This is a genomic window from Streptomyces sp. NPDC029152 (assembly GCF_055564355.1).
In genome coordinates, this window is record NZ_JBVHWR010000003.1 from 383,386 (window position 1) to 431,501 (window position 48,116).

Below are 48,116 nucleotides of genomic sequence, written 5' to 3' on the forward strand. Positions count from 1 at the left end.
GCCGCCGTTCCACTGCATCGCGACCTCGAGGGACAGGTTCTTGTCCTTGTCCTCGGCCTCGAGGTCGATCACGGTGGGGTGCACCAGGTCTCCCTTGCGGGAGTTGAGGTACTTCACGAAGTCGACGATGCCGCCCTCGTAGTGGTACGAGACGCTCTTGACCTCGTGCTTCTCGTCCTCGCCCGCCTCGTCCGCACCGGCCGTGGCCTTCGCCGACTCGCGCTCGTCGGTGAGGTTGATCTTCAGGCCCTTGTTGAGGAAGGCCATCTCCTGGAAGCGCCGGGAGAGCGTCTCGAAGGAGTAGTCGGTGGTCTCGAAGATGTCGCCGTCGGCCCAGAAGGTGACCGACGTGCCGGTCTCCTCGGTGGCCTCGTGCCGGGCGAGCGGTGCCGTGGGGACGCCCAGCTTGTACTCCTGCGTCCAGCGGTGACCGTCGGTCTTGACCTCGACGGCGACCCTCGTGGAGAGGGCGTTGACGACGGAGACGCCCACGCCGTGCAGACCGCCGGAGACCGCGTAACCGCCGCCGCCGAACTTGCCGCCCGCGTGCAGCACGGTCAGCACGACCTCGACGGCCGGCTTGCCCTCGGAGGGGACGATGCCCACCGGGATGCCGCGGCCGTTGTCGACGACGCGGACACCGCCGTCGGCGAGGATCGTCACGTCGATCGTGTCCGCGTACCCGGCCAGCGCCTCGTCGACGGAGTTGTCCACGACCTCCTGCACCAGGTGGTGCAGACCGCGCTCACCGGTCGAGCCGATGTACATACCGGGTCGCTTGCGGACCGCGTCCAGACCCTCGAGGACGGTGATGGCACTGGCGTCGTACGAGGCGGGAGCTTCGCCGTCGGCGGTGCTCACCGGGTCGTTCACGCCGGTGTCGGTGGACGGGTTGTTCTCGTTGGGGTTGCCGGAATCGGCCACGAAGCGCCCTTTCTGGCACAGCACGAGCCGGGCTCGTCGGCGGGTTGCCGGAGCGGCTGCGGCATGTTGCGTTGGTAAGCCTTGATCAGCGTTGCTCAGCTTGTCCCGGACGGTCCCCACGTTCGGGGCGGGATTGTCTTCCATTCTACCGGTAGCACTGACACTGATGGGGGTTTGCCGGTGCCTGAGTTCGCATGTGCCGCCCTGAACGAGGCTCGTCCTACTCCCGATATACGGAAGGGGGCCTCAAGAGGCTCACGACGGCACTCAGCGCTTCGAGGCGTCAACCCTTGGCTACTTGGGAGTCAGGACGGGATTCGCAACCGTGTGCGGTGGTACGACGGAACGGACCCCGCCGGTCCGCACCGCCCGCCGAAGCCCGAAGATGTGATGTACCTCACCAACCCGCAGCGCGGACGGGCAGGTCACCCGTAGGTGTCCCCCGGCCCCTTGCTGCCCGGCGCGCGCAACGGTCCGTAGCGCCGTGCACCACCCCCCGGGCCCCCCGGACCGAGCACCTTGATCACCCGCACCGAACCGTGCCCGAGGTCCTCGTTGAGCCGGGCCACCAGCGTCGGGGCCAGCAGCCGCAGATTCGTCGCCCAGGCCGTCGAGTCGCACCGGACGACCAGCACCCGCTCGTCCTCGTCGTACCGCTCCGGCACGCAGTGCTTGGCCACGTCCTCGCCCACGATCTGCGGCCAGCGGCCCATCACACCGCCCACCGCCGCCGGCGTCTCCCACCCGCGCTCCGTGATCAGCCGGTTGATCGCCGAACCCAGCGCCATCGGATCACGGCCGTCGGCGCGCGCGCCGGAACGCAGCCCGCCCCGCCGCGCCTGCCGCTTCTGCTGCACCGCGTCCCCCCGCGCGCGTGCCGCCTCCCGCGCGGCCCTCAGCGCCACCCGCGCCAGGTCCACACCGGACGGCTCGGGTGCCCCGCCTCCCTTGCCTCGATCGCCCCCGGAGTTCCCGGGAACCGGCCCGTCCGCGCTCATACGCGCTCCACCGTCCCCTCCGCCACGGCGAACCGCGCCCCCGCCAGCACGTGCGGCACGTCGTCGTCCACCGCGGCGGTCACCAGCACCTGCTCGCCGGGCGCCACCAGCTCGGCCAGCCGTTCCCGGCGCCGCGCGTCCAGCTCGGCGAAGACGTCGTCGAGCACCAGCACCGGCTCGTTGCCCTCCGCCCGCAGCAGGTCGAACGACGCCAGACGCAACGCCAGCGCGTACGACCACGACTCGCCGTGGGAGGCGTATCCCTTGGCGGGCAGCTGCCCGAGCTTCAGCAGCAGGTCGTCCCGGTGGGGACCGACCAGCGTGACCCCCCGCTCGATCTCCTGCTTCCGGGCCTCGCCCAGCGCGGCCGTCAGCTGCTCGTAGAGATCCTCGCGCGTGTGCGCCTCACCGGGCGCCGACGGCTTGTACTCCAGCAGGACCGGACCGCCCCCCGGAGCCAGCTGCTCGTACGCCTTGTCGGCCAGCGGCTGCACCGCGGCGATCAGGTCCAGGCGCTGCGCCAGCAGCTCGGCGCCCGCCCGCGCCAGGTGCTGGTCCCACACGTCGAGCGTGGACAGGTCCATCGTGCGGCCACCGTGCCGGCGGGCGAGCGCGGCCGACTTCAGCAGGGTGTTGCGCTGCTTGAGGACCCGGTCGTAGTCCGAGCGCACCCCGGCCATGCGCGGGGAGCGGGCGGTGATCAGCTCGTCGAGGAAACGACGCCGCTCGCCCGGGTCCCCCTTGACCAGGGCGAGATCCTCGGGCGCGAACAGCACGGTCCGCACGATGCCCAGCACATCACGCGGCCTGACCTGCGACGACCTGTTGATCCGCGCCCGGTTCGCCTTGCCCGGGTTCAGCTCCAGCTCGACCAGCTGCTGCCGTTCGCCCTGCCGCACCTGTGCCCGGATCACCGCCCGGTCCGCGCCCATGCGCACCAGGGGCGCGTCCGAGGAGACCCGGTGGCTGCCGAGGGTGGCCAGGTAGCCGACCGCCTCGACGAGGTTCGTCTTCCCCTGCCCGTTGGGGCCGACGAAGGCGGTGACGCCCGGGTCCAGCGGGACCTCGACCCGGGCGTACGAGCGGAAGTCGGCCAGCGACAGATGCGTGACGTGCATGGTCGTTCGCCGACCTCCCCAACCTTCGGGTATTGCCTACTTCTTCTCCACCGCGTGACCACCGAACTGGTTGCGCAGCGCGGCGATCATCTTCATCTGCGGCGAGTCGTCCTGCCGGGACGCGAACCGCGCGAACAGCGACGCGGTGATAGCCGGCAGCGGCACCGCGTTGTCGATCGCGGCCTCCACCGTCCAGCGTCCCTCACCGGAGTCCTGTGCGTAACCGCGCAGCCCGTCCAGGTGCTCGTCCTCGTCGAGGGCGTTGACGGCCAGGTCCAGCAGCCAGGAACGGATGACCGTGCCCTCCTGCCAGGAGCGGAAGACCTCGCGGACGTTCTCCACGGAGTCGACCTTCTCCAGCAGCTCCCAGCCCTCGGCGTAGGCCTGCATCATCGCGTACTCGATGCCGTTGTGGACCATCTTCGCGAAGTGGCCCGCGCCCACCTTGCCGGCGTGCACGGCGCCGAAGTCGCCCTCGGGCTTCAGGGCGTCGAAGACCGGCTGCACCTTGGCGACGTTCTCCGCGTCGCCGCCGTACATCAGCGCGTAGCCGTTCTCCAGGCCCCACACACCGCCGGAGACACCGCAGTCCACGAAGCCGATGCCCTTGGCCGCCAGCTCCTCGGCGTGCTTCTCGTCGTCCGTCCAGCGGGAGTTCCCGCCGTCCACGACGACGTCGCCGGGCTCCAGCAGCTCCCCCAGCCGGTCGACGGTGGCCTGGGTGGGCTCACCGGCCGGGACCATCACCCAGACCACACGGGGGGCGCTGAGCTTGCCCACAAGCTCTTCCAGGCTGTGGACGTCCGCGAGATCCGGATTGCGGTCGTATCCGACGACGGTGTGGCCCGCGCGGCGGATCCGCTCGCGCATGTTGCCGCCCATCTTGCCGAGGCCGACGAGACCGAGCTCCATCAGTTGCGTTCCTTAGGTCTGCGAGGTGGCGTGACGGCACGCCCGCACCTGGCGGATGCGTGCCGCGGCACTTTCGTACCCGCGTACGAGCCTAAACCCGCAACTCCGTGCACAGCTGTGGGCATACGCGCTCATGCGTACGCCCTCACCTGGGGCTTTGTCCTCACCCTGTGGACGGTCGGGCGGCCTCAGCCGCTCAGCCGCACCGGCATGATCAGGTACTTGTAGGCCTCGTCCGCCTCGGCGTCCACGGCGGGCCTGCCGCTGAGCAGCGCCGGCTTCGTGGACGTCGTGAAGGACAGCTGGGCCACCGGCGAGTCGATCGCGCTCAGACCGTCCAGCAGGAATGTCGGGTTGAAGGCGATCGAGATGTCGTCGCCCTCCAGCTGGGCGTCCACCCTCTCCACAGCCTGTGCGTCGTCGCTGGAGCCGGCCTCCAGGACAAGCACGCCCTGCTCGAAGCTGAGCCGCACCGGGGTGTTGCGCTCGGCGACCAGCGCCACACGCTTGACGGCCTCCACGAAGGGGGCGGTCTCGATCACGGCGACGCTGTTGAACTCCGTCGGGAAGAGCGTCTTGTACTTCGGGAGGTCACCCTCCAGCAGACGGGTCGTCGTCCGGCGGCCCGCGCCCTCGAAACCGATCAGGCCCTCGCCCGCGCCCGAACCGGACAGCGCCAGGATCACCTGGTCGCCGCTGGTCAGCGCCTTGGCGGTGTCCAGAAGCGTCTTGGCGGGCACCAGGGCGACCGCGGAGGTCTCCGGGTTCTCCGGCTTCCACAGGAACTCGCGGACCGCGAAGCGGTAGCGGTCGGTGGAGGCCAGCGTCACCGTGTCGCCCTCGATCTCGATGCGCACACCGGTGAGGACGGGCAGCGTGTCGTCACGGCCGGCGGCGATGGCGACCTGCTGCACGGCCGCGGAGAAGACCTCGCCGGGGACGGTGCCCGTGGCGTTCGGCATCTGCGGCAGGGCCGGGTACTCCTCCACAGGCAGGGTGTGGAGGGTGAAGCGCGAGGAACCGCAGACCACCGTCGCCCGTACACCGTCTGTGGAAATCTCCACCGGCCGGTTGGGCAGGGCGCGGGAGATGTCGGCGAGCAGCCGGCCGGAGACGAGGACCGTGCCCTCCTCCTCGACCTCCGCCTCCACCGACACCCGCGCGGAGACCTCGTAGTCGAAGCTGGACAGGCTCAGCTGTCCCTCCTCGGCCTTCAGCAGCAGGCCCGCGAGGACCGGCGCCGGCGGACGGGCCGGGAGGCTGCGTGCCGCCCAGGCCACTGCCTCCGCGAGTACGTCGCGTTCCACCCGGATCTTCACTGTTGCCGCCTCCTGCTGTTGCCGGCGCTTCTCGCCCTGCTTCGCCTTCGTCGTCTGACCCGGTGTCGCCGGCCCCGGTCAGGGCAGAACACCGGGGACCAGTCTGACGCACCGCACTGACAGTAGGTGCCCTCCGGGGTCAAGTCGCGACGAGGGGCGGTCGGGCTCGGGAGAGCGAGTTGTGCACAGGCCCCGCTTCGAAACGAATGCCGCTCTCTCTCTGGTCGGGAGTAGTAGTAGGGCCTGTGGATACCGTGGATAACCGCGTTTGCACAGGTCAGAGCAGGAATTTTGTCCACGGGTCCTGTGGGCGGAGCCGGTGGACAACCAGGGGTCTCTGTGGAGAACAGAAAGTTCTGCACACGCCGTGCACAGGGAAGGGCGACTTCTCCCCAACGCCGTCCCCAGGTTTACCCACCTTTCCCACAGCCCACTCCTGCACGTTGATGTGACGCCTTTCACTCGGTGGAGTGAGAAGCCGCGCCGAGTTGCCGAACAGTGGACAGAGGTGTGGAGAAGCTGGTGATCACTGGGGACAACTGGCATCAGCCTGTGGGTCGACGGTGGACAACTTGACGCGCGAGCTGGAGGCCTCTCCGCCGTCCACAGCTTGTGGATAACTTTTGTCCACGGATCCACAGGGGGCTGACCTGCCCTGATCATTCCTCACCACCCCAGCCTGTGGACAAGATCGGGACAACTTCCCGATCCCCAAGGTGTGGAGGGGAAAAAGTCGCCGAATCTGTGGAGAGAGGCCGTAACCCGGCAGGCATTCGAACAGCGGAGGGGCGAGGCCCGGTCGGCGCCGAGGGCTCCCCGGCAGGATTCGGGCTCTCCGAGCCGCGTCCGGGCCCCGCACCGTGCCCGTTGGTCCCCGCCCTGCGTCCGCCGGCCCCTGCGGCCATGACCGGAGCTCCCCGCAGCCGCGTCCGGGAAGCTCCCCGTCAGCGCGTCCGGACCGCCCAGCCGGCCCCGTCCAGCCGTCAGGCATGGAAAAGGCGCCCCCAGAGCTCTCCAGGGGCGCCTCCAGGCGCGTTCCGGCCCGTGCCGGCGGCCGTCAGCCGTTCTTGATGCGGTTGGTCAGCTCCGTCACCTGGTTGTAGATGGAGCGCCGCTCCGCCATCAGATTGCGGATCTTGCGGTCGGCGTGCATCACCGTGGTGTGGTCCCGGCCCCCGAACAGCGCACCGATCTTCGGCAGAGAGAGGTCCGTCAGCTCGCGGCAGAGGTACATGGCGATCTGACGGGCCGTGACCAGGGCACGCCCTCGGGAGGTGCCGCACAGGTCCTCGACGGTGAGGCCGAAGTAGTCGGCGGTGGCGCCCATGATGGCCGTGGACGTGATCTCGGGGGCCGAGTCCTCGCCGCCGGGGATCAGGTCCTTCAGGACGATCTCGGTCAGGCCCAGGTCGACCGGCTGCCGGTTAAGCGACGCGAACGCGGTCACCCGGATCAGCGCGCCCTCCAGCTCACGGATGTTGCGCGAGATGCGGGAGGCGATGAACTCCAGCACCTCCGGCGGGGCGTTGAGCTGTTCCTGTACCGCCTTCTTGCGCAGGATCGCGATGCGCGTCTCCAGCTCGGGCGGCTGGACGTCGGTGGTCAGGCCCCACTCGAAACGGTTCCGCAACCGGTCCTCGAGTGTGACCAGCTGCCTGGGCGGCCGGTCGGAGGACAGGACGATCTGCTTGTTGGCGTTGTGGAGCGTGTTGAAGGTGTGGAAGAACTCCTCCTGCGTCGACTCCTTGTCCGCCAGGAACTGGATGTCGTCCACGAGCAGGATGTCCATCTCGCGGTAGCGCTTGCGGAAGCTGTCGCCCTTGCCGTCGCGGATGGAGTTGATGAACTCGTTGGTGAACTCCTCGGAGCTCACGTACCGCACGCGCGTGCCGGGGTAGAGGCTGCGCGCGTAGTGCCCGATCGCGTGGAGCAGGTGGGTCTTGCCGAGGCCGGACTCCCCGTAGATGAAGAGGGGGTTGTAGGCCTTGGCGGGCGCTTCGGCGACGGCTACGGCCGCCGCGTGGGCGAAGCGGTTGGAGGCGCCGATGACGAAGGTGTCGAAGAGGTACTTCGGGTTCAGGCGTGCGGTGGGCTCGCCGGGGCCGGTCGCCGGTGCGGGCTGGGCGGCCAGCGGGCCGGGGGCGCCGGTGGCCGGCCCGGGGCCGACGGGTCCGCCGCGGTGGACGTGGCCGGAGCCGGGCGGCGGCTCGGGGAGCTCGCGCCGAGTGCCGCGCTGGTCGTAGTCGCCGCGGGGCTGGTCGTAGTCGGCGCGCTGGGCGTCGTACGGGGGGCGCTCCGGCGGCTGCGGGCGGCGGTCCTGAGGACGGCGGTCCTGGGGGTAGGAGTCCTGGGGGTACGGCTCCTGGCCGTAGGAGTCCTGGGAGTAGACGCCCTGCGGGTAGCCGTCCTGCGGGGACGCGGAGTAGTTGTCCTGGGCGGACGGGCCGTACGAGTCCTGCTGGGAGGAGGCGTACGGGTCACGCTCCGGGAAGCCGAGGCGCTGCTGCTGCCAGCCGTAGTCGTCCTGCTGGGACGGGCGGGGCCAGGAGCCGGGCTCGGGGCGCTGGTATTCCTGCGGGTAGGCGGGACGGGCGGTGGGGAGCTGGTCGGACCGGTGGCGGCCGTAGGCCTCGTAGTCGTCGCGGTTGTGGGCTCCCTGGCCGCTCTGGCCCGCTCCGCCTCCTCCCTGGCCGGAGGGCGGGAGTTCGGGCTCCTCGTAGCGCGGCTGGGGGCGGGCGGGCGGAGCCGGCGGGGCGGGGGACTCGCCCGCGGTGTCGTCGACGGTGATCGCGATGCGGATGGGGCGGCCGCACTCCCGGCTCAGCGTTTCGCTGACGACAGGGGCGAGCCGGCCCTCGAGGACGCCCTTCGCGAATTCGTTGGGCACGGCGAGGAGGGCGGTGTCGGCGACCAGTGCCAGGGGCTGGCAGCGGCGGATCCAGTGCTCGTCCTTCGATTCGACCCCTTGACCGCGGCCTTCTCCGAGGAGCTGCTCCAGTACGCGTGGCCACACTGCGGCAAGATCGGCAGGTACGTCAGCCACAGGGCACGCTCTCTCACGAGTCCCTCGAAGGTGTGCTTCGGGGACGGGTCGGGATGAAACTCGGGCGGGCAGGGATAAGGGAACGAATCGGAGTTCAGCCACGGTAGTCAGCGCGACCGGTAGGGTTCAAGTTGTTGTCCCCAGCCTGTGGACAAGTGTGCCTCGGTCACCTCTGGTTTGACCGAATGGCGCAGTCTCACGTACCGTAACCAGGTCGAGTTGTCGATGGCTGCTGCCGCCTGCCTCCGATGGGCACAGGTCACGTCCAAGGTGATCGAAAAAGCGGTGCACTCGGGCGTGACGAGAGCTACTCGTGGGCGCACGGTGACAGCCAGGACGGCACCCCGCCAACCCCGATTCTTTCTGGAGCCCCCGAGTGAGCAAGCGCACCTTCCAGCCGAACAACCGTCGTCGCGCGAAGACCCACGGCTTCCGGCTGCGTATGCGCACCCGTGCCGGCCGCGCGATCCTCGCGTCCCGCCGCAGCAAGGGTCGCGCCCGTCTGTCCGCCTGATCCCGGTCAGGTCATGACATCGTGCTGCCCACCGAGAACCGGCTGAGGCGGCGCGAGGACTTCGCGACCGCGGTACGACGAGGGCGCCGGGCCGGCCGCCCGGCTCTCGTCGTCCACCTTCGAAGCGGTGCCACGGACCCGCACGCGCCTGGGGAGAGCGCTCCCCCGACACGTGCGGGTTTCGTCGTGAGCAAGGCCGTGGGCGGTGCGGTGGTCCGCAACAAGGTGAAGCGCAGGCTTCGTCATCTGATGCGGGACCGGATCGACCTGTTTCCCCCCGGTAGCCTGGTAGTCGTACGAGCGCTGCCCGGTGCGGGTGACGCCGACCATGCACAGCTGGCCCGAGACCTGGATGCCGCCCTGAAGCGGCTGCTGGGAGGGGGCGCGCGATGAAGTACCCGCTGCTGGCTCTGATCAAGCTGTACCAGTGGACGATCAGTCCGTTGCTGGGGCCGGTCTGCAAGTACTACCCGTCGTGCTCCCACTACGGCTACACGGCCATCGACCGGCACGGTGCCATCAAGGGAACGGCACTCACCGCCTGGCGCATCCTGCGGTGCAATCCGTGGTCGCTGGGCGGGGTGGACCATGTTCCGCCGCGCAAGCGCCCGCGGTGGCACGAAATGCTGCGTGACGCCTGGCGTGCACGCAGGGGCGGGCCCTCCGCCGCCGAACCGGCCACCGAGGGACAGGCTTCTCCGACGAGACCGTCCAGTCCTTCGAGCCCGGCCGCAGAGACCCAGTCCCATGCCCAAGGAGCATGATTAGTGGACACGATTGCCAGCCTCTTCAGCTTCATCACGACACCTGTCTCCTGGGTCATCGTCCAGTTCCACAGCGTGTACGGCGCCATTTTCGGCCCTGACACGGGATGGGCCTGGGGCCTGTCCATCGTGTCCCTGGTGATTCTGATCCGCATCTGCCTGATCCCGCTCTTCGTGAAGCAGATCAAGTCGACGCGCGCGATGCAGACGCTCCAGCCGGAGATGAAGAAGATCCAGGAGCGCTACAAGAACGACAAGCAGCGTCAGTCCGAAGAGATGATGAAGCTGTACAAGGAGACGGGCACCAACCCGCTCTCCTCGTGCCTTCCCATCCTGGCGCAGTCCCCGTTCTTCTTCGCCCTGTACCACGTGCTCAACGGCATCGCGACGGGCGACACCATCGGTGTGATCAACGATCGCCTGCTGGAGAGCGCGCAGAAGGCCCACATCTTCGGTGCGCCGCTCGCGGCGAAGTTCACCGACAGCGCGTCGAAGGTGGAGGCTCTCGGGTCCTCGATCACCGACGTCCGCGTCGTCACCGCCGTCATGATCATCCTGATGTCGGCGTCGCAGTTCTTCACCCAGCGCCAGCTGATGACCAAGAACGTCGACACGACGGTGAAGACGCCGTTCATGCAGCAGCAGAAGATGCTGATGTACGTCTTCCCGGTCATGTTCGCCGTCTTCGGTATCAACTTCCCGGTCGGTGTCCTCGTTTACTGGCTGACCACCAACGTGTGGACCATGGGCCAGCAGATGTACGTCATCCGCAACAACCCGACTCCGGGTTCCAAGGCCCAGGCCGCCTATCTGGAGCGTCTGCACAAGCACGTCACCGAGCACGGCAAGACGCGTGGTCGCGGTGAGAGGGCCATCGTGAAGGCGATCGTCGCCAAGGGCCGGGACCGCAACGAGTTCGAGCGCAAGTTCATCAACGGTCTGAACAAGGCGGGCCTGGCGGCCCAGCCCGACGGCACCGTGGTGAAGAGCGAGGCCGCTGTCGCCGCACAGTCCGAGGACGGCGCGCCCGTGGCGACGGGAACGCCGAAGCGCCAGCAGCCCAAGCGGCAGAGCAAGTCCCAGCGGCAGACCACGAAGGCGGCCGGCGAGGCCGAGCCGAAGACCTCGCTCAGCAAGTCCGGCGAGCCGGAGGAAGCCGAGCCGGGCACCTCGCCCGCCGCCGCCAAGAAGTCCGCTCAGAAGCCCGGCGGCGGTGGCCGCAGCAAGGCCCAGTCCGGACAGCGCAAGGGCCCGCAGCGGCCCAAGTCCCCGTCGAAGAAGTAAGAAGGAGTCCATCCCGTGACGGAAGGCACCACCTCCGCCGCTGCCGAGGGTGCAGACACCCTGACTCGCCTCGAGCAGGAGGGCGAGATCGCCGCGGACTACCTGGAGGGTCTGCTCGACATCGCCGACCTGGACGGCGACATCGACATGGACGTCGAGGCCGACCGTGCCTCTGTCTCGATCATCAGCGACACGAACAGCCGTGATCTGCAGAAGCTGGTCGGCCGGGACGGTGAGGTGCTGGAGGCTCTGCAGGAGCTCACGCGTCTGGCCGTGCACCGGGAAACCGGGGACCGCAGCCGGCTGATGCTCGACATCGCCGATTACCGGGCCAGGAAGCGCACCGAGCTCTCCGAGCTGGGAGCGAAGGCCGCGGCAGAGGCCAAGAGCAGTGGCGAGGCCGTGCGGCTGAAGCCGATGACGCCGTTCGAGCGCAAGGTCGTGCACGACGCGGTCAAGGCCGCAGGACTGCGCAGCGAGTCCGAGGGCGAGGAGCCGCAGCGCTTCGTCGTCGTGCTTCCCGCCTGATCGGTCCCCACGTTCTCCGGCCCCGTCTGTTGCGCAGACGGGGCCGAATTTTGTCAGCCTGATAGTTCTGGTGGTTCTGGCATCGGCGCTCGGCGCGCCGGTGCGGTACGGAAGGACGGTCCCCCGTGACGGAGGCAGCGGAGCTTCCCCCTGCGCCCGAGCAGGCACGCGAGGTGTTCGGTGATCGCTATGCGGATGCGGTCCGCTATGCCGAGCTGCTCGCCGAGGCGGGAGTGCAGCGTGGCCTGATCGGTCCCCGTGAGGTCCCGCGCCTGTGGGAGCGGCACCTGTTGAACTGTGCGGTGCTCTCGGAAGTCGTGCCCGAGGGGGTGACGGTGTGCGACGTCGGCTCGGGTGCCGGCCTGCCCGGGATTCCGCTGGCGCTGGTCCGGGAGGACCTGAAGATCACTCTTCTGGAGCCGTTGCTGCGGCGCACCAACTTCCTGACCGAGGTGGTGGAGCTGCTGGGCCTGGACCATGTGACCGTCGTGCGTGGCCGGGCCGAGGAGGTCATGGGCAAGGTCCCGCCGGTGCACGTGGTGACGGCCCGTGCCGTCGCGCCGCTGGACCGCCTGGCCACCTGGGGCATCCCGCTGCTGCGCCCGTACGGTGAGATGCTCGCTCTCAAGGGTGATGCGGCCGAGGAGGAGCTCAAGGCCGCGGCGGCGGCGCTGAGCAAGCTGGGCGCGGTGGAGACGTCGATCCTGCATGTGGGTGAAGGCGTCGTGGACCCCCGGTCCACTGTGGTCCGCGTCGAGGTCGGGGAGAGCCCCGGTGGTGTGCGGTTTGCCGCCAAACGGGCCAAGGCGGCCCGGACGGGCCGGGCACGCCGACGGCGCGGATGAGCGTGCGACGGCGCCGCTCTGTCCTGACGGCGCCGTCGTGACGACCCGGCGTACTCCACACAAGCCTCCCGCTCTGCGCATGCCGGAGTGTCGCGGCAGTTCGCCCTCGGGTGCTGTGCATCGTGTTTCACGTGAAACGTCGCTCACTGCTGCACGGCATCATCAGTCGCGGTCGCGCCGCGGCCGAACCCCGCGACCGGAGGCCCCTCGGTTCTCTTGCCGAGGAACCGGGCTCCCCCGGTGATTCGGATCTCCTGAGGGATGCGGAGTTGTCCACAGAGGTGGATTTCTCCACAGAACGCCAGACCTCACTGGTTCACGACCCCGAAGGCATGGGAGGCTCTGTTCATTGCGAGCCTGAAGTCGAGGAGAGTGAATCCTTGCGGTCCGACGCCAACATCGCGGGACCGATGACCGATCCGGTCCCCGGTCCCCGTACCGAGTCGACGGGGGCGGATGTTTCACGTGAAACACCGCCTCCGATGGACGACACTCCGATCGGTCGAGCTGCCCAGCTGGCAGTGGAGGCTCTGGGCCGAGCCGGTGAAGGCCTGCCGCGACCCGAGCAGACCCGCGTGATCGTGGTCGCCAATCAGAAGGGCGGCGTCGGCAAGACGACGACCACCGTCAATCTCGCCGCGTCGCTGGCGCTGCACGGGGCTCGTGTGCTGGTCGTCGACCTGGACCCGCAGGGCAACGCGTCCACGGCGCTGGGAATCGACCACCACGCCGAGGTTCCGTCCATCTACGACGTGCTGGTCGAGAGCCGGCCGCTCTCCGAGGTCGTCCAGCCGGTTCCCGACGTCGAGGGCCTCTTCTGCGCGCCCGCCACCATCGACCTCGCCGGAGCGGAGATCGAGCTGGTCTCCCTGGTGGCACGGGAGAGCCGCCTGGAACGGGCCATCCAGGCGTACGAGCAGCCGCTGGACTACATCCTCATCGACTGCCCTCCCTCCCTCGGTCTGCTGACGGTCAACGCGCTCGTCGCGGGCCAGGAGGTGCTGATCCCGATCCAGTGCGAGTACTACGCGCTGGAGGGTCTGGGCCAGCTGCTGCGGAACGTCGACCTGGTGCGGGGGCATCTCAACCCCACCCTGCATGTGTCGACCATCCTGCTCACCATGTACGACGGGCGGACGCGCCTGGCGTCACAGGTCGCGGACGAGGTACGAAGCCACTTCGGCGAAGAGGTCCTGCGGACGAGCATTCCGCGCTCGGTCCGTATCTCGGAGGCCCCCAGTTACGGGCAGACAGTGCTGACCTACGATCCAGGTTCGAGCGGAGCCCTTTCCTACCTGGAGGCGGCACGCGAGATCGCGCTGAGGGGCGTGGGGGTCAATTACGACCCGGCCCAGGCACACGTCGGCGCACAGAACGACTCGAGCATGGTGGAGGGGATCCAGTGAGTGAGCGACGAAGAGGGTTGGGCCGCGGTCTCGGCGCACTGATTCCCGCAGCGCCGACCGAGAAGTCGGTGGCCTCGGCCGCCCTGGGGGGTGCGGCGTCCGTGCCTTCCTCGGCGGTTCCCGTGCTGCCCGGTGACCGGGGGGTGGCGGCGGCGAAGGTGGCGACGCTGTCCTCTGTTTCACGTGAAACAGAGGAGTCGGCGCAGTCGGCCGCGGCGGGTATGCCCGCGCCTCCTCTGGGAGCTCACTTCGCGGAAGTGCCCCTGGACTCGATCACTCCGAACCCGCGGCAGCCTCGCAAGGTGTTCGACGAGGATGCCCTCGCCGAGCTGGTGACCTCCATCAAGGAGGTCGGTCTTCTCCAGCCGGTCGTCGTCCGGCAGACGGGCCCCGGGCGTTACGAGCTCATCATGGGTGAACGCCGTCTGCGGGCCAGTCGAGAAGCGGGGCTGGAGGCCATCCCGGCGATCGTGCGGGCCACGGAGGACGAGCAGCTCCTCCTGGACGCGCTGCTGGAGAACCTGCACCGCGCCCAGCTGAATCCGCTGGAGGAGGCCTTCGCCTACGACCAGCTGCTGAAGGACTTCAACTGCACGCACGACCAGCTGGCGGACCGCATCGGCCGGTCCCGTCCGCAGGTGTCCAACACGTTGCGTCTGCTGAAGCTCTCTCCGAAGGTGCAGAACCGCGTGGCCGCCGGAGTGCTCTCCGCCGGGCATGCCCGGGCGTTGCTCTCCGTCGAGGACTCGGAGGAGCAGGAGCGGCTGGCTCACCGGATCGTGGCCGAAGGACTCTCGGTACGGGCGGTCGAGGAGATCGTGACCTTGATGGGCTCCAGGCCGCAGAAGCCGCATCGGGCCAAGGGGCCGCGGGCCGGCGCTCTCGTCTCTCCGGCGCTGTCCGAGCTGGCGACCCGGCTCTCGGACCGCTTCGAGACGCGGGTGAAGGTCGATCTGGGGCAGAAGAAGGGGAAGATCACCGTGGAGTTCGCCTCCATGGAAGATCTCGAACGGATTCTTGGGAGCCTGGCTCCCGGGGAGGGCCCCGTGCTCCAGAAGGGCCTCGCGGCCGGGGACGCCGAGGAGACCGGCTCCTGATCTTCGGGCGAGCCGATCACTCGGCGGTGCTCTGGTCGTCGATGGGCGGGCTGTGGCCGGTGCTTACCGGAACACGGTCCGCCCTTTGCCTTTCGCCGGTGCCCCTGCCTCGCATCGTGGATACGATGCGTTGGAGATGGCGCATTCACCGGCAGCACCTCTGAGAGGCAGGCAGGGGACATGCGAACGATGAGCCGCACCGGTCTGGTGAGCGCCGGACTGGGGCTGGGCGCGGTCGGTGGATTCATCGGCAGCCTGCTCAGGGAACGGAGTGCTCTCACAGCCGCCCGTGATGCGGCGGGCGAAGGAAGCGAGGAACAGCCTTCATGGGGCGTCGGCTCGTACCGCTCACGCTGGACAATCTTCAGGACCTTCCCCAGCGCTGTCGCTCGTGCGTCTTCTGGGAGCTCGACCCCGTCAGCGGCGAAGCCGCGGTGACAGCGGGGACGTCCGCCACGGAGAAGGAAGCCTGGATCTCCTCCGTCCTGCTGGACTGGGGCTCCTGCGGTCGGGTGGTCTACGTCGACGACGTACCGGTGGGCTTCGTGATGTACGCCCCTCCCGCCTACGTACCGCGGTCGACGGCGTTTCCCACCAGCCCCGTCTCCCCCGATGCGGTGCAGTTGATGACGGCCTTCGTGATGCCTGGCTACCAGGGACAGGGGCTGGGGCGGGTGATGGTGCAGACGGTCGCCAAGGACCTGCTGCGGCGGGGCTTCAAGGCGATCGAAGCCTTCGGGGATGCCCGCTGGAAGGAGCCCGCCTGCGTGCTGCCGGCGGATCACCTGCTGGCCGTGGGCTTCAAGACGGTCCGGCCGCATCCCTGCCATCCGCGGCTGAGGCTGGAGCTGCGCTCCACCCTGTCGTGGAAGGAAGACGTGGAGATGGCCCTGGACCGGCTGCTCGGCGCCGTCCAGAAGGAGCCGGCGCTGCGTCCGCTGTGAGATCTCGTTCCCGCAGGGGGCGCAACACGAAGGGGCCGACCCTACCGGGTCGGCCCCTTCGTGTTTCACGTGAAACGTCAGTCGGCGATGAAGGTCTCGAGGTCGCGGACGATCGCGGCCTTGGGCTTGGCACCGACGATGGTCTTGACGACCTCGCCGCCCTGGTAGACGTTCAGCGTCGGGATGGACATGACGCCGTACTTGGCGGCCGTACCCGGGTTCTCGTCGATGTTCAGCTTGACGATCTCGATCTTGTCGCCGTACTCGGCGGCGATCGCTTCGAGGGACGGTGCGATCTGGCGGCACGGTCCGCACCAGGCGGCCCAGAAATCCACCAGGACGGGCTTGTCGCTCTTGATGACGTCCTGCTCGAAGGAGGCATCGGTCACTTGCTTCAGGGTGCCGGCCACAGCGGGCTCCTTAAGGGTTGGTGCGGGGCGGATGGGGGTCAGGCAGCGGTCTTCTCGGGCTCGGCCTTGTCCTCGTCGGTGAGCGCGGCGAGGAAGCGCTCGGCGTCGAGGGCGGCAGAGCAACCGGTGCCGGCGGCGGTGATCGCCTGCCGGTAGGTGTGGTCGACCACGTCACCGGCGCCGAAGACACCGGTCAGGTTGGTGCGGGTCGAGGGGGCCTCGACCTTCAGGTAGCCCTCCGGGTCCAGGTCGAGCTGGCCCTTGAAGAGCTCGGTGCGCGGGTCGTGACCGATGGCGATGAACAGGCCGGTCACCGCCAGGTCCGAGAGCTCGCCGGTCTTGATGTTGCGCAGCTTCAGTCCCGACAGCTTCTGGTCGCCCTGGATCTCGGCGACCTCACTGTCCCAGACGAACGAGATCTTCGGGTCGGCGAAGGCACGCTCCTGCATCGCCTTGGAGGCGCGCAGGGTGTCGCGGCGGTGGACGATCGTCACGGACTTGGCGAACCGGGAGAGGAACGTGGCTTCCTCCATCGCGGTGTCACCGCCGCCGATCACGGCGATGTCCTGGTCCTTGAAGAAGAAGCCGTCGCAGGTCGCGCACCAGGAGACGCCACGACCGGACAGGGCGTCCTCGTTCGGCAGGCCGAGCTTGCGGTGCTGGGAACCGGTGGTGACGATGACGGCCTTCGCCCGGTGGACCGTACCCGCGGTGTCGGTGACGGTCTTGATCTCGCCGGTGAGGTCGACGGCGACGACATCGTCCGGGATGAGCTCGGCACCGAAGCGCTCGGCCTGGGCGCGCATGTTGTCCATGAGCTCGGGACCCATGATGCCGTCCTGGAAGCCCGGGAAGTTCTCCACCTCGGTGGTGTTCATCAGCGCACCGCCCGCGGTGACGGCGCCCTCGAACACCAGCGGCTTCAGCGACGCGCGCGCGGTGTAGAGCGCCGCCGTGTAGCCGGCGGGCCCGGAGCCGATGATGATCACGTTTCGGACGTCGCTCACGGCTTCATTCCTCGTCTCTGGACTGCGTCTTCAGGTCCGGGTGGAGCTTCTGTCGGAGCTCTCACCCCACCCAACGGATCCTAAGGGGCGCGCATTCCCGCTGTGCCCGGGCACACGGCGGGCGAGGAGAACGCGCGGGCTCAGGGCCGCGCGTAGGAGTGCTTCAGGAGGACTGTGGCCTTGCCGACGGCGGGCTGCTCCACACAGGCCGAGCCGACGATGTAGGCGGTGACCCGGCTGTCGTTGAGAGTGTCGGGCAGCACCACGAGCAGTGCCTCCTCGCCCTTGTAGACACCCTCTTCCGTGGCGAGCGCCGTGTCGTCGCGGCCGATGGCCTTCTGGACGCACTCGGGAACGACCGTGGGCCGGGTGAGGACGTGGTTCTCGGTCCCGGACTCCGTGCCGAAGCTGCGTGGCGTCCGGGAGCCGCTTCGTGTGCTCTGTCCGTCACCGATGAGTTCGGTGACCTGCTTCTGCAGCGCTCCCTCGGAGAAGGTGTCCACGGGCGCGGTCGGCTGCCCGTGGGCCGTGTCGTCGGAGGGACTGCCCCCCGTGACGGACGACACGATCACGGAGCCGATTCCCAGAGCGGCCGCCGCGGCCACGGCACCCAGGACGACGGCCCTGCGCCGTCCGTCTCGCCTGCGGTCCTTGCGGCCCGGTCCCGTGGTGGAGGTGCGGGCGTGTCCGGAGGGGCGGTCTGCCGATGTTTCACGTGAAACATGCGCACCGTCGCGGCTCTCGTCCTCGTCCTTGTCGGCCGGCGGCACTTCCGGTGCTGTCGCACTCAGCAGTGCTTCGGCGGCAAGGGCCGCATCGATGCGACCGGCCACGTCGTCGGGCATCCGCTGCGGTCCGGGCAGTGTGCCGAGCAGCCCCTGGATCTCCTCCAGCGATGCGTGGACGTCCGCGCAGGGCTCACAGGATTCCAGGTGCCGTCGTACGTCCGTGGTCCGTGAAGGCGGGAGCAGACCCTCGGCGAGGTCGGAGATCTCCGTGACGTCCGGGTGCCCGGCCATGTCTGTCGTCGACGACGTCACGCTCGTCCACCTCCGCCCTTCACTGCGGCTGAATCGCTCTGGTCCACGTCCGGCGGGCCCGTCCTGTGCGGTCCCGCTGCGGGTGGGACGGACGCGCTCCGCGTCCGGTTCCGCTCGGGGCCGGCCTTTCCGTCGTCACCGTCGCCGTCCGGACGCAGGTGGGTGAGCAGCGGCAGCAGCCTGGCCCTGCCACGGGCGCAGCGGCTCTTGACCGTGCCGACCGGCACGTCGAGGATCCGTGCCGCCTCGGCGACGGGGTAGCCCTGCATGTCGACGAGGACGAGAGCCGCCCGCTGGTCGGCCGGCAGAGTCCCCAGCGCTTCGACGAGCTGGCGGTGCAGGTCGTTGCGCTCGGCGGGGGCCGAGGCCGACTCGTGCGGCTCCAGCAGTTGCTCCAGGCGTTCGGCGTCGTCGACGGGAGCGGTCTTGCGGGAGGCGGCCTTGCGGGCACGGTCCAGGCAGGCGTTCACGGTGATCCTGTGGAGCCACGTCGTGACGGCCGCCTGCCCCCGGAAGGTGTGTGCGGCCCGGTAGGCGGATACGAGCGCGTCCTGGACGGCGTCAGCGGCCTCCTCGCGGTCTCCCAGGGTGCGCAGGGCGACTGCCCAGAGCCGGTCGCGGTGACGGCGGACGAGTTCACCGAAGGCGCCGGGGTCACCCTCGACGTGGCGGGCGAGGAGGTCCTGATCGCCGATGTCGCCGTAGGCGGTGCCATCTGCCATCGGACCCCTCCCTCCGTCGGCGGGCTCAGCCCTTGAACGTCACGTCGGTGATGGCCTGCTTGTAACCGGCGTCGCTGAACTCGTCACCGGGGGCGTAGGGCAGTGCCGTGAGCCACACGAGTACGTACTGCGTCTTGACCGGCTCGGCGACCTTGATCGTCGCGGTGGTCCCGGTGGTGGTGACGGTGCCGATCTTCTGCATCGTTTCGAGCGACGACGGCTGCAGGGAGTCCGCGGCGTACAGTTCCGCCGTCGTGTGGTCACCACCGTAGGACAGCCCCACGTCCGCGGTGGAGACCTCCTGGGCGGAACCGAGGTCGTAGACGATGCCGACGCCCGGTTTGAACGGCCCGATGACGGGTCCGTCGTAGAAGCTGGCAGTCCGCCAGATCGTGCTCTTGTCGCCGTCGTACGTCTTGCCGACATCGGCGGGGTGCTGTGCGGAGCCCTTGGTGACGAACTCCTGGGCGCCCTGCACCGCTATCGGCCTGGCGGGTTTCGGCACGACGTCGTTCTTGTCGTTCCCGTTCGTCGTCTGGGTCCGGTTCTGGTCGTCGGCCTTGCCGCCCCGCTCCATGAGGGCGTCCGCCAGCTGCCAGCTGCCGAGGCCGAGTGCGGCGATCAGCAGGGCGGAGACGGTCCACTTCAGCGCCTTGCCGGTGCGGCTCTGCAGCGGGGGCGGCGGGGCGGCCACCGGCTGGGTGATCCCGGGGTGCGGCGCCGGGTGGCCGTGCGTGCCCTTCTGGTACGAGGTGCGCTGATAAGGCGGTGGGGCGGTGAACGTCGGCTCCGGCGGCCGGATGCGGGGCATCTCACCGATCGCCTTGACCAGTTCCTCCGGCGTGGTGCACGGGGACTCGTGGCGCGAAGCGGTGGCGCCGTCGTTGACGAGCGCCCGCATGGCGAGCTCGGACAGGCCGCGGTGGATACCGGCGCGTACCTGGTCCGGCGGGATCAGACCGATGTCCTTGGGCAGGCCCGCCATGCCGTAGGCGTCGCTCTCGTACGGCCAGCGCTGGGTGAGCGTGGCGTACAGCAGGGCGCCGATGGCCTCGGTGTCGGTGCGTTGCGGGGTGTCGGAACTGATGCCGCGCAGGGCGGCGCTGACGGCCAGTCCGCGGATCCTCCACTGACCCGTCGAGGTGCGCAGCACGGCGTTGGGGTTCAGACGCAGGTGGGCGAGGCCCTCGCGGTGGGCGGCGGCCATCGCGGAGGCCACCTGGCTGACCATCTGGTAGGCGTCGTAGGCGTCGAGCGGGCCGGCGGCGAGGAGCGCGGTCAGTTCGGTCGCGTCGGGGAGCCATTCGTGGACGACGTAGACGAGGTCGTTGTCCTCGACGGCGTCCAGTACCTGGACGAAACGCGGATCGCCGAGGAGCGCGGCGGAGCGTGCGGCGGCCAGCACGGAGCGGGCCCGCGTGTGGTTCGCGGGCAGGACGTGGACCCCGACGGCGCGGCGGAGCTTCTCGTCGACGGCCCGCCAACTGCTGAAGCCGTCCAGACGGGTGACGCATTCCTCGAGGCGGTAGCGCCTGGCGAGCTTGTGCCCGCTGTGCAGTTCGGGAGTCGAGGTCTTGCCGGCGTCCTCGCTCGTGGGGCTCCCCTGTGCCTCGTCGCTGTCCGTGTCCCGCTCCCGGTTGTTGGCCACCCCGTCGGCCGTGGACTGGTCCGCCTGTGCGGTCAGCGACTTCTCGCCGCTGTCGTCTGCCACGTCGACGGCAGCTGTGCTCCGTTCCGCCACCGTCGTTCCTGCCTCCCCATTCGATGCACGCCGGCCGACTCCGATGCGCGCAGCCCGACGCCGAACCCAATTGTGCCCACAGTCCGCCACTGTGCACGACACATGACGGCGGACGATGGTTGTGCGCCTACCCCCGGTCTCAGCGTCCCAGGCGTCCGCGCACCATACCGACCAGTGAGTTGACCTCCTCGATGCGCATCCGGCGGGCGGCGACGAAGAAGACGCCGAACAGGACCGCCGCGCCGGCCAGCAGGGCGGCGAGGGACCCCACGACGCCCTGGCCGAGGGCGTGGGCGATCCCGTAGCAGGCGGCGCCGCTGAGCAGGGCGGCCGGGACGGACGCGATGCACAGCCGGGCGTACGTCCGCAGCACCCGGGCCCCGTCCAGGTCCCCGCCGAGCCGCTTGCGCAGCCTGCGCCAGGCGACGCCCACGCCGATGGCGTAGGCCAGGCCGTAGGCGGCGGCCATGCCGACCACGGCCCAGCGGGCGGGCATCAGGAAGTAACACAGGGCGGACGCGGCGGCGTTGACCGCCGCCACGATGACCGTGTTGTAGAAGGGCGTCCGGGTGTCCTCGTAGGCGTAGAAGGCGCGCAGGACGACGTACTGCACGGAGTAGGGGATGAGGCCGAGACCGAAGGCCATCAGCATGTAGCCCATGTTGGTGGCTTCGCTGGTGCCCGAGGAGCCGAACATGAGCGTGCACATCGGGATGCCGAGCGAGACGAATCCGAAGGAGACGGGCACGATGGCGACGGCCGTCGTGCGCAGGCCCTGGGAGATGTCGTCGCGGACCGCACCACCGTCGTCCTCGGACGCCGAGCGCGAGATGCGCGGCAGCAGGGCGGCCATCAGGGAGACCGTGATGATGGCCTGGGGCAGGCCCCAGATCAGCTGGGCGTTGGCGTAGGCGGCGAAACCGGTGCCGTCGACGGGGGACGCGGTGCCGGCGGCCGTGGAGAGCTGGATGACGATCATGGCGCCCGCCTGGTTGGCGAGGACGAACAGGACCGTCCACTTGGCGAGGGTGACGGCCTTGCCGAGGCCGTGGCCCCGCCAGTCGAAGCGCAGGCGCAGCCGGAAGCCCGTCTCGCGCAGGTACGGGATCATCGCCAGGGACTGCACGACGAGGCCCAGCAGCACGCCGATGCCGAGCAGGCGCTGGCCCTCCGGCGGGATGCTGGTGACCTTCATGCCGGAGGTCTCCGCGGTCCCGTAGACCCAGATGAACATCCCCAGGGTGACGATGATGACGATGTTGTTCAGGACCGGCGTCCACATCATCGCGCCGAACCTGCCGCGGGCGTTGAGGATCTGTCCCATCACCACGTGCAGGCCCATGAAGAAGATCGAGGGCAGGAAGTAGCGGACGAAGGTGACGCCGACCTCGTTCGCGGCCGGGTTGCTGGCGACGGGGTTGGACAGGACGCGGATGAGGAGGGGGGCGGCGAAGACGGTGATCGCGGTGAGTGCGCCGAGCGCCACCATGACCAGCGTCAGCAGGCGGTTGGCGAAGGCCTCGCCGCCGTCGTCGTCGTCCTTCATGGCCCGCACCAGCTGCGGCACGAAGACCGAGTTGAGGCCGCCGCCGACGGTCAGGATGTAGATCATGGTCGGCAGCTGGTAGGCGACCTGGAACGTGTCGCCGAGCAGGCCCACGCCGAGCGCCGAGACGATCAGCGCCGAGCGGATGAACCCGGTCAGGCGGGACACCATCGTGCCGGCCGCCATCACGGCGCTGGACTTCAGCAGTCCTCCGGCGCGGCCGCCCTTCTTGGGGACGGTGGCGGTCGGCGCGGCGGCGGGTTCGGCCTCCTGGACGGGCGCCTCGGCCGCTTCCGGGGTGGGGGCCACCGCGTACTGGCCCGGCGGGGGAGCCGCGTACGGACCCGGTGCCGGAGCGGTGCCCCCGTACTGGCCGGGGGACGGGGCGTTCGCGTGCGGGCCGGGTCCCTGGGCGCCGTACGGGCCCGGAGCCGCGCCGTACTGGCCGGGAGCGGGTGCGGGGGAGGGAACCGGTGCCTGGTCGTCGTAGGAGGGGTGGCCGCCACCCTGCTGCTGGTCCCGGAACAGGTGGGCGAAGGCGTCGGGCTCGTGGCGCTGCTCGCCGGCCTGGGTGACCAGGTCGTCCACACCGACGAACTGGGTGGTACGCGGGTCGTCGCCGTACGGCAGGTACTGGGTGGGGCCCTCCGGCTCGGGGGCCGGGGTCTGGGCCCAGACGCGCGGGTCGGGCGCGTACGGGGACTGGGACGGCCGACCGTACAGCGGCTGCTGCGGGTAGGTGCCCGGGGGCGGCGGGGGGTGCGCGGCGCGGTCGTAGAGCGCCTCGGAGACCGGGTCCTGGGCGGAGAGGTCCTGGGCCCGGTAGGGATCCTGGTCGTAGGCGTCCTGGAGGTACATGTCCGCGGGCGGCTGCGGCGTCCGGCCGTGGTCGGGCACCGGACCCTCGGGGTGGCCCGAGCCGTCCACGGCCTGACCGCGGTCACCGTCGTACGGCGCGTTCATGGTTACCCCACCTCATCGTCCCGGGCCGACCGGCCACGACATCCTCAACGGTCCACTCTCTCACCCGTGCCGGACGGGCCACCGTTTTCCGTCGCGGTGTCCGGTGCCGGGTCACTCGGCTGCTGCGGGTCATCTGCCCGGGATCGTGCCCCGGCCTCCTCGGGACGCGCCTCGGGGTCATCGGGGTTCTGGGGGCTTTCCTCGTCGCTCCCGGCTTCCCGCTCCTCGCCGGAACCGTTCTTGTCGGCCGCACGGGCGGCGGCCCGCTTGCGCTGGGTGTACATCCGGAAGCCGGCGAGGACGAGGAGCAGGACACCGCCGCCGATGACCAGCATCACCGTGGCCGTGATCTCGGTGACCTTCACGTCGAACGTGACGGCCTTCCCGTACGGCCGCCCGTCCATCGTGTACAGCTGGGCGATCACCGTGGCCCGGCCGTTGGCGTTGGCGGACGTGGTGAACTTCACCGACTGGCTGTGGCCCCCGGAGACGGACACCGGCTGCTCCTGGTAGGCGGCGCCGTCGATCTCGAGACGTGTCGGGTTCGTCGAGGTGAGCCGCAGCACCAGGGGGCCGACGTCCTGCACCAGGTTGTTTTGCACCGTCACGGGAATCGTGGCGCTGCGGCCGGACAGCTTCGTCTCCGACTTGTCGATCAGCCTGACCCGGTCGGTCAGCCCGTCGAGGTACGACCTCACGCCGACGCGGAACGACTCCGCCTCGGCGGCCCGGCCCCGCCAGGACGCGGACATCTCCCGGTTCAGGGCTCGACCGAAGGGCGTCGCCACCCGGGACGGGTCCGACAGGACGACCTTGAAGTCGTCGAGCCTGCCCTGCGTCTGCGCGATCTGCGTGAACGCCGACCGGGGCAGCTCCTTCTTGCGCAGCTTCGAGGGATACGAGGAGGATCCTGGCACCTTGGTGGTGGCGTCGGGGTCGGGCTTGGCCGCGGCGGCCTCCGTCAGCTTCTGGGAGGCGGACCAGGTGCCGTCCTGGAGCGCTCTCAGTGCCTCGGCCATCGCACGGGCCTGGCTGCCGGAGGGCGTGCGCTGCGGGGCGACGACGATGCTGCGCTGCTTGCCGGTCTGGAGATGCAGAGCCAGGCTCTGGGCGAGGAACCGCTGCACCGCGAGCGTGGACGCGGACGCCTTCGTGAGGTCGCCCTCGAACGCCGTGGACAACCGGGCGTCCGCGACGACGGCGGTGGTCCCGCCGCCGATGGGCCGGGCGGCCGAGGGGGTGTACGGCAGGCCGCTGGTCTCCTGGAGGCTGTCGCTGCGGGCGATCACCTTGTCGGCGCCCGCCGAGGTGGCGACCTTGACGATCGACCGGTCGACCGCGCCCTCCACGGGCCAGGCGAAGTCCGTGTTCGGTTTCACGTGGAGGATCGGCGGGACCGTGTTGCCGACGACGTCCGTGGCTTCCTTCAGCTGGCTCAGCGAACCGGCGATGTCCGTGCCGTTGTGGGCGAGGGAGGCCAGGTCGGGGTCGGCGAAGGGCAGTGCGACGACTTCCTTGTCGGCCACCGCGTCCTGCAGATCGGCGAGCCACTGCTTGGCGACGTCCTGGTGGGTGCCGCGAACGGTGTCGTCCCCGCTGCGGACCCGGTAGCTGCCCGTCATCGCGTCGACGGAGGCGAGCAGGTCGGGGTCGACCACCCAGGTGACGTCGAGGTCCTTGCCCAGCGTGACCATCTGGTTCAGGCGGCCTCCGGGAGAGATCTCCTCGGCCAGGTCGTCGTTGAGGAAGACCGGGGTCTGTTCTTCGTTCGGGCCCGTCTCGGCGGCCATGTGCGTGGTGGAGACGAGGGGCCAGAGATACGTCGTCTTCGTCTTCGGGTCGGCCGCGTCGGACTTCCAGGGCAGGAAAGTGCGCTGGATGCCGAGGAGCCGCTCCCACGGCTGCGCGGAGGTCTGCCCGGAGAGCGAGACGGCGAACTCGTAGACGCCGTCCTCGCCGAGGTCCAGCTCGTCGACCGGGACGGAGATGTTGAAGTGCTCGGCGACGCCGGGGGCGAGCGCGGAGAACTTCGCCGTGTACTTGTCGTCGATCTCCGGAGGAACGGACCCCGACAGGTCGGTACCGTCCTCGGCGATCGCGTCGACGGACGAGCGGGTGTTGACCTCGGGGCCCACACGCAGTCCGACATGGGCCTTGGTGACCGTCTGCTTGCCGTTGTTGGTCACGGTGCCGGACACGGTCACCGTGTCCCCCTCGGTCGGGGCGGACGGGGTGAGCGAGTCGACGGCGACGGCCACCGCGCCGGAGTCCGAGTCGGCCTTGGCGATCGCCTGCCCGTCGGCGTACGCGGGACTGGCGGGAAGCTGGACCAGGCCGGCCAGCAAGGGCGCGCCGGCGAGCAGTGCCGCGGTGCGCCGGAGCCACCGGCGGGCAGGTGAGGGACTGGTCCCCTGGAAGTCTGCCGCCTCGGCCACGCGCTCGCCCGTCCCTCGTCGTGTCAGTGGTCGTCGGTATGTGCGTCCACGCATGGTAACGAGGTGCGCCGAGGGGAAGTGCCGCGGAGTGCGCCCCGAGATCCGCCGCGCAGCGGGCTGTCCCGTATATGCCTCTATATAGAGGAGCGCTCCGGTGAGGGGAGCGGCCCGGTACGCGGACAAAGGGAGGCGACCGGCTCCGCCCGGGCCACGTACCCTGTTCTGTTGTGCCGAACGCCAACGAAGACAACCCCAGTGCCATGAGTCAGGCGCAGCCTCGCGCGGTGAGCGAACTGTTGCGGGTAGCGCCTGTCGCCGACGACCTCGCCCGCCGTTTCCAGGAGGCCGGGTTCTCTCTCGCCCTGGTCGGCGGCTCGGTCCGGGACGCGTTGCTCGGCAGGCTCGGCAACGACCTGGACTTCACGACCGATGCCCGCCCGCAGGACGTGCTGAAGATCGTGCGGCCGTGGGCGGACGCCGTCTGGGAGGTCGGGATCGCGTTCGGCACGGTCGGGGCGCAGAAGGACGGCTACCAGATCGAGGTGACCACCTACCGGTCGGAGGCGTACGACCGCACCTCGCGCAAGCCGGAGGTGTCGTACGGCGACTCCATCGAGGAGGATCTCGTCCGGCGGGACTTCACCGTGAACGCCATGGCCGTCGCGCTCCCGGAGAAGGAGTTCATCGACCCGCACGGCGGACTCGACGACCTCGCGGCCCGGGTGCTGCGTACTCCCGGCACTCCGGAGGAGTCGTTCTCCGACGACCCGCTCCGGATGATGCGGGCCGCGCGCTTTGCCGCCCAGCTCGATTTCACGGTGGCCCCCGAGGTCGTCACGGCCATGAAGGACATGGCCGGGCGGATCGAGATCGTCTCCGCCGAGCGGGTCCGGGACGAGCTGAACAAGCTCGTCCTCTCCGCTCACCCGCGCAAGGGGCTGACGCTGCTCGTGGACACCGGCCTCGCCGAGCGCGTCCTGCCCGAGCTGCCCGCCCTGCGTCTGGAGCGGGACGAGCACCACCGGCACAAGGACGTCTACGACCACACGCTCATCGTGCTGGAGCAGGCGATGGCTCTGGAGACCGAGGGCCCCGACCTGGTTCTCCGGCTGGCCGCCCTGCTGCACGACATCGGCAAGCCGCGCACGCGCCGGTTCGAGAAGGACGGCCGGGTCTCGTTCCACCACCACGAGGTGGTCGGAGCCAAGATGACGAAGAAGCGCATGACCGCGCTCAAGTACTCCAACGACCTGGTGAAGGACGTCTCGCGCCTGGTCGAGCTGCACCTGCGCTTCCACGGATACGGCACGGGCGAGTGGACGGACTCGGCGGTCCGCCGCTATGTCCGGGACGCCGGCCCGCTGCTCGACCGTCTCCACAAGCTGACGCGCTCGGACTGCACGACCCGCAACAAGCGCAAGGCTGCCGCGCTCTCGCGGGCGTACGACGGGCTGGAGGAGCGGATCGCGAAGCTCCAGGAGCAGGAGGAGCTGGACGCCATCCGCCCGGACCTGGACGGCAACCAGGTCATGGAGATCCTGGGTGTGAAGCCGGGACCGGTCGTCGGTCAGGCGTACAAGTACCTGCTGGAGCTTCGCCTGGAGAACGGGCCGATGGGTCATGACGCCGCGGTGGCGGCCCTCAAGGAGTGGTGGGCCGGGCGGGAGGCGTGAGCTGTGGAACCGGGTCGCGTTTCACGTGAAACACGATCCGAGCAGGCGAAGGGGCGGTGTTTCACGTGAAACACCGCCCCTCGCGGCATATGAGACGCCTGCCCTACTTCTTGTAGTCCTTCAGGCAGAGCAGGAAGTCCTTGCCGTCGCCGCTCTCGGTGTAGACGTACTGGAAGTCCTTGGCCTCGGCCGCGCACTTGCTCTGGGCCATCGTGTCGGTGAGGAACGCGCCCTCGACCTTCGCCAGCACCTCGTACTGGGCCTTCGCGTCCGAGCAGTCGACGACCTCGAGGTCCGGGTCGCTGTCGTCGGTGCTGCCGCGGTGCATGCAGTCGCCGACCGAAGCCGTGTCGGCGTCGTCGCGGCTGGCGATGTAGCCGCCGACGACCGCGCTGATGACGGCCACGACGATGACGATGTTCTTGATCAGCTTGAAGCTGACCTTGCGCCGCGGCTGCTGCGGGGGGACCGGAGCGTACGGGACGCCCTGCTGGGGGAAGCCGGGCTGACCGGGCTGCTGAGGGAAGCCCGCCTGACCCTGCGCGTAGGGGTTCTGCCCCTGGAGCTGCTGCGGGGCCTGCGGCTGGCCCTGTGCGAACGGGTTGCCTTGGGGCGGCGGAGTGGTCACTGGGGGTCCCCCTAAACATGGGTGCATGACGCGTGCATGGCGCGAATAAGACGCACGTAAGGTACCGGCCCCCACCGACATCTCTGTAGCCCGATGAGGCTCTGTGGCACTGATGTGACACTTACTGGCTGCCAAAACGGGCCATAGTGACTGCAACTGCTCCGTAGGCGGTGGCGACGGTGAGGACCAGTGGCACCGACCGGCCGTCCGGCGGCAGCATCAGCGCGGCCACCGCTGCGGCGGCGACGAAGGCCACGTTGAAGAGCACGTCGTAAACGGAGAAGATCCGGCCACGGAAGGCGTCGTCGACCGACGACTGCACGATCGTGTCGGTCGCGATCTTCGAACTCTGCGTCGTCACCCCCAGGACGAACGCCGCGGCGAGCAGGGGCACGGCGGCGAACGGCAGTCCGAGGGCAGGGACCAGCACCGCGGCGGCGCCCGCGCACAGAGCCATCCAGCGGCCGGGACCGAAGCGCCCGGCCGCCCAGGGTGTGATCACCGCCGCGGCGAAGAAGCCGGCGCCGGAGACACCCAGGGCCAGCCCCAGCAGCGCGAGCCCCTTGTCCGCGTCCGACGTCAGGGCGTACCGGCACAGCATCAGCAGGAGGACGAGCAGGGCGCCGTAGCAGAAGCGCATCAGCGTCATGGCGGCGAGCGACCAGGCGGCGCTCCGGCGGTCCGGCGCGAGGAGATGGCGTACTCCGGCCACCAGTTCCCGGGCCGTGTCCGCGAGCGACGACGCCAGACGCGGCCGGGCCGGTGCGCGGTCGGGCCCCAGCGACTCCACCGCCATGCGCAGCGACACCAGTGCGCCGCACAGGTACAGGACCGCCCCGAGCAGCACCACGGCGGCGTCGGAGTCCGCGACCACGAGGCGCACGGCGAAGGCCAGACCGCCACCGGCCGTCGCCGCCAGGGTGCCCGCCGTCGGCGAGACGGAGTTCGCGATCACCAGGCGCTCCGCGTCGACCACGCGCGGCAGCGCGGCGGACAGTCCCGCGAGGACGAAGCGGTTGACGGCGGTGACGCACAGGGCGGAGACGTAGAAGAGCCAGTCCGGGACGGAGGCGACCATCAGCACCGCGGTCACCGAGGCGAGCAGGGCGCGCAGCAGATTGCCGTACAGGAAGACCTGGCGGCGGCGCCAGCGGTCCAGCAGGACGCCGGCGAAGGGGCCCACCAGCGAGTACGGGAGCAACAGGACCGCCATCGCGGAGGCGATCGCGGCGGCCGAGGCCTGCTTCTCCGGCGAGAAGACCACGTAGGTGGCGAGTGCGATCTGGTAGACGCCGTCGGCTCCCTGGGAGAGCAGACGTACGGCGAGCAGGCGCCGGAACCCCTTCAGACGCAGCAGGACGCGCAGGTCACGGACGACGGCCATGGGGCACAGCCTCACATACGCGAAGGTCCCCGGATCATGCGACCCAGGGACCTTCAGCGGACTTCAGTCGGGCGTGCTCAGCGCTCGACCTCGCCCTTGATGAACTTCTCGACGTTCTCGCGGGCCTCGTCGTCGAAGTACTGGACCGGCGGGGACTTCATGAAGTAGCTCGACGCCGACAGGATCGGGCCGCCGATGCCGCGGTCCTTGGCGATCTTCGCGGCGCGCAGGGCGTCGATGATGACACCGGCCGAGTTCGGGGAGTCCCAGACCTCGAGCTTGTACTCCAGGTTCAGCGGGACGTCGCCGAACGCACGGCCCTCGAGGCGGACGTAGGCCCACTTGCGGTCGTCCAGCCAGGCCACGTAGTCGGACGGGCCGATGTGGACGTTCTTCTCGCCGAGGTCCCGGTCGGGGATCTGGGAGGTGACGGCCTGCGTCTTGGAGATCTTCTTGGACTCGAGGCGGTCGCGCTCGAGCATGTTCTTGAAGTCCATGTTGCCGCCGACGTTCAGCTGCATCGTGCGGTCCAGGATGACACCCCGGTCCTCGAACAGCTTCGCCATGACACGGTGCGTGATGGTGGCGCCGACCTGCGACTTGATGTCGTCACCGACGATCGGGACACCGGCTTCGGTGAACTTGTCCGCCCACTCCTTGGTACCGGCGATGAAGACCGGGAGGGCGTTGACGAAGGCGACCTTGGCGTCGATGGCGCACTGGGCGTAGTACTTCGCCGCGTCCTCGGAGCCGACGGGCAGGTAGCAGACGAGGACGTCGACCTGCTTGTCCTTGAGGACCTGGACGACGTCGACCGGGGCCTCGGCGGACTCCTCGATGGTCTCGCGGTAGTACTTGCCGAGTCCGTCGAGGGTGTGGCCGCGCTGGACCTGGACGCCGCTGTTCGGCACGTCGCAGATCTTGATGGTGTTGTTCTCGGAGGCGCCGATGGCGTCCGCGAGGTCGAGGCCGACCTTCTTGGCGTCCACGTCGAAGGCGGCGACGAACTCGATGTCACGGACGTGGTAGTCGCCGAACTGGACGTGCATCAGGCCCGGGACCTTGGCCGCCGGATCGGCGTCCTTGTAGTACTCGACGCCCTGCACCAGCGATGCGGCGCAGTTGCCCACACCGACGATGGCTACGCGAACCGAACCCATTCCGGTTGCTCCCTGTGTGTACGAGTGAGGCCCTGACTGGGCGCTCACGTGGCGGTGTCGCCGGGCGTATCCGGCCGGGGCTCGTCCCCGGACCGGGGCAGGCCGCCCGTCGTTCCAGATGTCGTGTCCTGTCGAGCGGTCCCCTCGGCGGCGGAACCCCGCAGGTCCCGCCCCGCCCGCTCGCTCTCGATGAGCTCGTTCAGCCAGCGCACTTCGCGCTCCACGGACTCCATTCCGTGGCGCTGGAGCTCAAGCGTGTAGTCGTCGAGGCGTTCCCGGGTGCGGGCCAGGGAGGCCCGCATCTTCTCCAGGCGCTCCTCCAGCCGGCTGCGTCGGCCCTCGAGCACGCGCATGCGCACGTCACGCGACGTCTGCCCGAAGAACGCGAAGCGAGCGGCGAAGGTCTCGTCCTCGTACGCGTCGGGTCCGGTCTGTGAGAGGAGCTGCTCGAAGTGGTCCTTACCGTCGGCCGTCAACCGGTAGACGATCTTGGCGCGACGCCCGGTGAGGGAGGCGGCGGCCTCGCCGACGTTCCCCGGCTCCTCGATCAACCAGCCGTTGGCGACCAGCGTCTTGAGGCAGGGATACAGCGTCCCGTAGCTGAACGCACGGAACACACCGAGTGACGTGTTGAGCCGCTTGCGCAGCTCGTAGCCGTGCATCGGGGATTCGCGGAGCAGGCCGAGTACGGCGAACTCGAGGATGCCGGAACGTCGGCTCATCGTCGCCTCCTCTCGTCCTTATGCCGCGCTGATGTATCGGCTCGATACATCAAGACGATAGAACGACCTTCCTCGTGCGACAAGGGGCGCACTGGTGAACGGGATCACATCGACGATTCCTCGTGAGCAAGTTGCCTGATTTGAGGTGAACTTCGGGACTCGGGGGTTTCGGCGGTGCGTAGTCTGTGCGCCATGCAGACTGCCGGGAACCGAGTGACGCGTGGGAGCGTCCTCGTCCCCGGTGCCGTACGGGTGAATGCGGTAGGGGCCGCATCCGTACTTCGGGGGGACCGGAAACCAGCCGCCTTTTCCAGGCGCGCAAAGGTGCGCCTGCCCGAGGAGTAGTCGTTCGATGAGCGAGCACCGTCGCAAACCGCCGCAGCCGCAGGGAGGCGGACGTGCCGCGGCCCGACGCGGTCAGTCCGGCTCGTCCTCCGGCCGCCGTGCGGCACCGCGAGGCGCCACAGGGTCTCCGTCCGGCTCGTACGGTCCGGAGGACGAGGAACGCCCCCACGGGGGCCGTGCCGAGGCCCGGCGCGCGGCACAACGGAGTGGAGGCGGTCGCCGCAGGACGGCCGAGCCGGCCCGCGGCGGCCGGCGGGCAGGTGGCGCCGCGAGCGGTCCCGGGCGGGACCGGGCGGTGGCCTCCGGCAAGAAGCGGCTGATCGACTACCCGCGGCGTGACCGGGACGGATGGCAGCGCTGGATGCCCTCCTGGAAGCTCGTCTCGGGCCTTTGCATCGCTTTCTTCGGCGGCCTGGTGGCCGCCGCCGGCATCGCGTACGCCATGGTCGGCATCCCCGACCTCGCCAAGACGGCGACCGCCCAGAACAACGTGTACTACTGGTCCGACGGCGAGGTGATGGTCGCCACGGGTGGCGAGCGCAACCGTCAGGTGATCAAGCTTCCCCAGATCCCCAAGGCGATGCAGAACGCCGTCATCTCCCAGGAGAACAAGACGTTCTACTCCGACAGCGGCATCGACCCCAAGGGCATCGCCCGCGCCGTGTTCAACATGGCCCGGGGCGGCGAGACGCAGGGCGGCTCGACCATCACCCAGCAGTACGTCAAGAACGCGATGCTGGAGGACCAGTCCCAGACGATCTCCCGCAAGGTCAAGGAGATCCTCGTCTCGGTCAAGGTGGGTGCCGAGGTCGACAAGGACGTGATCCTCGAGGGTTACCTGAACTCCGCGTACTACGGCCGCGGGGCCTACGGCATCCAGGCGGCGGCGCGGGCGTACTTCAACAAGGACGCCGAGAACCTCAACCCGGGCGAGTGCGCCCTCCTCTCGGCCGTCCTCAAGGGCGCCACCTACTACGACCCCGCGGGTGCCACGTCGATCGACCCGGCCGCCACCCCGGCGGAGAACAAGAGGCGTGCGCTCCGGCAGATGCAGGACACGCTCGACAAGATGGTCGAGTACAAGCACCTGGACCAGGCGGAGCGGGCCAAGTACACCGAGCTCCCCACGGTGCAGAACCCGCGGTCGAACACCCAGCTGGGCGGCCAGATCGGCTACCTCGTCGATCTCGCCAAGGCGTCCCTGATCAAGGACGGCATCGCGACACAGGACCAGCTGGACCAAGGGGGGTACGAGATCCACACGACCTTCGACAAGAAGAAGGTCCAGGAGCTCGAAACCGCGGTCACGAAGGTCTACAAGGCGAACATCAAGCCCGAGGAACGTCCCAAGACCGACACCCACGTCCAGTTCGGCGGGGCTTCCGTGAACCCTGGGACGGGAGCCATCGAAGCCATCTACGGCGGCGCCGACGCGACCAAGCACTTCACCAATAACGCCGACGTGACCGGGGCCCAGGTCGGTTCGACGTTCAAGCCGTTCGTGCTCGCGGCGGCGATGAAGTGGGGCGTGCGCGATCCCGACGGCCCCGAGGACCAGCCGCAGGACGCGCGCACCGTGGTCTCCCCGAAGAGCCTCTACAGCGGCCAGAACGACCTCAAGATCAAGAACTACGACGGGTCGATCTGGACGAACGAGGAGGGCGAGCAGTGGCGGCAGGAGAACGACGGCAAGGACTCGGTCGGCGATCCGCCGGACTACAAGATCGACCTGCGTGAGGCCATGCGGGAGTCGGTGAACTCCGCCTATGTGCAGCTCGGCATGGACGTCGGTCTGGACAAGGTGAAGGAGGCCGCGGTCGACGCCGGCCTCCTGGAGAACAGCCTGGCGGGCACCAACTACCCGTCGTTCTCCATCGGCGTCTCGGATCCCAGCGCGATCCGCATGGCGAGCTCCTACGCCACCTTCGCGGCCAGCGGCAAGCAGCGTGACCCCTTCTCCGTCACGAAGGTGGTGCGCGAGGGCGAGACGATCCACACGCACAAGAACCAGGAACCCGACCAGGCGTTCACCGCGAAGGTCGCGGACAACGTCACGGACGTCCTGAAGACCGTCGTCGAGGAGGGCACGGGTTCCAACGCCCAGCTGCCGGGCCGCGAGGTGGCGGGCAAGACCGGTACCACGGACGGAAACAAGTCCGCCTGGTTCGTCGGGTACACCCCGCAGCTGTCGACCGCGATCAGCATGTTCCGCTACCCGGACGACGAGTCCATCAAGAACCGTACGTTCCTGGAGATGTACGGCACGGGCAACCAGGACAAGATCCACGGTGCGTCGTTCCCGTCGGAGATCTGGCACGACTACATGGAGCAGGCCCTGAAGGGCGAGCCGGCGAAGAAGTTCCCGACCCCGGAACCTATCGGAGAGGTCCTCAACGACACCCCGCCGCCGAGCCCGACGCCCACGCCTTCCCGGACGGAGGAGTCGAGCCCGTCGCCGAGCCCGTCGCCCAGCCAGACCTCGACCAGTCCGTCGCCCACCCCGACCGAGACCTGCGGTGTGTTCGACTGGGAATGCAAGAACGGGGACAACAACGGCAACGAGAGCGGCGGCAATGACACCGCCGGCGGTGGCGGCAGTCCGTCGCCCTCGCCCTCGGACAGTGCGACGGAGGGCGACAGCGAGGGCCCCGGCAACGGCAACGGCAACGGCAACGGACCAGGGGGCACCATCTTGGGTTCGAGCGGGTAGGCACCCACATGCCCGGAGTGCGTGTTTCACGTGAAACACCCGCTTGTTTCACGTGAAACAGGGGCCGCCGCACCCGTCAGGGCGCGGCGGCCCCGTCGTATTCCCAGACGCGTACGGCAGGATGTGCCCCATGCCCAGTGCAGAATCGACGCCAGCGCGCGTGCACGAACCGGAGCGGGTACCGCCGACCAGGGAGGACGCGGTCGCGGCGGCAGGCAGCGAGCTGATCGGCGGCCCCCTCGGCCACCGTGCCCTGCTCGGGACCTCCTGGTGGACCCCGGTGCGGGTGATCACGCTCGTGGCGATCGGCGTGTTCGCACTCGGCCTGGTCCAGAAGGCCCCCTGTTACAACGGGGCGTGGTTCTTCGGCGCCAGCTCCCAGTACACGCACGCCTGCTACTCGGACATCCCGCATCTCTACCAGGGCCGTGGGTTCGTCGACGGGCTCGTGCCCTACTTCGACAAGCTTCCCGGCGACATGGAGTACCTCGAGTATCCGGTGCTGACGGGTGTGTTCATGGAGGTGGCGTCCTGGCTCACCCCGGGAAGCGGCACGATCCAGGACCAGGAGCAGTGGTACTGGATGGTCAACGCCGGGATGCTCATGGTGTGCGCGGTCGTCATCGCCGTCTGCGTCACCCGCGTGCACCCCCGACGCCCCTGGGACGGCCTGCTGGTCGCGCTGGCGCCGGCCTTCGCGCTGACCGCGACCGTCAACTGGGACCTGTTGGCGGTCGCCCTGACGGCCGCGGCGATCCTGATGTGGTCACGGGGGCGTGCGCTCGCCTTCGGTGTGCTGCTGGGGCTGGCCACGGCCGCCAAGCTCTACCCCTTCCTCATCCTCGGCCCGCTGCTCGTGCTGTGCTGGCGTGCGGGCAAATGGCGGGAGTTCGGCAAGGCCCTGGGAGGCGCGGCCGGCGCCTGGCTCGTGGTGAACCTGCCGGTGATGCTCTTCGCCTTCGACGGCTGGTCGAAGTTCTACACGTTCAGCCAGGAACGCGGCGTCGACTTCGGGTCCTTCTGGCTGATCATCGTCCAGAACTCCGACGCCCCGCCCAGCACCGAGACCGTCAACACGCTCGCGATGCTCCTGCTGCTGCTGTGCTGCGGTGCCATCGCGGCGCTCGTGCTGACCGCCCCGCGACGTCCGCGATTCGTCCAGCTCGCCTTCCTCGTCGTCGCGGCGTTCATCCTCACCAACAAGGTCTACTCGCCGCAGTACGTCCTCTGGCTGGTGCCGCTGGCCGCGCTGGCCCGGCCGAAATGGCGGGACTTCCTGATCTGGCAAGTGTGCGAGGTGGCCTACTTCCTGGGCATCTGGATGTACCTCGCCTACACCACCAGCGGAGACGCCCACAAGGGCCTGCCGACGGACGGCTATCACTGGGTCATCGGCGTCCACCTGCTGGGCACGCTGTACCTGTGCGGCATGGTCGTCCGCGACATCCTCATGCCGGACCGTGACCCGGTCCGGCGGACCGGCGACGACGACCCTTCGGGCGGTGTGCTCGACGGCGCCGAAGACGTCTTCGTCCTCGGTCCCGCCGCTCGTCCCGCGCACCACACGGCCCGCGTCGAAGGACCCCGGGTGGAATGGGGCGCCGGTCGGCAGCCCGGCGGTTCGCTCTGAGCGAAACGGCACCGGTGGGCGCAGCGCCGACAGCCCTCCGGACGCCGGACCGCGGAAAGGGCCGTACACGGTTTCCCGTGTACGGCCCTTTCGCCGGTCCCGGGCTCTCGCCGCGGGCTCGGACCTCAGCGGTCGACGATGCGGTCGAACTGCGTGGTGGTGTGCCGAAGATGTGCCACCAGTTCGTCACCGACCTTCGGCTCCGGGGCGTCGGAGGGCACGAACAGGATCGACACCTGCATGTGCGGAGGTTCCGCGAACCAGCGCTGCTTGCCGCCCCAGACGAACGGCGACAGGTTCCGGTTGACCGTGGCCAGACCCGCCCGGGCGACGCCCTTGGCGCGCGGCATGACACCGTGCAGCGCCTTCGGCGCCTCCAGACCCACGCCGTGGGACGTACCGCCCGCCACGACCACCAGGAAACCGTCGGAGGCCGCCTTCTGCTGCCGGTAGCCGAAGCGCTCCCCCTTGGCCACACGGGTGACGTCCAGCACGGCGCCGCGGTACTCGGTGGCCTCGTGGTCCCCCAGCCACAGCCGCGTCCCGATGCGCGCGCGGAACCGGGTCTGCGGGAACTGCTGCTGGAGACGGGCGAGTTCGTCGGCCTTGAGGTGACTGACGAACATCGTGTGCAGCGGCAGTCGGGCCGCACGCAGCCGGTCCATCCACCCGATGACCTCCTCGACGGCGTCCGAGCCGTCGGCGCGGTCCAGCGGCAGGTGGATGGCGAAGCCTTCCAGCCGGACGTTCTCTATGGCGGCGTGCAGCTGTGGCAGGTCCTGCTCGCCGATGCCGTGCCGCTTCATCGAGGACATCACCTCGATGACCACCCGCGCGCCCACCAGGCCGTACACGCCGTCGATGGAGGACACGGAACGTACGACGCGGTCGGGCAGCGGCACCGGTTCCTCGCCGCGCCGGTACGGCGTCAGCACCAGCAGGTCTCCGCCGAAGAAGTCCTTGATCCGGGCGGCCTCGTAGGTCGTGCCCACGGCGAGGATGTCGGAACCCAGGCGCGTGGCCTCCTCCGCCAGCCGCTCGTGTCCGAAGCCGTAGCCGTTGCCCTTGCAGACCGGGACCAGCCCGGGGAACTGCTCCTGCACGTGCTTGTGGTGCGCCCGCCAGCGCGCGGTGTCGACGTAGAGCGTGAGCGCCATGGCCGGACCTGGAACCTTTCTCGTGGCTGCGGTGTGTCAGTGGTGAGGAAAATCGTCGGAGCCGGGGAAGCCTCCCCCGACGCTACTGGAGCGGGGGGCGTGGGTCAGCGGCGCGACATGTAGATGTCGAGCGCCTTGTGCAGCAGTTTGTTCAGTGGGAAGTCCCACTCCCCGAGGTACTCGGCCGCCTGCCCGCCCGTGCCGACCTTGAACTGGATCAGGCCGAAGAGGTGGTCGTTCTCGTCCAGGGAGTCGGAGATGCCGCGCAGGTCGTAGACGGTGGCCCCGAGAGCGTAGGCGTCGCGCAGCATCGCCCACTGCATCGCGTTCGAGGGCCGAACCTCGCGGCCGATGTTGTCGGAGGCGCCGTAGGAGTACCAGACGTGCCCGCCGACGACCAGCATCGTCGCCGCCGACAGGTTCACCCCGTTGTGCCGGGCGAAGTACAGGCGCATACGGTTGGGGTCCTCGTTGTTGAGGGCCGCCCACATGCGCTGGAAGTACGACAGCGGCCGCGGCCGGAAGCGGTCGCGCACGGCGGTGATCTCGTACAGGCGCTGCCACTCCTCGAGGTCGTGGTAGCCGCCCTGGACGACCTCGACGCCGGCCTTCTCGGCCTTCTTGATGTTGCGGCGCCACAGCTGGTTGAAGTTCTTGTGGACCTCTTCCAGGGACCGGTTGGCCAGCGGCACCTGGAAGACGTAGCGGGGCTGTACGTCACCGAAGCCGGCACCGCCGTCCTCGCCCTGCTGCCAGCCCATGCGACGCAGCTTGTCGGCCACCTCGAAGGCGCGCGGCTCGATGTGGTCGGCCTCTATGTCGCGCAGCCGCTTGACGTCGGGGTCCTGGATGCCCTTCTTGATCGATGCGGCGTCCCAGCGCCGGATGATCACCGGCGGGCCCATCTTCACCGAGAAGGCGCCCTGCTGCTTCAGGTGCGCCAGCATGGGCTCGATCCAGTCCTGGAGATTCGGCGCGAACCAGTTGATGACCGGACCCTCGGGGAGGTAGGCGAGGTAACGCTTGATCTTGGGCAGCTGCCGGTACAGCACGAGGCCCACACCGACCAGGTGACCGGTCCGGTCGTCGAACCACCCGAGGTTCTCCGAGCGCCATTCGGCCTTGACGTCCGCCCATGCCGGCACCTGCATGTGACTCGCCGCCGGCAGGCTCTGGATGAATGCCAGATGCTGCTCGCGGCTGATGGACCTCAGGGTCAGGCTCATTCGGGGCGCTCCTCGGGCTGGTGTGTCCCCATGGGTTCAGGGGCTCCGGCTCTCGCGCGAAGCCTACTGCGCCCTGTGAGCGCCCCGTCCGGCGTACGGGGGACCGCGCCGCCCCGAGGGCCGGCGCGGTCCGCGGGTCAGCCGCCGACGAAACCGCCGAAGGTGCCGAACAGCCCGCCGTGGGCCATGCCGAAGTAGAGGCCGATCGCGGAGGCTCCGATACCCAGCACCAGGCCGAAGCGCTGTCGCGTCGTCTCGGAGATGAACTGGCCGTATCCACCGAGCAGGACACCGGCCAGCCCGGCCCAGGACGTCAGGAGGTGAAGTCCTGGGAAGCCCGCGGTCACGAGGGAGAGCACTCCGAGCACCAGGGTCGCGGCCATCAGCGTGTCCTGGAGCGGGTGCGGTTTGCCGTCGGTGGCCAGCAGGCCGGTCCTGGGTTTGGCGGGTCGCATGATCTGTGCCATGGAGAACCTCCAGCCGAAGGCAGTCTGTCTTCGCCCTGCACGTCCGTTGTGTACAGATTGCGTCCCCTCGCGGACGGATTTCAACCGCAAGCCGACGGCCGGGTACTCTGTACCTTCTGCACTGGTGTCTGCTGTCGGCCCGGCCGGGTCCCTCCTCGGAGGCCCGATTGTCAGTGGGTCCTGCTTTACTCGCTGATGCCGGTGCACAACGCATCGCAACCCTCCTGCCACGGAACGACCGTGGCCGCTGAGTCCAAAGGAGGTGGGTTCCACATGCGTCACTACGAGGTGATGGTCATCCTCGACCCCGATCTCGAGGAGCGCGCTGTCTCCCCGCTGATCGAGAACTTCCTCTCTGTCGTCCGTGACGGCGGCGGAAAGGTCGAGAAGGTCGACACCTGGGGCCGTCGTCGTCTCTCGTACGAGATCAAGAAGAAGCCCGAGGGCATCTACTCGGTCATCGACCTGCAGGCCGAGCCTGCGGTCGTCAAGGAGCTCGACCGCCAGATGAACCTGAACGAGTCGGTCCTCCGGACCAAGGTCCTCCGTCCCGAGATGCACTGAGCGCTCCCGCTCAGCTGAATCCCGGGATTCGAGTAGCAGCACAAGCAGCCAGCAGCAAACCCGCCGAGAGGTTCCCCCATGGCAGGCGAGACCGTCATCACGGTCGTCGGCAATCTTGTCGACGACCCCGAGCTGCGCTTCACCCCGTCCGGTGCGGCCGTCGCGAAGTTCCGTGTCGCGTCGACCCCCCGCACCTTCGACCGCCAGACGAACGAGTGGAAGGACGGCGAGAGCCTCTTCCTGACCTGCTCGGTCTGGCGTCAGGCGGCGGAGAACGTCGCCGAGTCGCTCCAGCGAGGCATGCGCGTCATCGTGCAGGGCCGGCTGAAGCAGCGGTCCTACGAGGACCGTGAGGGCGTCAAGCGCACGGTCTACGAGCTGGACGTCGACGAGGTCGGTGCCAGCCTGCGCAGCGCCACGGCCAAGGTCACCAAGACCTCGGGCCAGGGCCGCGGCGGCCAGGGCGGTTACGGCGGCGGTGGCGGCCAGGGCGGCGGCGGCTGGGGCGGCGGCCCCGGCGGCGGCCAGCAGGGCGGCGGCGCTCCCGCCGACGACCCGTGGGCCACGGGCGCTCCCGCCGGTGGAAACCAGGGCGGCGGCGGTGGCTGGGGCGGTGGCTCCGGCAGCGGCGGCGGCTACTCGGACGAGCCCCCCTTCTAGGCGGGCTCCACCCACACTTCTTGATCACACAGGAGAAACATCATGGCTAAGCCGCCTGTGCGCAAGCCGAAGAAGAAGGTCTGCGCATTCTGCAAGGACAAGGTCACGTACGTGGACTACAAGGACACGAACATGCTGCGGAAGTTCATTTCCGACCGCGGCAAGATCCGTGCCCGCCGCGTGACCGGCAACTGCACGCAGCACCAGCGTGACGTCGCCACGGCCGTCAAGAACAGCCGTGAGATGGCGCTGCTGCCCTACACGTCCACCGCGCGATAAGGGAAGGGTGACCGACTCATGAAGATCATCCTCACCCACGAGGTCTCCGGCCTCGGCGCTGCGGGCGACGTCGTCGACGTCAAGGACGGCTACGCTCGCAACTACCTGATCCCGCGGAAGTTCGCTATCCGCTGGACCAAGGGTGGCGAGAAGGACGTCGAGCAGATCCGTCGTGCTCGCAAGATCCACGAGATCCAGACCATCGAGCAGGCCAACCAGGTGAAGGCCCAGCTCGAGGGTGTGAAGGTCCGTCTGGCCGTCCGCTCCGGCGACGCCGGTCGTCTCTTCGGTTCCGTCACCCCGGCCGACGTCGCCTCGGCGATCAAGGCTGCCGGTGGCCCCGAGGTCGACAAGCGCCGCATCGAGCTGGGCTCGCCGATCAAGACCCTGGGCGCCCACGAGACGTCCGTGCGTCTGCACCCCGAGGTTGCCGCCACGGTCAACATCGAGGTTGTTTCCGCCTGAGCCTGGCTCTCGCCGAAGCGATGAGATGGGGCCGCACTCCCCGGTCGGGGGTGCGGCCCCGTTGTCATGACGGGCGAAGCATCGGGCTGGTCGAGGCCGGCCGGTGTTCCACGTGAAACAGCGCGTTCCGCCTGGAACGGTCAGCGTGTCGCGCCGGTGACGATCCAGCGGCCCGAGCGCGTACGCCACCACAGCGTCAGCATGCGCATCGTCATCATCAACGTCATGGCCCCCCACAGTGCGGTGAGCCCACCGCCGAGCGTCGGGACGAGAAGCGCGGCGGGAGTGAAGACCGCCAGGGTGAGCAGCATCGCCCAGGCGAGGTACGGGCCGTCTCCCGCGCCCATCAGAACGCCGTCCAGGACGAAGACCACGCCGCAGATCGGCTGGGAGAGGGCCACGATCACCAGAGCGGGCAGTGCGGTGTCCTTGACGGAGGAGTCACCGGTGAACAGGGGCAGGAACACCGGCCGGGTCAGCACCACGAGCAGGCCCAGGAGCACTCCGACCGCGATGCCCCACTCGACCATCCTGCGACAGGCGTCCCGGGCGCCCCGAGTGTCACCGGCCCCCAGGTAGCGCCCGATGATGGCCTGTCCGGCGATGGCGATCGCGTCGAGGGCGAAGGCGAGCAGGCTCCACAAGGACAGGATGATCTGGTGGGCCGCGATGTCGGCGTCCCCGAGGCGAGCCGCCACGGCCGTGGCGATCATGAGGATCGCCCGCAGGGAGAGGGTGCGTACGAGCAGCGGCACCCCGGCCTGTGCGGAGGCCCTGATACCGGCGGCGTCCGGGCGCAGGGACGCGCCGTGTCTGCGCGCCCCGCGGACGACTACCCCGAGGTACACCGCGGCCATGCCGAGCTGGGCGACGACGGTTCCCCAGGCGGAGCCCGCGATGCCGAGGCCGGCGCCGTAGACGAGTCCGACATTGAGCATGCCGTTGGCGACGAATCCCGCGACGGCCACGTAGAGCGGGGTCCGGGTGTCCTGCAGGCCCCGCAGGACACCCGTCGAGGCGAGCACGACGAGCATGGCCGGGATGCCGAGCGAGGAGATCCGCAGATAGGTGACGGCGTACGGGGCGGCGGTGTCGGAGGCGCCGAAGAGGTCCACCAGTGACGGGGCCGTGGGCAGGACGACGGCTATGACGGCGGCGCCGAGCAGCAGTGCCAGCCAGATGCCGTCCATGCCCTGCCGGATGGCGGACTGCAGATCGCCTGCCCCGACGCGCCGGGCGACGGCCGCCGTGGTGGCGTAGGCGAGGAAGACGAAGACGCTGACGGCTGTGGTCAGCAGGGCCGAGGCGATGCCGAGTCCGGCGAGTTGTGCCGTACCGAGGTGGCCGACGATGGCGCTGTCGGCCATGACGAAGAGGGGCTCGGCGACGAGCGCGCCGAAGGCGGGGACGGCCAGCGCGACGATCTCTCGGTCGTGCCGGCGCCGGACGGCGCGGGGGCGCGCGGGGGCCTGTGTCATGAGCACCAATCTAATCGTCCACAGGTAAGGGATGCAATGCGTCTGAAACCCTTACTCGCCCTCGCGTCCGGTGTGCTCTTGTGTACGGTTCGAAGTGATCTTGATCCGATGGGGAAAGTTTTTCTTCTGCACAGCCCGTGGATGGTGAAACCGCAGGTCACGTGGGTGCTCATGGCTGTGGAGAGGGCTTGTTCACAGGGCTGTCCACCGGGTCGTGCACAGCTTTCGAGGAGTTGTCCACAGCATCTGGCCAGTCGTCCACATGGCCTGTGGATAACCAGATTGGCTGTCGGTGCCCGCGGGCCTACGGTGGTCCGGCGCCTGCTCCGCCCGACGGCCTGTGGACCACCACGAACCCGACGCGTCAGAACCGGAGTCGGGCGTCTTATTTGTCAGTGCCGTGGCGTAGGAATGTGGAGCACGGCGAGGTCCGCGCGGCGGACGGGAGGAGGTGGCTCGGTGAGCATTTCCGAGCCCTTGGACGACCCGTGGGCCGACAGCGGCCCCAGCGATCGTCTGCCCGCTTCCCGCCGTCACGGCGGCAGCGTCAAAAGCCGCGACGACCAGCACGAGCGCGGCCGGGACAGCGGCGCGTGGGACGGCGCCGGACCGTCCGCGTTCGAGCGGGTACCGCCGCAGGACCTGGAGGCCGAGCAGTCCGTTCTCGGCGGCATGCTGCTGTCCAAGGACGCCATCGCGGATGTCGTCGAGATCCTCAAGGGCCACGACTTCTACAAGCCGGCCCACGAGACGATCTACCAGGCGATCCTCGACATCTACGCCAAGGGTGAGCCGGCCGACCCCATCACGATCGCCGCCGAGCTCACCAAGCGCGGTGAGATCAACAAGGTCGGCGGTGCCTCGTACCTGCACACGCTCGTCCAGACCGTGCCCACGGCCGCGAACGCCGCCTACTACGCGGAGATCGTGCACGAGCGTGCCGTCCTGCGCCGCCTGGTGGAGGCCGGCACCCGGATCACGCAGATGGGATACGCGGCCGACGACGACGTGGACGAGATCGTCAACCGTGCCCAGGCCGAGATCTACGCCGTCACCGAGCAGCGCACCAGCGAGGACTACCTGCCGCTCGGCGACATCATGGAGGGCGCGCTCGACGAGATCGAGGCGATCGGGTCGCGCAGCGGCGAGATGACCGGCGTGCCCACCGGGTTCACCGACTTCGACTCGCTCACCAACGGCCTGCACCCGGGCCAGATGATCGTCATCGCCGCGCGTCCCGCCATGGGAAAGTCGACGCTCGCGCTGGACTTCGCGCGGGCAGCCTCGATCAAGAACAATCTGCCGAGCGTCATCTTCTCGCTCGAAATGGGACGCAACGAGATCGCGATGCGTCTGCTGTCCGCCGAGGCCCGCGTCGCGCTGCACCACATGCGGTCGGGCACGATGACGGACGACGACTGGACGCGTCTGGCCCGCCGGATGCCGGACGTCTCGGCCGCGCCGCTCTACATCGACGACTCCCCGAACCTGTCGATGATGGAGATCCGCGCCAAGTGCCGTCGGCTCAAGCAGCGCAACGATCTCAAGCTGGTGGTCATCGACTACCTCCAGCTGATGCAGTCCGGCGGGTCCAAGCGTGCCGAGAGCCGCCAGCAGGAGGTCTCGGACATGTCCCGCAACCTCAAGCTCCTGGCCAAGGAGCTGGAGATCCCCGTCATCGCGCTCTCCCAGCTGAACCGTGGTCCCGAGCAGCGCACCGACAAGAAGCCGATGGTGTCCGACCTGCGTGAGTCCGGCTCCATCGAGCAGGACGCCGACATGGTGATCCTGCTGCACCGTGAGGACGCCTACGAGAAGGAGTCGCCGCGCGCGGGCGAGGCCGACCTGATCGTGGCCAAGCACCGAAACGGCCCGACGGCGACCATCACGGTCGCCTTCCAGGGCCACTACTCGCGGTTCGTGGACATGGCGCAGACCTGACCTTCCGGTCCGGGAGGGCGGGCTCGGCGCCGCGTTCAGCCGGACTGGAAGAAGGCGAGCATCCTCTGGGCGGCGTCCGGCGATGTCAGCAGCTCCTGCATGTCCGCGGACATCCGGGCGGCGGCGCTGGTGCGTTCGAACATCTCACGTTCGTATGCGCCGACGGCGGCGGGGAAGTCGCCCGGGTGCGCGGCGAGCGCGAGGCCGAGCAGTGCGCCGTCGAGCAGTGCCGCGTTGGCGCCCTGTCCCACCGGCGGCATCAGGTGCGCGGCGTCGCCGAGCAGGGTGACGTCCGGCGTCGAAGGCCAGGTCAGGCCGACCGGGAGAGCGGTGATCGACCGCGGCACGATCGTGTCGTCGCAGGCGTCGATCAGTGCGGTGAACCGTGGGTGCCAGCCGGGGAGCAGGTCGATCAGCCGCTTCCGGGCGGCGGCGGGGTCGTCGAACGGGATCCCGCTGGTGGCGAACCAGTCCTCGGCGGTGTTGTAGAAGCTGATGCCGATGCGTACGCGGCCGTCGCCGTTGCGCTGCGCCGCCAGGGATGTGCCGTTGCCGAGCACCCAGTAGTTGCCGCGCCCGAGCATCGCCGCGAGGTCGGGGCGGGTGCGGTCGACGTCGGGAATGCCGAGCTCGACGACGTTCTGGCCGATGTGCGCCGGGCGGGCGTCGGTGAGCAGCGCGCGGACCCGGGAGTTCGCGCCGTCGGCGCCGACCAGCAGGCCGTACGCCGCACTGCTGCCGTCGGCGAAGCGCAGCACGCCGTCGGCCGCGGACATGAACGCGTGCCCCCAGCGCACCGCGTCGTCGGGGAGGGAATCCAGCAGCAGGTCGCGCAGATCGGCGCGGTCGACCTCGGGCCGGTCGAGCGGGGCGTCGTCGGGCGTGTCCTCCTGGAACAGCAGGGTGCCGTCCGGCTCGAGAAGACGCATGTCCTGGCCCTCACCACGGGCGATCGCGAAGAACCGGTCGATCAGGCCGGCTTCGCGCAGCGCCCGCTGTCCGGTGTGGATATCGAGCATGCCGCCCTGCCCGCGCGAGGCGCGTGACGGTTCCCGCTCGTACACGACCGCGTCGATGCCGTTCACGTACAGCACGCGGGCGAGGGCCAGGCCGCCGAGGCCCGCTCCGACGATGGCGATGCTCATGATGGCTCCCCCTTCGATACACCGTACAGGCTGATACAGCGTATCGAACGATGCTGTGTAGGGTGAGCGGCATGTTGGTGTGGGAGAGGCCGGAGCCGCCGAATCGCCCCGTGCCGGCCCCGTTGAGCCGGGAGCGGATCGTGCGGGCGGCGATCCGGCTCGCCGACGCGGACGGCCTGGACGCGGTGTCGCTGCGCAAGGTCGCCGCCGCGCTGGGTGTCGGGCCGATGCGGCTCTACAGCTACATCACCGGCAAGCAGGAGCTGCTCGACCTGATGGTCGACGCCGTCCACGCCGAGATCCGGCCGGTCGGCGACGGCTGGCGTGAGGTGCTCCGGTCGCTTGCCGAAGCCACGCGGCACGCCGTTCACGAGCACGAATGGCTCGCCGACCTCCTGGGCGGCCGGCCTCAGCTCGGGCCGCACGCGCTGGCCGGTGGGGAGACCGTGGTGGCCGCACTGGACGGCGTCGACGTGGACGTCGTCATGCCGGTGGTCGCCGCGGTCAACGCGTACGTGATCGGCGCGGTGCGCCGGGAGATCGCCGAGCGACGTGCGGAGCGGACCACCGGGATGGACGAGAAGCGCTGGCAGGCCTCACTCGGGCCCTATCTGGAGCGGACCTTCGCCACCGGCCGGTTCCCCGCGCTGGCCACCGTGGTGCGCGACGCCGCCCACCTGGACGCCGACCGCACCTTCCGGACGGGCCTCGACTTCCTGCTCGACGGCATCGAGGCCCGCATCGCCGGGTGACGCGGGCCCGAAGCCGGACCGGTATCGCCCGTCGGCCGGGACCGGCACGTCGCGCGATGCGTGACCCTGCGGCCGGTCAGGGAAAACAGTTCGACGCGCGGTGTACGGACCGATGGACTGAGGGCATGACGACACCTCAGGAAGAGCTGCTTCCCGCCACCCGTCGGGCGCTGCTGCACAGGATCGCCGTCGCCCAGACCGAGGGGCGCACGCCGTCGCTCGTCGCCGCGGTGGTGCGGGACGGACGGACCGTGTGGCACGGGGCGCGGACGTCGGTGGACGGGCACGGACCGGACGAGAACGTGCAGTACCGGATCGGCTCGATCACCAAGACCTTCACCGCCGTTCTCGTCCTGCGGCTGCGCGACGAGGGCATGCTCGACCTCGGGGACCGGCTGGAGAAGCACCTGCCGGGCACGGGAGCGGGGGAGGCCACGATCGCCGGACTCCTCGCCCACACCGGGGGGCTGGCCGCCGAGTCTCCCGGGCCGTGGTGGGAACGGACTCCCGGCTCGCTGCGACCCGAACTGGCCGACGTGCTGGGTGAACGGCCCCTTGTGCATCCGGTGGGCCGTCGGCACCACTACTCGAACCCCGGCTACGCCCTGCTCGGCGCGCTGGTCGAGCGACTGCGTGACGCGCCGTGGGAGGACGTGCTGCGGCGGGAGGTGCTGGAGCCGCTGGGCCTGGACCGTACGACCACGCGTCCGCGGGCGCCCCATGCCGGAGGCTGGGCGGTGCACCCGTGGGCCGACGTGATGCTGGCGGAGCCTGTCGAGGACCTCGGGCGGATGGCCCCGGCCGGGCAGCTCTGGTCCACCACCGCAGACCTGGCACGGTTCGCCGCCTTCCTGCTGAAGGGCGACGACAAGGTGCTGAGCGCCGAGACGGTGCGGGAGATGCGGACACCCGCGGCGCCGGCCGAGGCCACGGATGTGGCCGACGGTGTGACGTACGGGCTGGGCCTGCAGATCCAGTACCGGGACGGACGGCTGCTCGTGGGCCACTCCGGCTCCCTGCCGGGGTTTCTGGCCAACCTCACCATCGGCGTCGAGGACGACGTGGCGGCGGTCGTCCTGACCAACTGCACCTCAGGGCCGCTGACGGCCGGGGTGGGCGCCGACCTCGTACGGATCGTCGCCGAGGCCGAGCCCCGGATCCCGGAGCCGTGGCGGCCGCTGCCGGACGTCGACGCCGCCGTGCTGGAGCTGACCGGGCAGTGGTACTGGGGGACCCATGCCTTCGCGCTGCGACTGACACCCGGGGGAGGGGTCTCGCTGGAGCCGCTGTCGGGCCAGGGACGCCGCTCGCGGTTCCGGGCGAACGGCGACGGCACCTGGACGGGGCTGGAGGGTTACTACGCCGGTGAACTGCTGCGGGCCGTGCGGCGCCCGGACGGGACCGTGAGCCATCTGGACCTCGGGTCGTTCGTCTTCACACGCCGGCCCTACGACGAAGGGGCCTTTGTGCCGGGAGGGGTGGACCCGGAGGGGTGGCGCGGCATCGGCTAGGCGTCGCCGACGGCCGGGGCGTGCGCTGTTTCACGTGAAACAGCGCACGGATCCCGGGTGCGCTCCGTCAGAGCTCGAGCTTGAAGCCCGTGTGGGAGGCGGAGAAACCGAGGCGTTCGTAGAAGCGGTGGGCGTCCACGCGGGTCTTGTCGGAGGTGAGTTGGACCAGGCGGCATCCCTGCCGGCGCGACTCGGCGACGGCCCACTCGATGAGCCGGGTGCCCAGACCGCCGCCCCGCTCGTCGGCGTGGATGCGCACGCCTTCGATGATCGATCGTGTCGCACCGCGCCGGGAGAGGCCGGGGACGACGGTCAGCTGGAGCGTGCCGACGACGCGGCCCTCGCGGACGGCGACGACCAGGTGCTGGTGAGGGTCGGCGCTGAGCCGTGCGAAGGCGGCGAAGTAGGGACTCAGGTCATCCGGTGACTCGCGCTGGGCGCCCAGCGGGTCGTCGGCGAGCATCGCGACGACCGCGGGGATGTCGTCCTCGGCGATGCGCCGTATTTCAAGATCTTCCATGACCGCACCCTATGCAGACAGAAGCGGGGGGGGGAAGGGCCGCGCCGCCTCTTTTGTTCGGGTACCGACAACCTTGGCGTTTCCCCCACCCTGAACAGAGGGGAAAAGGGGGGGGGTTTGGGCAACCCCTCGGAGGGAC

The 48,116-nt window shown here is 69.4% G+C and carries 42 protein-coding genes (1 of these 42 running past the window's edge); 19 read left to right on the forward strand and 23 right to left on the reverse strand.

What is annotated here, in order from left to right; translation table 11 throughout:
• The 6 genes from gyrB to dnaA form a co-directional block, all read right to left on the reverse strand.
• On the reverse strand, nt 1-924 hold the 5' portion of the coding sequence (gyrB, locus tag ACZ4V6_RS08420; protein ID WP_467823922.1) for a DNA topoisomerase (ATP-hydrolyzing) subunit B. 1,137 nt of this gene lie to the left of the window's left edge; only the first 924 of its 2,061 coding nucleotides appear in the window; it begins with the start codon at nt 922-924; its stop codon lies beyond the left edge, outside the window.
• Between the two features lie 425 nt (nt 925-1,349).
• Complete coding sequence (locus tag ACZ4V6_RS08425) at nt 1,350-1,922, reverse strand: DciA family protein (protein WP_467823924.1); 573 nt, start codon at nt 1,920-1,922, stop codon at nt 1,350-1,352.
• On the reverse strand, nt 1,919-3,040 hold the full coding sequence (gene recF, locus ACZ4V6_RS08430) for a DNA replication/repair protein RecF (RefSeq protein WP_467823927.1): 1,122 nt from the start codon (nt 3,038-3,040) through the stop codon (nt 1,919-1,921). The genes ACZ4V6_RS08425 and recF overlap by 4 nt, the downstream gene beginning before the upstream one ends.
• 36 nt (nt 3,041-3,076) lie before the next feature.
• On the reverse strand, nt 3,077-3,952 hold the full coding sequence (gene gnd / locus ACZ4V6_RS08435) for a phosphogluconate dehydrogenase (NAD(+)-dependent, decarboxylating) (protein WP_467823929.1): 876 nt from the start codon (nt 3,950-3,952) through the stop codon (nt 3,077-3,079).
• 188 nt (nt 3,953-4,140) lie between these two features.
• Entirely contained in the window at nt 4,141-5,271 is a 1,131-nt protein-coding gene (dnaN, locus tag ACZ4V6_RS08440) for a DNA polymerase III subunit beta (RefSeq protein WP_239765663.1), read from the reverse strand.
• 1,057 nt (nt 5,272-6,328) lie between these two features.
• The gene (dnaA, locus tag ACZ4V6_RS08445) at nt 6,329-8,314 is read right to left on the reverse strand and encodes a chromosomal replication initiator protein DnaA (RefSeq protein ID WP_467823932.1); all 1,986 of its coding nucleotides are present in this window, start codon (nt 8,312-8,314) and stop codon (nt 6,329-6,331) included.
• A 376-nt stretch (nt 8,315-8,690) separates the two neighbouring features.
• On the opposite strand from dnaA, the gene rpmH reads away from it, so the two are divergent.
• The 9 genes from rpmH to ACZ4V6_RS08490 all read left to right on the forward strand — a co-directional run bounded on the left by rpmH (nt 8,691) and on the right by ACZ4V6_RS08490 (nt 15,696).
• Nucleotides 8,691-8,828, forward strand: a complete 138-nt coding sequence (gene rpmH, locus ACZ4V6_RS08450; RefSeq protein ID WP_003956500.1) for a 50S ribosomal protein L34 — start codon at nt 8,691-8,693, stop codon at nt 8,826-8,828.
• A gap of 21 nt (nt 8,829-8,849) precedes the next feature.
• Complete coding sequence (gene rnpA, locus ACZ4V6_RS08455; RefSeq protein WP_077798181.1) at nt 8,850-9,221, forward strand: ribonuclease P protein component; 372 nt, start codon at nt 8,850-8,852, stop codon at nt 9,219-9,221.
• Nucleotides 9,218-9,592 (forward strand): membrane protein insertion efficiency factor YidD, encoded by a 375-nt coding sequence (gene yidD, locus ACZ4V6_RS08460; RefSeq protein ID WP_467823936.1) that lies wholly within the window; start codon nt 9,218-9,220, stop codon nt 9,590-9,592. Before rnpA ends, yidD begins: the two co-directional genes overlap by 4 nt.
• Before the next feature lie 3 nt (nt 9,593-9,595).
• Nucleotides 9,596-10,876 carry a membrane protein insertase YidC gene (gene yidC, locus ACZ4V6_RS08465; RefSeq protein WP_467823939.1) on the forward strand — a complete coding sequence of 427 codons (1,281 nt, stop codon included), beginning with the start codon at nt 9,596-9,598 and terminating at the stop codon, nt 10,874-10,876.
• Between the two features lie 15 nt (nt 10,877-10,891).
• Nucleotides 10,892-11,404 (forward strand): Jag family protein, encoded by a 513-nt coding sequence (locus tag ACZ4V6_RS08470; RefSeq protein WP_467823941.1) that lies wholly within the window; start codon nt 10,892-10,894, stop codon nt 11,402-11,404.
• A gap of 125 nt (nt 11,405-11,529) precedes the next feature.
• On the forward strand, nt 11,530-12,249 hold the full coding sequence (gene rsmG / locus ACZ4V6_RS08475) for a 16S rRNA (guanine(527)-N(7))-methyltransferase RsmG (RefSeq protein WP_467823944.1): 720 nt from the start codon (nt 11,530-11,532) through the stop codon (nt 12,247-12,249).
• Nucleotides 12,250-12,581: 332 nt separating this feature from the next.
• Nucleotides 12,582-13,655: a ParA family protein gene (locus tag ACZ4V6_RS08480; protein WP_467824342.1), complete on the forward strand. Its 1,074-nt coding sequence runs from the start codon at nt 12,582-12,584 to the stop codon at nt 13,653-13,655.
• Entirely contained in the window at nt 13,652-14,752 is a 1,101-nt protein-coding gene (locus tag ACZ4V6_RS08485) for a ParB/RepB/Spo0J family partition protein (RefSeq protein WP_467823946.1), read from the forward strand. The genes ACZ4V6_RS08480 and ACZ4V6_RS08485 overlap by 4 nt, the downstream gene beginning before the upstream one ends.
• A 326-nt stretch (nt 14,753-15,078) precedes the next feature.
• Nucleotides 15,079-15,696, forward strand: a complete 618-nt coding sequence (locus ACZ4V6_RS08490; protein ID WP_467823948.1) for a GNAT family N-acetyltransferase — start codon at nt 15,079-15,081, stop codon at nt 15,694-15,696.
• A 77-nt stretch (nt 15,697-15,773) separates the two neighbouring features.
• On the opposite strand, the gene trxA is transcribed toward ACZ4V6_RS08490, so the two are convergent.
• The 7 genes from trxA to ACZ4V6_RS08525 form a co-directional block, all read right to left on the reverse strand.
• Nucleotides 15,774-16,106, reverse strand: coding sequence for a thioredoxin (gene trxA / locus ACZ4V6_RS08495; RefSeq protein ID WP_467823951.1), 333 nt, complete (start codon nt 16,104-16,106; stop codon nt 15,774-15,776).
• Nucleotides 16,107-16,144: 38 nt separating this feature from the next.
• Nucleotides 16,145-17,113: a thioredoxin-disulfide reductase gene (gene trxB, locus ACZ4V6_RS08500; RefSeq protein WP_467823953.1), complete on the reverse strand. Its 969-nt coding sequence runs from the start codon at nt 17,111-17,113 to the stop codon at nt 16,145-16,147.
• A 140-nt stretch (nt 17,114-17,253) separates the two neighbouring features.
• The gene (locus ACZ4V6_RS08505) at nt 17,254-18,132 is read right to left on the reverse strand and encodes an anti-sigma factor family protein (RefSeq protein WP_467824345.1); all 879 of its coding nucleotides are present in this window, start codon (nt 18,130-18,132) and stop codon (nt 17,254-17,256) included.
• 17 nt (nt 18,133-18,149) lie between these two features.
• Nucleotides 18,150-18,875 carry an RNA polymerase sigma factor SigM gene (gene sigM, locus ACZ4V6_RS08510; RefSeq protein WP_467823956.1) on the reverse strand — a complete coding sequence of 242 codons (726 nt, stop codon included), beginning with the start codon at nt 18,873-18,875 and terminating at the stop codon, nt 18,150-18,152.
• A gap of 25 nt (nt 18,876-18,900) precedes the next feature.
• The gene (locus ACZ4V6_RS08515) at nt 18,901-20,616 is read right to left on the reverse strand and encodes a protein kinase family protein (RefSeq protein ID WP_467823958.1); all 1,716 of its coding nucleotides are present in this window, start codon (nt 20,614-20,616) and stop codon (nt 18,901-18,903) included.
• A 139-nt stretch (nt 20,617-20,755) separates the two neighbouring features.
• A complete protein-coding gene (gene murJ / locus ACZ4V6_RS08520; protein ID WP_467823961.1) occupies nt 20,756-23,125 on the reverse strand; it encodes a murein biosynthesis integral membrane protein MurJ in 2,370 nt (789 codons plus the stop codon).
• Between the two features lie 44 nt (nt 23,126-23,169).
• Entirely contained in the window at nt 23,170-25,560 is a 2,391-nt protein-coding gene (locus ACZ4V6_RS08525; RefSeq protein WP_467823963.1) for a DUF6049 family protein, read from the reverse strand.
• 227 nt (nt 25,561-25,787) lie between these two features.
• Here ACZ4V6_RS08525 and ACZ4V6_RS08530 point away from each other — a divergent pair, with 227 nt between their 5' ends.
• Nucleotides 25,788-27,233, forward strand: coding sequence for a CCA tRNA nucleotidyltransferase (locus tag ACZ4V6_RS08530; RefSeq protein WP_467823966.1), 1,446 nt, complete (start codon nt 25,788-25,790; stop codon nt 27,231-27,233).
• A gap of 103 nt (nt 27,234-27,336) precedes the next feature.
• Here ACZ4V6_RS08530 and ACZ4V6_RS08535 read toward each other — a convergent pair whose 3' ends face one another.
• From ACZ4V6_RS08535 to ACZ4V6_RS08550, 4 genes are all read right to left on the reverse strand, one after another.
• A complete protein-coding gene (locus ACZ4V6_RS08535) occupies nt 27,337-27,861 on the reverse strand; it encodes an LppU/SCO3897 family protein (protein WP_467823968.1) in 525 nt (174 codons plus the stop codon).
• Nucleotides 27,862-27,982: 121 nt separating this feature from the next.
• Nucleotides 27,983-29,245 (reverse strand): MFS transporter, encoded by a 1,263-nt coding sequence (locus ACZ4V6_RS08540; protein WP_467823970.1) that lies wholly within the window; start codon nt 29,243-29,245, stop codon nt 27,983-27,985.
• A gap of 77 nt (nt 29,246-29,322) precedes the next feature.
• On the reverse strand, nt 29,323-30,405 hold the full coding sequence (locus ACZ4V6_RS08545) for an inositol-3-phosphate synthase (RefSeq protein ID WP_467823973.1): 1,083 nt from the start codon (nt 30,403-30,405) through the stop codon (nt 29,323-29,325).
• Nucleotides 30,406-30,449: 44 nt separating this feature from the next.
• Nucleotides 30,450-31,127: a PadR family transcriptional regulator gene (locus ACZ4V6_RS08550; protein WP_467823976.1), complete on the reverse strand. Its 678-nt coding sequence runs from the start codon at nt 31,125-31,127 to the stop codon at nt 30,450-30,452.
• 352 nt (nt 31,128-31,479) lie between these two features.
• Between ACZ4V6_RS08550 and ACZ4V6_RS08555 the strand changes: the two genes are divergently transcribed.
• Both ACZ4V6_RS08555 and ACZ4V6_RS08560 read left to right on the forward strand, forming a co-directional pair.
• Nucleotides 31,480-34,182 carry a transglycosylase domain-containing protein gene (locus ACZ4V6_RS08555; protein ID WP_467823979.1) on the forward strand — a complete coding sequence of 901 codons (2,703 nt, stop codon included), beginning with the start codon at nt 31,480-31,482 and terminating at the stop codon, nt 34,180-34,182.
• Between the two features lie 121 nt (nt 34,183-34,303).
• Complete coding sequence (locus ACZ4V6_RS08560) at nt 34,304-35,812, forward strand: glycosyltransferase family 87 protein (RefSeq protein ID WP_467823981.1); 1,509 nt, start codon at nt 34,304-34,306, stop codon at nt 35,810-35,812.
• A gap of 125 nt (nt 35,813-35,937) precedes the next feature.
• Here ACZ4V6_RS08560 and ACZ4V6_RS08565 read toward each other — a convergent pair whose 3' ends face one another.
• The 3 genes from ACZ4V6_RS08565 to ACZ4V6_RS08575 form a co-directional block, all read right to left on the reverse strand.
• Nucleotides 35,938-36,969, reverse strand: coding sequence for an alanine racemase (locus ACZ4V6_RS08565; RefSeq protein WP_077798162.1), 1,032 nt, complete (start codon nt 36,967-36,969; stop codon nt 35,938-35,940).
• 104 nt (nt 36,970-37,073) lie between these two features.
• Entirely contained in the window at nt 37,074-38,195 is a 1,122-nt protein-coding gene (gene femX / locus ACZ4V6_RS08570) for a peptidoglycan bridge formation glycyltransferase FemX (RefSeq protein ID WP_467823984.1), read from the reverse strand.
• Between the two features lie 137 nt (nt 38,196-38,332).
• Nucleotides 38,333-38,662 carry a hypothetical protein gene (locus tag ACZ4V6_RS08575; protein WP_467823986.1) on the reverse strand — a complete coding sequence of 110 codons (330 nt, stop codon included), beginning with the start codon at nt 38,660-38,662 and terminating at the stop codon, nt 38,333-38,335.
• Between the two features lie 273 nt (nt 38,663-38,935).
• Between ACZ4V6_RS08575 and rpsF the strand changes: the two genes are divergently transcribed.
• The 4 genes from rpsF (at nt 38,936) to rplI (ending at nt 40,630) form a co-directional block, all read left to right on the forward strand.
• Nucleotides 38,936-39,226 carry a 30S ribosomal protein S6 gene (rpsF, locus tag ACZ4V6_RS08580; RefSeq protein ID WP_077798159.1) on the forward strand — a complete coding sequence of 97 codons (291 nt, stop codon included), beginning with the start codon at nt 38,936-38,938 and terminating at the stop codon, nt 39,224-39,226.
• 78 nt (nt 39,227-39,304) lie between these two features.
• Nucleotides 39,305-39,886: a single-stranded DNA-binding protein gene (locus tag ACZ4V6_RS08585; protein ID WP_467823989.1), complete on the forward strand. Its 582-nt coding sequence runs from the start codon at nt 39,305-39,307 to the stop codon at nt 39,884-39,886.
• 42 nt (nt 39,887-39,928) lie between these two features.
• Nucleotides 39,929-40,165, forward strand: a complete 237-nt coding sequence (gene rpsR / locus ACZ4V6_RS08590) for a 30S ribosomal protein S18 (protein ID WP_003949403.1) — start codon at nt 39,929-39,931, stop codon at nt 40,163-40,165.
• 18 nt (nt 40,166-40,183) lie between these two features.
• Entirely contained in the window at nt 40,184-40,630 is a 447-nt protein-coding gene (gene rplI / locus ACZ4V6_RS08595; RefSeq protein WP_077798157.1) for a 50S ribosomal protein L9, read from the forward strand.
• Between the two features lie 140 nt (nt 40,631-40,770).
• Here rplI and ACZ4V6_RS08600 read toward each other — a convergent pair whose 3' ends face one another.
• A complete protein-coding gene (locus tag ACZ4V6_RS08600) occupies nt 40,771-42,108 on the reverse strand; it encodes an MATE family efflux transporter (RefSeq protein WP_467823993.1) in 1,338 nt (445 codons plus the stop codon).
• Between the two features lie 459 nt (nt 42,109-42,567).
• Between ACZ4V6_RS08600 and dnaB the strand changes: the two genes are divergently transcribed.
• The gene (dnaB, locus tag ACZ4V6_RS08605; protein ID WP_467823995.1) at nt 42,568-44,049 is read left to right on the forward strand and encodes a replicative DNA helicase; all 1,482 of its coding nucleotides are present in this window, start codon (nt 42,568-42,570) and stop codon (nt 44,047-44,049) included.
• Between the two features lie 35 nt (nt 44,050-44,084).
• Here the strand turns inward: dnaB and ACZ4V6_RS08610 are convergent, their stop codons facing one another.
• Nucleotides 44,085-45,194, reverse strand: coding sequence for an FAD-dependent oxidoreductase (locus tag ACZ4V6_RS08610; protein ID WP_467823998.1), 1,110 nt, complete (start codon nt 45,192-45,194; stop codon nt 44,085-44,087).
• A gap of 71 nt (nt 45,195-45,265) precedes the next feature.
• Between ACZ4V6_RS08610 and ACZ4V6_RS08615 the strand changes: the two genes are divergently transcribed.
• Together ACZ4V6_RS08615 and ACZ4V6_RS08620 are read left to right on the forward strand one after the other, a co-directional pair.
• Entirely contained in the window at nt 45,266-45,946 is a 681-nt protein-coding gene (locus tag ACZ4V6_RS08615; protein ID WP_467824348.1) for a TetR/AcrR family transcriptional regulator, read from the forward strand.
• A gap of 125 nt (nt 45,947-46,071) precedes the next feature.
• Nucleotides 46,072-47,457 (forward strand): serine hydrolase domain-containing protein, encoded by a 1,386-nt coding sequence (locus tag ACZ4V6_RS08620; protein ID WP_467824000.1) that lies wholly within the window; start codon nt 46,072-46,074, stop codon nt 47,455-47,457.
• A 67-nt stretch (nt 47,458-47,524) separates the two neighbouring features.
• Here the strand turns inward: ACZ4V6_RS08620 and ACZ4V6_RS08625 are convergent, their stop codons facing one another.
• Nucleotides 47,525-47,977, reverse strand: coding sequence for a GNAT family N-acetyltransferase (locus ACZ4V6_RS08625; RefSeq protein WP_467824003.1), 453 nt, complete (start codon nt 47,975-47,977; stop codon nt 47,525-47,527).
• Between the last annotated feature and the right edge of the window lie 139 nt (nt 47,978-48,116).

What these genes read in the sequence shown, in the direction of transcription:
- ACZ4V6_RS08575 (WP_467823986.1), bottom strand. Translation starts at nt 38,662, where the DNA reads ATGGCACAGATCATGCGACCCGCCAAACCCAGGACCGGCCTGCTGGCC.
- ACZ4V6_RS08600 (WP_467823993.1), bottom strand. Translation starts at nt 42,108, where the DNA reads ATGACACAGGCCCCCGCGCGCCCCCGCGCCGTCCGGCGCCGGCACGAC.
- sigM (WP_467823956.1), bottom strand. Translation starts at nt 18,875, where the DNA reads ATGGCAGATGGCACCGCCTACGGCGACATCGGCGATCAGGACCTCCTC.
- femX (WP_467823984.1), bottom strand. Translation starts at nt 38,195, where the DNA reads ATGAGCCTGACCCTGAGGTCCATCAGCCGCGAGCAGCATCTGGCATTC.
- ACZ4V6_RS08540 (WP_467823970.1), bottom strand. Translation starts at nt 29,245, where the DNA reads ATGGCCGTCGTCCGTGACCTGCGCGTCCTGCTGCGTCTGAAGGGGTTC.
- rpsR (WP_003949403.1), top strand. Translation starts at nt 39,929, where the DNA reads ATGGCTAAGCCGCCTGTGCGCAAGCCGAAGAAGAAGGTCTGCGCATTC.
- rplI (WP_077798157.1), top strand. Translation starts at nt 40,184, where the DNA reads ATGAAGATCATCCTCACCCACGAGGTCTCCGGCCTCGGCGCTGCGGGC.
- recF (WP_467823927.1), bottom strand. Translation starts at nt 3,040, where the DNA reads ATGCACGTCACGCATCTGTCGCTGGCCGACTTCCGCTCGTACGCCCGG.
- ACZ4V6_RS08610 (WP_467823998.1), bottom strand. Translation starts at nt 45,194, where the DNA reads ATGAGCATCGCCATCGTCGGAGCGGGCCTCGGCGGCCTGGCCCTCGCC.
- murJ (WP_467823961.1), bottom strand. Translation starts at nt 23,125, where the DNA reads ATGAACGCGCCGTACGACGGTGACCGCGGTCAGGCCGTGGACGGCTCG.
- ACZ4V6_RS08505 (WP_467824345.1), bottom strand. Translation starts at nt 18,132, where the DNA reads ATGGCCGGGCACCCGGACGTCACGGAGATCTCCGACCTCGCCGAGGGT.
- ACZ4V6_RS08490 (WP_467823948.1), top strand. Translation starts at nt 15,079, where the DNA reads ATGGGGCGTCGGCTCGTACCGCTCACGCTGGACAATCTTCAGGACCTT.
- gnd (WP_467823929.1), bottom strand. Translation starts at nt 3,952, where the DNA reads ATGGAGCTCGGTCTCGTCGGCCTCGGCAAGATGGGCGGCAACATGCGC.
- ACZ4V6_RS08565 (WP_077798162.1), bottom strand. Translation starts at nt 36,969, where the DNA reads ATGGCGCTCACGCTCTACGTCGACACCGCGCGCTGGCGGGCGCACCAC.
- yidD (WP_467823936.1), top strand. Translation starts at nt 9,218, where the DNA reads ATGAAGTACCCGCTGCTGGCTCTGATCAAGCTGTACCAGTGGACGATC.
- ACZ4V6_RS08625 (WP_467824003.1), bottom strand. Translation starts at nt 47,977, where the DNA reads ATGGAAGATCTTGAAATACGGCGCATCGCCGAGGACGACATCCCCGCG.
- ACZ4V6_RS08425 (WP_467823924.1), bottom strand. Translation starts at nt 1,922, where the DNA reads ATGAGCGCGGACGGGCCGGTTCCCGGGAACTCCGGGGGCGATCGAGGC.
- ACZ4V6_RS08585 (WP_467823989.1), top strand. Translation starts at nt 39,305, where the DNA reads ATGGCAGGCGAGACCGTCATCACGGTCGTCGGCAATCTTGTCGACGAC.
- ACZ4V6_RS08560 (WP_467823981.1), top strand. Translation starts at nt 34,304, where the DNA reads ATGTGCCCCATGCCCAGTGCAGAATCGACGCCAGCGCGCGTGCACGAA.
- ACZ4V6_RS08550 (WP_467823976.1), bottom strand. Translation starts at nt 31,127, where the DNA reads ATGAGCCGACGTTCCGGCATCCTCGAGTTCGCCGTACTCGGCCTGCTC.
- ACZ4V6_RS08620 (WP_467824000.1), top strand. Translation starts at nt 46,072, where the DNA reads ATGACGACACCTCAGGAAGAGCTGCTTCCCGCCACCCGTCGGGCGCTG.
- ACZ4V6_RS08545 (WP_467823973.1), bottom strand. Translation starts at nt 30,405, where the DNA reads ATGGGTTCGGTTCGCGTAGCCATCGTCGGTGTGGGCAACTGCGCCGCA.
- ACZ4V6_RS08555 (WP_467823979.1), top strand. Translation starts at nt 31,480, where the DNA reads ATGAGCGAGCACCGTCGCAAACCGCCGCAGCCGCAGGGAGGCGGACGT.
- ACZ4V6_RS08615 (WP_467824348.1), top strand. Translation starts at nt 45,266, where the DNA reads ATGTTGGTGTGGGAGAGGCCGGAGCCGCCGAATCGCCCCGTGCCGGCC.
- rpsF (WP_077798159.1), top strand. Translation starts at nt 38,936, where the DNA reads ATGCGTCACTACGAGGTGATGGTCATCCTCGACCCCGATCTCGAGGAG.
- ACZ4V6_RS08480 (WP_467824342.1), top strand. Translation starts at nt 12,582, where the DNA reads ATGGGAGGCTCTGTTCATTGCGAGCCTGAAGTCGAGGAGAGTGAATCC.